Source organism: Emticicia sp. 17c, from assembly GCF_037153985.1.
Taxonomy (GTDB): domain Bacteria; phylum Bacteroidota; class Bacteroidia; order Cytophagales; family Spirosomataceae; genus Emticicia.
Genome location: NZ_JBBAYI010000011.1, coordinates 173,015 through 230,685 on the forward strand (window position 1 = coordinate 173,015; position 57,671 = coordinate 230,685).

The 57,671-nt window shown below is 38.1% G+C and carries 56 protein-coding genes and 1 tRNA gene (2 of these 57 running past the window's edge); 26 read left to right on the forward strand and 31 right to left on the reverse strand.

Annotated elements, in window-relative coordinates:
* A protein-coding gene (locus tag WAA15_RS19710) for a porin family protein (RefSeq protein WP_337044549.1) crosses the window boundary here: on the reverse strand, positions 1–516 show its 5' portion. The gene continues 321 nt to the left of window position 1, outside the view; only the first 516 of its 837 coding nucleotides appear in the window; it begins with the start codon at positions 514–516; the stop codon falls past the left edge of the window.
* Between the two features lie 164 nt (positions 517–680).
* Positions 681–1,106: a PaaI family thioesterase gene (locus WAA15_RS19715; RefSeq protein ID WP_337044550.1), complete on the reverse strand. Its 426-nt coding sequence runs from the start codon at positions 1,104–1,106 to the stop codon at positions 681–683.
* A 187-nt stretch (positions 1,107–1,293) separates the two neighbouring features.
* On the opposite strand from WAA15_RS19715, the gene WAA15_RS19720 reads away from it, so the two are divergent.
* The 4 genes from WAA15_RS19720 to WAA15_RS19735 all read left to right on the forward strand — a co-directional run bounded on the left by WAA15_RS19720 (position 1,294) and on the right by WAA15_RS19735 (position 6,416).
* The gene (locus WAA15_RS19720) at positions 1,294–1,929 is read left to right on the forward strand and encodes a histidine phosphatase family protein (RefSeq protein ID WP_337044551.1); all 636 of its coding nucleotides are present in this window, start codon (positions 1,294–1,296) and stop codon (positions 1,927–1,929) included.
* A 151-nt stretch (positions 1,930–2,080) separates the two neighbouring features.
* Positions 2,081–3,178, forward strand: a complete 1,098-nt coding sequence (locus WAA15_RS19725) for a sensor histidine kinase (protein WP_337044552.1) — start codon at positions 2,081–2,083, stop codon at positions 3,176–3,178.
* Between the two features lie 48 nt (positions 3,179–3,226).
* Positions 3,227–3,967: a LytR/AlgR family response regulator transcription factor gene (locus tag WAA15_RS19730; RefSeq protein WP_337044553.1), complete on the forward strand. Its 741-nt coding sequence runs from the start codon at positions 3,227–3,229 to the stop codon at positions 3,965–3,967.
* A 556-nt stretch (positions 3,968–4,523) separates the two neighbouring features.
* The gene (locus WAA15_RS19735; protein WP_337044554.1) at positions 4,524–6,416 is read left to right on the forward strand and encodes an amidophosphoribosyltransferase; all 1,893 of its coding nucleotides are present in this window, start codon (positions 4,524–4,526) and stop codon (positions 6,414–6,416) included.
* A 52-nt stretch (positions 6,417–6,468) separates the two neighbouring features.
* On the opposite strand, the gene WAA15_RS19740 is transcribed toward WAA15_RS19735, so the two are convergent.
* From WAA15_RS19740 to WAA15_RS19750, 3 genes are all read right to left on the reverse strand, one after another.
* Positions 6,469–6,603: a hypothetical protein gene (locus WAA15_RS19740; RefSeq protein WP_337044555.1), complete on the reverse strand. Its 135-nt coding sequence runs from the start codon at positions 6,601–6,603 to the stop codon at positions 6,469–6,471.
* 174 nt (positions 6,604–6,777) lie between these two features.
* Positions 6,778–6,933 (reverse strand): hypothetical protein, encoded by a 156-nt coding sequence (locus WAA15_RS19745; RefSeq protein ID WP_337044556.1) that lies wholly within the window; start codon positions 6,931–6,933, stop codon positions 6,778–6,780.
* A gap of 419 nt (positions 6,934–7,352) precedes the next feature.
* The gene (locus WAA15_RS19750; protein WP_337044557.1) at positions 7,353–7,757 is read right to left on the reverse strand and encodes a LytR/AlgR family response regulator transcription factor; all 405 of its coding nucleotides are present in this window, start codon (positions 7,755–7,757) and stop codon (positions 7,353–7,355) included.
* A 275-nt stretch (positions 7,758–8,032) separates the two neighbouring features.
* Between WAA15_RS19750 and pheS the strand changes: the two genes are divergently transcribed.
* A complete protein-coding gene (gene pheS, locus WAA15_RS19755) occupies positions 8,033–9,067 on the forward strand; it encodes a phenylalanine--tRNA ligase subunit alpha (RefSeq protein WP_337044558.1) in 1,035 nt (344 codons plus the stop codon).
* Between the two features lie 100 nt (positions 9,068–9,167).
* Here pheS and WAA15_RS19760 read toward each other — a convergent pair whose 3' ends face one another.
* Together WAA15_RS19760 and WAA15_RS19765 are read right to left on the reverse strand one after the other, a co-directional pair.
* Complete coding sequence (locus tag WAA15_RS19760) at positions 9,168–9,875, reverse strand: SPOR domain-containing protein (protein WP_337044559.1); 708 nt, start codon at positions 9,873–9,875, stop codon at positions 9,168–9,170.
* Between the two features lie 172 nt (positions 9,876–10,047).
* On the reverse strand, positions 10,048–10,476 hold the full coding sequence (locus WAA15_RS19765; RefSeq protein WP_337044560.1) for an SPOR domain-containing protein: 429 nt from the start codon (positions 10,474–10,476) through the stop codon (positions 10,048–10,050).
* A gap of 176 nt (positions 10,477–10,652) precedes the next feature.
* Between WAA15_RS19765 and WAA15_RS19770 the strand changes: the two genes are divergently transcribed.
* Genes WAA15_RS19770 through WAA15_RS19780 form a run of 3 tightly spaced genes read left to right on the forward strand, consistent with a single transcriptional unit; the run spans position 10,653 to position 14,788 of the window.
* Entirely contained in the window at positions 10,653–12,632 is a 1,980-nt protein-coding gene (locus WAA15_RS19770; RefSeq protein WP_337044561.1) for an alpha-1,4-glucan--maltose-1-phosphate maltosyltransferase, read from the forward strand.
* A gap of 30 nt (positions 12,633–12,662) precedes the next feature.
* Positions 12,663–13,634 carry a DUF2157 domain-containing protein gene (locus tag WAA15_RS19775; protein ID WP_337044562.1) on the forward strand — a complete coding sequence of 324 codons (972 nt, stop codon included), beginning with the start codon at positions 12,663–12,665 and terminating at the stop codon, positions 13,632–13,634.
* On the forward strand, positions 13,631–14,788 hold the full coding sequence (locus WAA15_RS19780; RefSeq protein ID WP_337044563.1) for a hypothetical protein: 1,158 nt from the start codon (positions 13,631–13,633) through the stop codon (positions 14,786–14,788). Before WAA15_RS19775 ends, WAA15_RS19780 begins: the two co-directional genes overlap by 4 nt.
* Here WAA15_RS19780 and WAA15_RS19785 read toward each other — a convergent pair.
* From WAA15_RS19785 to WAA15_RS19795, 3 genes are read right to left on the reverse strand one after another with little or no spacing between them, the layout of a single operon-like run.
* Entirely contained in the window at positions 14,785–16,548 is a 1,764-nt protein-coding gene (locus tag WAA15_RS19785; RefSeq protein WP_337044564.1) for a VRR-NUC domain-containing protein, read from the reverse strand. The two genes, WAA15_RS19780 and WAA15_RS19785, sit on opposite strands and share 4 nt — an antisense overlap.
* Before the next feature lie 24 nt (positions 16,549–16,572).
* Positions 16,573–17,358 carry an MBL fold metallo-hydrolase gene (locus WAA15_RS19790; protein WP_337044565.1) on the reverse strand — a complete coding sequence of 262 codons (786 nt, stop codon included), beginning with the start codon at positions 17,356–17,358 and terminating at the stop codon, positions 16,573–16,575.
* A gap of 60 nt (positions 17,359–17,418) precedes the next feature.
* Positions 17,419–17,796, reverse strand: a complete 378-nt coding sequence (locus WAA15_RS19795) for a response regulator (RefSeq protein ID WP_337044608.1) — start codon at positions 17,794–17,796, stop codon at positions 17,419–17,421.
* A gap of 151 nt (positions 17,797–17,947) precedes the next feature.
* Between WAA15_RS19795 and WAA15_RS19800 the strand changes: the two genes are divergently transcribed.
* Positions 17,948–18,742 (forward strand): UDP-2,3-diacylglucosamine diphosphatase, encoded by a 795-nt coding sequence (locus tag WAA15_RS19800; RefSeq protein ID WP_337044566.1) that lies wholly within the window; start codon positions 17,948–17,950, stop codon positions 18,740–18,742.
* On the opposite strand, the gene WAA15_RS19805 is transcribed toward WAA15_RS19800, so the two are convergent.
* On the reverse strand, positions 18,731–19,525 hold the full coding sequence (locus WAA15_RS19805; protein WP_337044567.1) for a tyrosine-protein phosphatase: 795 nt from the start codon (positions 19,523–19,525) through the stop codon (positions 18,731–18,733). The genes WAA15_RS19800 and WAA15_RS19805 overlap by 12 nt on opposite strands.
* A 221-nt stretch (positions 19,526–19,746) precedes the next feature.
* On the reverse strand, positions 19,747–20,277 hold the full coding sequence (gene rfbC / locus WAA15_RS19810) for a dTDP-4-dehydrorhamnose 3,5-epimerase (protein WP_337044568.1): 531 nt from the start codon (positions 20,275–20,277) through the stop codon (positions 19,747–19,749).
* A gap of 200 nt (positions 20,278–20,477) precedes the next feature.
* Here rfbC and pyrF point away from each other — a divergent pair, with 200 nt between their 5' ends.
* Complete coding sequence (gene pyrF / locus WAA15_RS19815; RefSeq protein WP_337044569.1) at positions 20,478–21,311, forward strand: orotidine-5'-phosphate decarboxylase; 834 nt, start codon at positions 20,478–20,480, stop codon at positions 21,309–21,311.
* A gap of 36 nt (positions 21,312–21,347) precedes the next feature.
* Positions 21,348–22,625, forward strand: coding sequence for a DUF2851 family protein (locus tag WAA15_RS19820; protein ID WP_337044570.1), 1,278 nt, complete (start codon positions 21,348–21,350; stop codon positions 22,623–22,625).
* A gap of 44 nt (positions 22,626–22,669) precedes the next feature.
* Here the strand turns inward: WAA15_RS19820 and WAA15_RS19825 are convergent, their stop codons facing one another.
* The 6 genes from WAA15_RS19825 to WAA15_RS19850 all read right to left on the reverse strand — a co-directional run bounded on the left by WAA15_RS19825 (position 22,670) and on the right by WAA15_RS19850 (position 28,788).
* Positions 22,670–22,879, reverse strand: a complete 210-nt coding sequence (locus tag WAA15_RS19825) for a hypothetical protein (RefSeq protein ID WP_337044571.1) — start codon at positions 22,877–22,879, stop codon at positions 22,670–22,672.
* 11 nt (positions 22,880–22,890) lie between these two features.
* Complete coding sequence (locus tag WAA15_RS19830) at positions 22,891–24,348, reverse strand: CCA tRNA nucleotidyltransferase (protein ID WP_337044572.1); 1,458 nt, start codon at positions 24,346–24,348, stop codon at positions 22,891–22,893.
* A gap of 176 nt (positions 24,349–24,524) precedes the next feature.
* Positions 24,525–24,926 carry an ExbD/TolR family protein gene (locus tag WAA15_RS19835; protein ID WP_337044573.1) on the reverse strand — a complete coding sequence of 134 codons (402 nt, stop codon included), beginning with the start codon at positions 24,924–24,926 and terminating at the stop codon, positions 24,525–24,527.
* Positions 24,927–24,953: 27 nt separating this feature from the next.
* Positions 24,954–25,631, reverse strand: coding sequence for a MotA/TolQ/ExbB proton channel family protein (locus tag WAA15_RS19840; protein ID WP_337044574.1), 678 nt, complete (start codon positions 25,629–25,631; stop codon positions 24,954–24,956).
* A 187-nt stretch (positions 25,632–25,818) separates the two neighbouring features.
* Positions 25,819–27,300: a helix-turn-helix domain-containing protein gene (locus tag WAA15_RS19845; RefSeq protein WP_337044575.1), complete on the reverse strand. Its 1,482-nt coding sequence runs from the start codon at positions 27,298–27,300 to the stop codon at positions 25,819–25,821.
* Positions 27,301–27,513: 213 nt separating this feature from the next.
* Positions 27,514–28,788 carry an aminotransferase class I/II-fold pyridoxal phosphate-dependent enzyme gene (locus WAA15_RS19850; RefSeq protein WP_337044576.1) on the reverse strand — a complete coding sequence of 425 codons (1,275 nt, stop codon included), beginning with the start codon at positions 28,786–28,788 and terminating at the stop codon, positions 27,514–27,516.
* A 402-nt stretch (positions 28,789–29,190) separates the two neighbouring features.
* On the opposite strand from WAA15_RS19850, the gene WAA15_RS19855 reads away from it, so the two are divergent.
* Both WAA15_RS19855 and ytxJ read left to right on the forward strand, forming a co-directional pair.
* Entirely contained in the window at positions 29,191–30,000 is an 810-nt protein-coding gene (locus tag WAA15_RS19855; RefSeq protein WP_337044577.1) for a hypothetical protein, read from the forward strand.
* Between the two features lie 81 nt (positions 30,001–30,081).
* Positions 30,082–30,420, forward strand: a complete 339-nt coding sequence (gene ytxJ / locus WAA15_RS19860) for a bacillithiol system redox-active protein YtxJ (protein ID WP_337044578.1) — start codon at positions 30,082–30,084, stop codon at positions 30,418–30,420.
* Positions 30,421–30,487: 67 nt separating this feature from the next.
* Here the strand turns inward: ytxJ and WAA15_RS19865 are convergent, their stop codons facing one another.
* Positions 30,488–30,916, reverse strand: coding sequence for an OsmC family protein (locus WAA15_RS19865; RefSeq protein WP_337044579.1), 429 nt, complete (start codon positions 30,914–30,916; stop codon positions 30,488–30,490).
* A gap of 193 nt (positions 30,917–31,109) precedes the next feature.
* On the opposite strand from WAA15_RS19865, the gene WAA15_RS19870 reads away from it, so the two are divergent.
* The 3 genes from WAA15_RS19870 (at position 31,110) to WAA15_RS19880 (ending at position 34,089) form a co-directional block, all read left to right on the forward strand.
* Positions 31,110–31,901 (forward strand): hypothetical protein, encoded by a 792-nt coding sequence (locus WAA15_RS19870; protein WP_337044580.1) that lies wholly within the window; start codon positions 31,110–31,112, stop codon positions 31,899–31,901.
* A gap of 92 nt (positions 31,902–31,993) precedes the next feature.
* Complete coding sequence (gene lipA / locus WAA15_RS19875; protein ID WP_337044581.1) at positions 31,994–32,869, forward strand: lipoyl synthase; 876 nt, start codon at positions 31,994–31,996, stop codon at positions 32,867–32,869.
* Positions 32,870–32,922: 53 nt separating this feature from the next.
* Positions 32,923–34,089: a lycopene cyclase family protein gene (locus tag WAA15_RS19880; protein WP_337044582.1), complete on the forward strand. Its 1,167-nt coding sequence runs from the start codon at positions 32,923–32,925 to the stop codon at positions 34,087–34,089.
* Here WAA15_RS19880 and WAA15_RS19885 read toward each other — a convergent pair.
* Together WAA15_RS19885 and WAA15_RS19890 are read right to left on the reverse strand one after the other, a co-directional pair.
* Positions 34,086–35,303, reverse strand: coding sequence for an NADH-quinone oxidoreductase subunit D (locus WAA15_RS19885; RefSeq protein ID WP_337044609.1), 1,218 nt, complete (start codon positions 35,301–35,303; stop codon positions 34,086–34,088). The two genes, WAA15_RS19880 and WAA15_RS19885, sit on opposite strands and share 4 nt — an antisense overlap.
* A 38-nt stretch (positions 35,304–35,341) precedes the next feature.
* Entirely contained in the window at positions 35,342–36,235 is an 894-nt protein-coding gene (locus tag WAA15_RS19890; protein ID WP_337044583.1) for a phosphodiester glycosidase family protein, read from the reverse strand.
* Between the two features lie 30 nt (positions 36,236–36,265).
* Here WAA15_RS19890 and WAA15_RS19895 point away from each other — a divergent pair, with 30 nt between their 5' ends.
* Positions 36,266–36,847, forward strand: coding sequence for a DNA-3-methyladenine glycosylase (locus WAA15_RS19895; RefSeq protein ID WP_337044584.1), 582 nt, complete (start codon positions 36,266–36,268; stop codon positions 36,845–36,847).
* Between the two features lie 74 nt (positions 36,848–36,921).
* Here the strand turns inward: WAA15_RS19895 and WAA15_RS19900 are convergent, their stop codons facing one another.
* Positions 36,922–38,808 carry a mucoidy inhibitor MuiA family protein gene (locus WAA15_RS19900; RefSeq protein ID WP_337044585.1) on the reverse strand — a complete coding sequence of 629 codons (1,887 nt, stop codon included), beginning with the start codon at positions 38,806–38,808 and terminating at the stop codon, positions 36,922–36,924.
* A 219-nt stretch (positions 38,809–39,027) separates the two neighbouring features.
* Positions 39,028–40,158 carry a tRNA guanosine(34) transglycosylase Tgt gene (gene tgt, locus WAA15_RS19905; protein ID WP_337044586.1) on the reverse strand — a complete coding sequence of 377 codons (1,131 nt, stop codon included), beginning with the start codon at positions 40,156–40,158 and terminating at the stop codon, positions 39,028–39,030.
* 130 nt (positions 40,159–40,288) lie between these two features.
* Between tgt and WAA15_RS19910 the strand changes: the two genes are divergently transcribed.
* The gene (locus tag WAA15_RS19910) at positions 40,289–41,767 is read left to right on the forward strand and encodes a DUF1501 domain-containing protein (protein ID WP_337044587.1); all 1,479 of its coding nucleotides are present in this window, start codon (positions 40,289–40,291) and stop codon (positions 41,765–41,767) included.
* 79 nt (positions 41,768–41,846) lie between these two features.
* Here WAA15_RS19910 and WAA15_RS19915 read toward each other — a convergent pair whose 3' ends face one another.
* The gene (locus WAA15_RS19915; protein WP_337044588.1) at positions 41,847–42,224 is read right to left on the reverse strand and encodes a VOC family protein; all 378 of its coding nucleotides are present in this window, start codon (positions 42,222–42,224) and stop codon (positions 41,847–41,849) included.
* A gap of 116 nt (positions 42,225–42,340) precedes the next feature.
* On the opposite strand from WAA15_RS19915, the gene WAA15_RS19920 reads away from it, so the two are divergent.
* Positions 42,341–44,104, forward strand: coding sequence for a DNA polymerase III subunit gamma/tau (locus WAA15_RS19920; RefSeq protein ID WP_337044589.1), 1,764 nt, complete (start codon positions 42,341–42,343; stop codon positions 44,102–44,104).
* A gap of 104 nt (positions 44,105–44,208) precedes the next feature.
* Here WAA15_RS19920 and WAA15_RS19925 read toward each other — a convergent pair whose 3' ends face one another.
* The 5 genes from WAA15_RS19925 to WAA15_RS19945 form a co-directional block, all read right to left on the reverse strand.
* Positions 44,209–45,780, reverse strand: coding sequence for a tetratricopeptide repeat protein (locus WAA15_RS19925; RefSeq protein WP_337044590.1), 1,572 nt, complete (start codon positions 45,778–45,780; stop codon positions 44,209–44,211).
* Positions 45,781–45,821: 41 nt separating this feature from the next.
* Entirely contained in the window at positions 45,822–46,562 is a 741-nt protein-coding gene (locus WAA15_RS19930) for a zinc ribbon domain-containing protein (protein WP_337044591.1), read from the reverse strand.
* 99 nt (positions 46,563–46,661) lie between these two features.
* Positions 46,662–47,759 (reverse strand): Nif3-like dinuclear metal center hexameric protein, encoded by a 1,098-nt coding sequence (locus tag WAA15_RS19935; RefSeq protein ID WP_337044592.1) that lies wholly within the window; start codon positions 47,757–47,759, stop codon positions 46,662–46,664.
* A complete protein-coding gene (locus tag WAA15_RS19940) occupies positions 47,756–49,042 on the reverse strand; it encodes a M20/M25/M40 family metallo-hydrolase (RefSeq protein ID WP_337044593.1) in 1,287 nt (428 codons plus the stop codon). The genes WAA15_RS19935 and WAA15_RS19940 overlap by 4 nt, the downstream gene beginning before the upstream one ends.
* 12 nt (positions 49,043–49,054) lie before the next feature.
* Positions 49,055–49,576 carry a DinB family protein gene (locus WAA15_RS19945; RefSeq protein WP_337044594.1) on the reverse strand — a complete coding sequence of 174 codons (522 nt, stop codon included), beginning with the start codon at positions 49,574–49,576 and terminating at the stop codon, positions 49,055–49,057.
* A gap of 100 nt (positions 49,577–49,676) precedes the next feature.
* On the opposite strand from WAA15_RS19945, the gene WAA15_RS19950 reads away from it, so the two are divergent.
* Positions 49,677–49,750 (forward strand) — tRNA-Asp (locus WAA15_RS19950).
* A gap of 286 nt (positions 49,751–50,036) precedes the next feature.
* Here the strand turns inward: WAA15_RS19950 and WAA15_RS19955 are convergent.
* Positions 50,037–50,456: a transposase gene (locus WAA15_RS19955; protein ID WP_337044610.1), complete on the reverse strand. Its 420-nt coding sequence runs from the start codon at positions 50,454–50,456 to the stop codon at positions 50,037–50,039.
* Between the two features lie 203 nt (positions 50,457–50,659).
* Positions 50,660–51,757, reverse strand: a complete 1,098-nt coding sequence (locus WAA15_RS19960) for an IS4 family transposase (RefSeq protein ID WP_337044595.1) — start codon at positions 51,755–51,757, stop codon at positions 50,660–50,662.
* 372 nt (positions 51,758–52,129) lie between these two features.
* Here WAA15_RS19960 and WAA15_RS19965 point away from each other — a divergent pair, with 372 nt between their 5' ends.
* The 6 genes from WAA15_RS19965 to WAA15_RS19990 form a co-directional block, all read left to right on the forward strand.
* A complete protein-coding gene (locus WAA15_RS19965) occupies positions 52,130–54,907 on the forward strand; it encodes an RHS repeat domain-containing protein (RefSeq protein ID WP_337044596.1) in 2,778 nt (925 codons plus the stop codon).
* Between the two features lie 112 nt (positions 54,908–55,019).
* Entirely contained in the window at positions 55,020–55,616 is a 597-nt protein-coding gene (locus WAA15_RS19970; RefSeq protein WP_337044597.1) for a hypothetical protein, read from the forward strand.
* Between the two features lie 106 nt (positions 55,617–55,722).
* The gene (locus tag WAA15_RS19975) at positions 55,723–56,025 is read left to right on the forward strand and encodes a hypothetical protein (RefSeq protein WP_337044598.1); all 303 of its coding nucleotides are present in this window, start codon (positions 55,723–55,725) and stop codon (positions 56,023–56,025) included.
* A gap of 305 nt (positions 56,026–56,330) precedes the next feature.
* Positions 56,331–56,540: a helix-turn-helix transcriptional regulator gene (locus WAA15_RS19980; protein ID WP_337044599.1), complete on the forward strand. Its 210-nt coding sequence runs from the start codon at positions 56,331–56,333 to the stop codon at positions 56,538–56,540.
* A complete protein-coding gene (locus WAA15_RS19985; protein WP_337044600.1) occupies positions 56,533–56,865 on the forward strand; it encodes a HipA N-terminal domain-containing protein in 333 nt (110 codons plus the stop codon). Before WAA15_RS19980 ends, WAA15_RS19985 begins: the two co-directional genes overlap by 8 nt.
* Positions 56,862–57,671, forward strand: partial view of a HipA domain-containing protein gene (locus tag WAA15_RS19990; protein ID WP_337044601.1) — the 5' portion only. 129 nt of this gene lie beyond the right edge of the window; only the first 810 of its 939 coding nucleotides appear in the window; it begins with the start codon at positions 56,862–56,864; the stop codon falls past the right edge of the window. Before WAA15_RS19985 ends, WAA15_RS19990 begins: the two co-directional genes overlap by 4 nt.

The window sequence follows — 57,671 nt, forward strand, 5'->3', positions numbered from 1 at the left end:
CACATTAATTACCGATAAAGTAGTATTAACACGCTTAAATAACTGGCCATTGCTTTGTATAATATCAAACTTGCCGCCCTTTTGCGTATAAGTAAGCTCAGGTTGCAAGAAAAAAGAACCTTTGGTAAGCCTGATAAAAAAACTTCCCAGATAACCAAGTACCATTTCTTTGTTTGATAAAACTTGGTCTCTTACAATTCGATTATTCTCTAATAGGGGTGTTCCACTAGATGTTACCCTAACCACGTTTACTTCTTTGGTTGTAAAACTTCCCAGATTAATACCTCCTCTAACACCCCACTGAAACCCAACGTTATCTCTTTTGTATTCGTCGGCATAGCTCATGGTGGTGTCGGGTTCGGCTACCTTTTTGCGTTTTTTCTGTGGTTTTTCATCATTGATAACAAAAGGCGTAATCTTTACCGAATCCTTCGGAGTACTCAGGGTGTCTTGTTTTACTTGTGCCAATAACGATGTAGATACCAGACTCAATAGCAATATTAATTTTTTTTTCATAGATGATTTGTATGAGTAGCAATATTTATGTGTAATAATAGTATATATTCAGTAATGGTTAAAAGTGTGTATTTAGGTTGGAACAAAGCAAAAATCACGCCATAAGAGCTAGCCCCCAAGCCTGAAAACCACGTCCAGAAAAACAAAATAATATTTAACAATTATTATTTATTTCCCAGAATTGCCACTGTAAATCTTACAACGCAAACCAGTTTTTGTTCTTCATTTGTAATTTTAATATCCCAGATGTGGGTAGTGCGCCCTAAATGTAACGGAGTAGCTTTGGCATAAACCCAGTTGCCACTACTAACAGAACGAATATGATTGGCATTAATTTCAAGGCCAACGGCTTGTTGTTTGGTGGGGTCATCGAGGGTCATGAAAGAAGCAATGCTTCCGAGTGTTTCGGCCAATGCTACTGACGCTCCGCCGTGCAGAATCCCGAAGGGTTGGCAGGTACGGTGGTCAACAGGCATACGGGCAGTAACATAGTCTTCGCCAATTTCCACAAACTCAATGCCGAGGTGTTCGCCCATTGAGTTTGTATTCACTAATTTTAGTTTTTCAAAATCAAGATGTTTCTTAAACATAGTTTTAATGTTAATTATAAATGAATATCTGCTTTAATGGGAGAGGTTTCCTTAAAAAATCCTGAAAAACGTGTGTCTGTGCTTAAAGTTTTTGTAATTTTGGAAACGAGTTCTGATTGAAAGCTAAAACTAAGTTTTGTTTTATAAACTTTCAATCTTTTGTTTGATTAATCTAAAAATTACCATTTTGTCAACTAAAACAATTTATCTGATTCGTCACGGAGAAACAGAATTTAACAGAAAAGGAATTGTTCAAGGAAGCGGAGTAGATTCAGACCTGAATCATTTAGGATTTGCACAAGCACGTGCATTTTTTGATGCTTACAAAGACATCCCCTTTCATAAAATTTATACTTCAAAATTACGTCGAACTGTTCAGAGTGTTCAGGAATTTATTAATCTCGGTATTGATTTTGAAAGCCTTGAAGGGTTGAACGAAATAAGCTGGGGCGAAAAAGAAGGAACAGCTCCTAACTACCAGCAAGATGAGTTTTATCTGGATGTATTGCAACGATGGAGAAAAGGAGAAACCAATATTCCGGCGGCTAAAGGTGGAGAAACACCAGAAGATGTAATGGCAAGACAAAAAGTGGCTTTCGAAACTATTCTGTCGCGCCCTGAAGAGGAAACAATACTGGTAGCTATGCACGGGCGTGCAATCAGAATTTTACTGACACACTTGCTCGACCTGCCTCTTTCGGCTATGGATGATTTTGAGCATACTAACCTGTGTCTTTATAAACTTACTTACTCATATCATCAGAAGGCTTTCACGCTTGATGTCCGAAATGATGTAGCCCATTTAATGGCTTTGGCTGAATAACAATATTTCCGTTTATTGAGGCATATTTCCATTGATGTATAAAAAACACCCGTACGAGCTTTTTGCTTTATTTTTATATTACATGAAAAACTATTACGGTTTTAAAATGTCTGACAATAGATTATTTCTCTAGAACAGAGCCGTATTTCTGATGAATAAAAATAAAATATACTGGTTTCTTCAAATAACGGGGTGGTCGCTATATAACTGTAACGAAATTTTTGCGTACAGCTTACAATATGGCTACGACAACACTATGATATTTAATGCGCTGGCTAATATTGTTTTAGCAATTTTGCTGACGCATATTTTCAGAATAGTTGTTAAGAAACTTAACTGGATTAAACTGAGTCTTGCGCAACTGGCCTTTAGAGTATGCTTTGGCGTGGCTATCATGACTGTTATTGTAGTAGGGGTAAATTTGCCGCTCGATGCAAAATATGTAGGCGAACTACTCAATCAAAAACCAATTCTGGTTATCGAATACTTCATTAATCTGGCTAAACCTCTACTGGTATGGGTACTTATTTATATCTTCTATAATTATTCAGAAGAAAAACGCCAGCGGGAAATTGAAGAACTTAAACTGAAATCATCAATTAAAGAGTCAGAGGCAAAAGTACTAAGGGCTCAGATGAACCCTCATTTTATGTTTAATGCCTTAAATAGCATTAGAGCATTAGTACTCGAAGACCCCTCAAGAGCACAGCAGGGAATTACCCAGTTATCAAATATTTTAAGGAGTTCGTTACTGGCCGACAGGCGCAAAACAGTATCATTAAAAGAAGAACTACGTACCATTGAAGATTACTTGGCACTAGAAAAAGTACGCTACGAAGAACGCCTGCAAATGAAATGGGATATTGCCCCCGAAACCCTGAATATAGAAGTACCACCTATGATGCTCCAGACGTTGGTCGAAAACGCCATTAAGCATGGGGTGCAAAAAGCTCTTAACTGGGGCTTTGTTGAAATCAATACCAGTACTGCTAAAAACAAGTTATATATTAAAATCAGAAATACCGGCCAGTTACAAGGCACTGAATCAAAGTCTGAATCAGGCGGATTTGGTTTGAAAAATACGGCTCAGCGTCTGGACTTACTTTATGGAAACGAGGCATCATTCAGAATTTATCAGGAAGATAACCTGACCGTTTGTGCCGAAATCATGATTCCACTCAGTAATACAGATAACCGTAGCACAAGTTCAGAAGTGAAAAGTGTGGCTTCGGCCGTAGTAACCAGTTAATTTTTTACTAATCACCCATCGTACCGGAAAATCGGTTAAATACTCACAATGAAAGCACTTATTATCGATGATGAACGCTTGGCACGCAATGAATTACGCCGTTTGTTAGAGAATTTTCCTAAAATTAATATAGTAGGCGAGGCCGCTAATGCCGAAGAAGCCCTTAACCTGATTGACGAACTACAACCAGAACTTTTATTTCTGGATATTCAGATGCCCGGTAAAAATGGTTTTGAATTGCTGGAAGCAATTGAAGGTAAAGTGCCGGAGGTGATTTTTACCACTGCTTATGACGAATACGCGTTGAGAGCCTTTGAGTTTAATGCCCTAGACTACCTGATGAAGCCGATTGATATGCAGCGTCTGGCTGAGGCAATTCAGCGAGTAGAAGAAGAACAATTACATGAAGTTGAGCGCAAAGAAGGGGTAAAGCTATTAGGTGAAAGCGATCAGGTATTTGTAAAAGATGGTGAAAAATGCTGGTTTGTAAAATTAGGAAAAGTGCGTCTGTTTGAGTCGATGGGTAATTATGTGCGTTTGCATTTTGATGACCAGAAACCAATGATTTTGAAGTCGTTGAACAGCCTTGAAGAACGCCTAGACCCTAAAATATATTTCAGAGCTAACCGAAAGCATATTATAAATTTGGCTTGGATTGATAAAATTGAGCCGTGGTTTTCGGGTGGGTTATTGGTTACACTCAAAAATGCTGAAAAGAACTCAAACCCCGAAAAAATAGAGATTTCGCGCCGTCAGGCAATTAAATTTAAAGATTTAATGAGCTTGTAAGAGCAGTTCTGCAAGCTGTTTCCAACAACTGTCAGTATTAGTCAAGCAAAGCTACTTCAGTAAATACCGAGGTAGCTTTGTTGTAAGTATTGTTCATGAATCATATTTGTAATTTTTTTATAACACAAATGTATTTTGCTCAAAAGAACCTCTTGGCATGAGTTGTAATAAGCATATAAAAAAATAATATAACAATTTATAAAGTTGGATTTTTTGAAGAAATTCCAAATAAAATTAAAGATATATGTATCTACACAGATTATTTAATATTTCCGTTGCTATTCCTGAAAAATTTTTGATGCTCAGCCTGATATTTTTATCTTAGAACAATTTTTGAAAGCTGAATTAATTACATTAAAATTGTGTTATAAAAACCTAAAGGCTAATATAATAAGCCTGTTTTTTACGTTAACAATTGATTAAGGCACCCGCAAATTTTTTAAGAATTTAATAACCCGCAAGGCAATAAAAGTATTTTTTAAAATTTGTAAGAAATTCTTTGTACTGAATATATATTCTTAAGAAATTTGTATAACACAATCTTCAAAACTTCATAATGAGCGACGACATAAAACACGAATGTGGCATAGCCCTGGTTCGTCTTCGTAAACCCCTCCAATATTATATTGATAAATACGGCACACCCCTTTATGGTATTAAGCGTCTGTATGTTTTGATGGAAAAGCAATCGAACCGCGGACAAGATGGCGCAGGGGTTGGTAACGTAAAACTGGAAGTACCACCGGGCAGCCGATACATTAGTAGGTATCGTTCGGTTGAGAATCGTCCTGTTACTGATATTTTCAATAAAATTAATGAGAAGTATCGTGACGTGTTAAGAAACAATCCTGATAAGTTTAAAGATGCTAAATGGTTGCAGGAGAATCTGGCTTATTCAGGAGAAGTATGGTTGGGGCATCTTCGTTATGGTACGCATGGTAAAAACGAAATTGAAAATTGCCATCCGATGTTGCGTCAGAGTAACTGGCGTAGCCGTAATATGTTAATGGCTGGCAACTTTAACATGACCAACGCAGAAGAGCTGTTTAAAAAACTGGTGAAGTTAGGGCAGCACCCTAAAGATAAAGGTGATACCGTTACAGTAATGGAAAAAATTGGTCACTTTCTGGATGAAGAGAACCAAAGGGTATTCGACCGTTTTAAAGGTATTTATGAAAATCCGGCCTTGTCTGACATCATTGAAGATAACATGGATTTACCACGCGTGTTGTATCGTGCTTGTCGCGATTTTGATGGAGGTTACGCTATGGCAGGTATTACAGGCTTTGGGGCATCGTTCGTAGTACGAGACCCTGCAGGTATTCGCCCTGCTTATTATTGGGCTAATGATGAAGTAGTAATTGTGGCTTCTGAAAAACCCGCAATTAAGGCAGCATTTAATGCCAATTATGAAGAAATAAAAGAAATTCAACCCGGCCACGCGCTTATTATTGACAAACATGGCGAGTATAACGAGTTTCAGATTATGAAACCGCTCGAGAAAAAGTCATGTAGTTTTGAGCGCATTTATTTCTCTCGTGGTTCAGACCCACAGATTTATGAAGAGCGCAAACAATTGGGTCGGTTACTTATTCCACAGATACTCGAACAAATCGATTACGATTTAGAAAATACAGTTTTCTCTTATATCCCGAATACGGCTGAAACCGCGTTCTTTGGAATGGTTGAAGGGTTGGAAGAATATCTGGCCGACTGGCGTTTGAAAAGAATCACAGAAGGTGATTTGTCTTCAGACGAAATCAAGCGGGTGCTATCGTTCAGGCCGCGAATTGAAAAGCTGGTATCGAAGGATGTTAAATTGCGTACTTTCATTACAAATGACGATGAGCGAGACGAAATGGTGTCACACGTATATGAAATGACCTATGAAGTAATACGCAAAGGTATTGATACCGTAGTAGTAATTGATGACTCAATTGTGCGCGGAACTACGCTTGAAAAAAGTATTCTGAAAATGCTCGACCGGCTAGGGCCTAAGAAAATAATCATTGTTTCGTCGGCACCACAAATTCGTTACCCCGATTGTTACGGAATTGATATGTCAAAAATGAAAGAGTTTGTGGCTTTCAGGGCAATGCTTGATTTACTAAAGAAAAACGGCATTGAATACATGAAGCAAGAAGTATATGCACAGAGCGTAGGTGCTTTACAGACCAACAACGCCTATGAGCAAAACTTCGTAAAACAATTGTACGATAAGTTTACCGACGAAGAGGTATCGGCCAAGATTGCTGAGATTGTAACGCCCGAAGGCATGAATGCGGAAGTGTCAATGATATACCAGACTGTCGAGAACCTGCATAAGGCTTGCCCAAATCATATAGGTGACTGGTACTTTACAGGCAATTACCCTACTCGTGGTGGTAATCGGGTAGTAAATCAGGCATTTGTGAATTTCATGGAAGGAAAAATGGTAAGAGCTTACTAAAGTAAGATTTCATATTGCTCATAAAAACAAATGATAACTTCTTAAGAAGTTATCATTTGTTTTTTGTGGGTAAACTAAAAACATTGGTGGCAACTTCTTTCATGCCAATTAATTTCAAAACGTTTCTGATAGTAACAGATGATTCGTTTTTTAATGCAGGTGCAAGTGGGGTAATATTTTTTTCCATAGCAGTAATTTTATGATTTCTACTCATACAAACTTTGGCAAAAAGGCTACCATTTTGCAGAAAAATGAAAACAGCTATGCCTTAAAATTATTAAAAGGATACAAACCGATAAATTTATCAGCCTGTACCCTTTTATATTAGCAATGAATTGTCGGGCTGTTATACCCACAAGAATCATGCAGAAATATCGTTTAATTTTTTCTTTTTGTTGGGTAAGCTAAAAACATTGCTAGTCACCTCTTTCATGCCAATTACACGTAAAACATCGCGTAAATCAATAGCTTCCTGAATCGGCAGGATTCCCTTCTGTTGCATAGTTGCGGTTTTCATCGGATTACTTTTATTTGTTTGCTGTTGAGAAATTGCGGTAGCAAAGTTACGCTGAAAAGCGAATATTCGCTAAGTTTTTCAAACTATTTTTACAATTATTTTTATTAAGCGGCTAGAGTTTTTTTATACCATTGCTTTAAGGAAAATTAGTAAAATTCCATGCCAATGGCTTATGGGGTTTTTATGGGAATTTTTTATACACAAAATTCTCTGAAGTATCTGTTTAATGGCACATATCTGGGAATTTTCTCCCTATCTTTTCGAGTACGCTGGTGTATATGTGAGTGCGCTAAAATAAAAAGCAACCACTCAAAGAGTAGCTGCTTTATTCATCACCTAACCACTAAAAAGTATTATGAAATAATACTGTTAGTTTTTTTTCCTTAGCTCTATTTAGACGTAATTTCATAAAAAAGTCTCTAAGAGTTGTGAAAAAAAACAAGCTTATCAATAACATTCTTTAATCTTCTTCGGGAAACTTCCAGATGCTCGCCTCCTTCAATTTTAATTTCCCGTGTTTTGTGTTGCACATGCACCTCACGTACAAACATCATATTCACGATATGTGATTTATGAACCCTGATAAAAGTATCCTCTCCTAAGAGCTTTTCAAAGTTTTTCAGAGTTCTGGCTGCAATATATTCACGTGTTTGTGTATAAACCAGTGTATAATTGCATTCGCCTTGCAAGCGCACAATATTTTTCAACGGGATTTTAATCCATCTGTTCGAAAAATGTACTTTAATTTGCTGGCTTGGAGTCAGTTTACCTGACTTGTCAAATTTACTTTTTACTTTTGAATGTGCAAAATCAATTTTATCCATGAGTTTTGGCTATTTTAGTAGCTCAAACTTAAGTTCAAAATGAGGATTATGCAACTAGTCAGAAAAAAGAAAATAATGTTAATGTGTTGATTATGAGCTTTTTATGTGAAATATAATAGGTTATTTTCAGTATTTACCCCTAAGAAATTGCGTAAAATTACGTATCATATTTTAAGCATATTTTCAACAGATTAAACGTTGACTTATTTGTAAAAATATAGTAGTTTGTAACAATATGTATATATTTGTGAAAATTTTTATTAAACGGTTGTAAAGTGTTAGATAAAATCCAGGAAGTAATAGACGAAATATCTGTTACAAAAGTAATCAGCAAAGAAGATTTAGAGAATTTTCGTTTAAAGTATATTAGCCGTAAAGGCGTTTTAAACGACTTGTTTGAGCAGTTCAAGGCTGTTGCCAACGAACAAAAAAGGGCAGTAGGGCAGGAGCTTAATAAGTTGAAAAATATTACAGAACAACGATTTAAGGAGTTTTCGGATGCCTTGGAGAACGCCTCTGAAGAAAACACAGGCCTTGGTTTGGACCTGACACTTCCGGTGGTGCCTAATTTTTCTGGTACTGTTCATCCGCTGACACTTACACGCCAGCGTGTGCTAGAGGTTTTTGCACGCATGGGCTTTAATCATGAAGATGGCCCCGAAGTAGAAACCGACTGGTATAACTTCACAGCGTTGAACTTCCCCGAAAACCACCCTGCACGTGAAATGCAGGATACTTTCTTTGTAGAGAAAAAGGCTGTTCAGAAAGACGATGTACTGCTTCGCACACATACATCAAACGTACAGGTACGTTTAATGGAACGCAAGAAGCCACCTATTCGCTCAATCATGATAGGCCGTGTATACCGTAATGAGGCTATCTCAGCCCGTGCGCATTGCCAGTTTCATCAGATTGAAGGTCTATACGTTGATAAAAATGTGAGTTTTAAAGACCTGAAAGATACCTTGTATCATTTTGCTAAAGAAATGTTTGGCAAGGACACAAAAATCAGGTTACGTCCTAGTTATTTTCCATTTACCGAGCCAAGTGCAGAAATTGACGTGTCGTGCTTTATTTGTGGAGGCAAAGGCTGTAATATCTGTAAGCACAGCGGCTGGGTTGAAATTGCCGGTTCGGGTATGGTTGACCCTAACGTGCTGGCAAATAGTGGCATTGACCCTGAAGAATACACAGGTTTTGCTTTTGGTATGGGTGTTGAAAGAATAACCATGCTTCGGTATGGAATTAACGACCTACGCTTGTTTTTTGAGAATGACGTGAGATTTCTGCGTCAGTTTGAAGGAGCCTGATAAAATATTTTATAAACAAAAATCTCCACCCAGCGGGTGGAGATTTTTTGTTAACGGTTGTTCGTAAAGAACATTGACACTTAAAAAATTCCTGACAAATTTATTTGAACCCTTTCACAAAAGCCTGATACCCTAAAGTTTCGATTTGCTTTTGTGTAGTTTTAGCATTTATTTCTGAATCATAAAGACCATATATTACGCGGTAAACCATTGGTTTGTCGGCCGCTTTGCTTACCTGAATAAATATTTTATCTTCTTCTATTTCGCCTTTCTGAGTTAACTGGCTGGCAAAATCTTTAGCGGCTTTAAGTTGCCCGAAAGCACCTAGCTGTAAGCCATAGCCATTGGCTTCCTGCATTTTACCTTTCAGGTTATATACATGATTTACTTCAAAATCTTCAATCTTTGTTGTTTCCAACCTGATTTCTTTCTCTTTTGCTACCTTTTTTGTAGGTGCATAACTTTTAGCAGGGGCGGTACTTACATCGGCAGTAGCCCAAAGTACCTCAACCTCGTCATCGTCGTTTACAGGTTGTATTTTTACCTTACCATTACTACTTTTCACATCAACCTTTTCAGGTAAAAAAGCTACCTTGTTGCTACTTTTGGTTTTAGTAGCATCAGTAATACTAACTACAACCGATTTATCGGTTTCCAGATTAGTTATTCTTACTTTTTTTTCTGTGTCCTTTTTGGGTGATTTATTAAGTGCATCGGCAAGGCCGGCAGATGTTTGAGCCCAAGCTATGCTTGAAGCAAAAGACAGGAGAATAGCTCCTGATAGGTTTAGTGGGGCACGTAATTTCATATTTATAGTAATTTACGGGTAGGTTGCTCTGAAGAGCGGGTTACTAAAATATTTACAAATAATGTGCCAATAATAATGCTCATTAGCCATAAAACCTACAAAAATAAAGCGGAAGAAAAAGATATTTATTTTTCTTCCGCTAAGTAATTGATAATGAGCGAAAAATAAACTGTTATTGCTCTTTAAATTCTTTCACGAAAGCATATTGCCCTTGTTCCAGAAAATATTTTTGTTTACCTCTGATAGAGTCATCGGTTTTAGTTATACCGAAATAGACCTTGTAGAAGGTTTTGTCATCAATATTTACGGTATAAATAAACACCTGATTTTTTTCTGCATTACCTTCTTTAATTATTTTTCGTGCAAACTCTTTTGCATTATTTAAATTGCTGAACGATGCCAACTGTAAGCCATAGCCGACCAAGTCACTTTTTTGTTTTACATAAATAAAGTTCTGGAGCATTTCTTTCGAATTGCCATTTTCATCGACACGCGCTTTTTTATTGTTCCTCTTGTTTTTGTCATTAGGTAAATCTTCGTTGGCAAAGGCAAAGTTGAGTATGCAAAGCATTACAATTGTGGATATGAGACTTCTTTTCATAATAGTAATAATTGATAGTAATATCTATTAAATTTCAAATTTCGTGCTAAACTTTTTTTTGAATTAAAAAAAGAAGAAATTTGAGACATATTCTTTAACCTATCGTATATTTTAAGACGACTAAGACACCTGACGAGCAGATAAACATCACAGATTAGCTCGCGTATCTCTAATGTATGAAAAATCATTTCCCTTTTCCGCTTGACGGCCAATGCCGTGCAGTGGTCGAAAGAGTAAGCCCTGAAATTGATGGTGGCCGCTATGCCATTAAAGCAGTTGTTGGTGAAACTATTACCATTGAAGCAGATATTATTATTGATGGCCATGATAAACTGGCAGCTCGCTTATTGTTTAAACATGAAACTGACCAGAACTGGACTGAAACAGTAATGCTTCTGGCTGAAAATGACCGTTGGGTAGGCCACTTTCAGGTAGAAAAACAAGGTTTCTACACTTATACAGTTGAAGCGTGGGCCGACCATATTGCTAGCTGGAGACATGAAGTTGATGCAAAAGCAAGAGATGGGCAACGCCTGAAAGTAGAGTTAATGCAGGGGGAAATCTTTTTGAACGCCATGGCGAAACGGGCTAAAGGTGATGATAAAAAAATGATTCAGGAGGCTGCTAAAGCCATGAAAAGTGCTTACGGGCAAGCAGAAGAGCGTTATGATGAAGCTATTCATATTGCGCTAAGTCAGGATATGGCCGAATGGCTTACAAAATACCCTGAACGCCAGTCGCCTTTCAGGTATCAAGAATTAAAGGTATATGTCGACAGACAAAAAGCAGGTTTCTCAACATGGTATTCGATGTTCCCTCGTTCGGCAGCCAGAGAGATAGGCAAACACGGAACCTTCAAAGATGTAGAGCAGTTACTACCCAGAATTGCCGAGATGGGCTTTGATGTACTATACCTACCGCCAATACACCCCATTGGCAAAACCCATAGAAAAGGAAAAAACAACTCTGTTGCTAGTCAGGAAGGAGAACCCGGTGTACCTTATGGTATTGGGTCAGAAGAAGGAGGGCACGATGCCATTCATCCTGAACTGGGTACCCTAGAAGATTTTAAACACCTAGTAGAAGCGTGTAAGCACTATGGAATGGAAATGGCTATGGACCTTGCCATTCAATGCTCACCCGACCACCCGTGGGTAAAACAACATCCCGACTGGTTTAAAATTCTGCCCGATGGCACCATTAAATATGCCGAAAACCCACCAAAAAAATATCAGGATATTTACCCCGTAAATTTTGAAACAGCCGATTGGCAAAATCTGTGGCAAGAACTAAAAAAACTGATTTTGACATGGGCTGAATGGGGTGTAAGAATCATAAGGGTAGATAACCCTCATACAAAATCATTTGGGTTCTGGGAGTGGGTAATTGCTGAAGTTAAGGCCGATTACCCCGATATGATTTTCCTGTCGGAGGCATTTACAAAGCCTAAGGTAATGCAACAATTAGCCAAACTTGGTTATACACAGTCGTATACCTATTATGTGTGGCGTACACATAAGGGAGAGATAATTCAGTATATGGAAGAGTTAACCAAAGGCGAAATGAAGTATTATTTCCGTCCGAACTTCTGGCCAAATACCCATGATATTAATCCGTATATGTTGCAGGGAAGGCATGAGCCCCTATTTTTGATAAGATACTTTATGGCTGCTACACTGGTAAGCAATTATGGTATTTTTGGGCCTACTTATGAGTATTTATACCATGAGCCTTACCCTAATAAAGAAGAATATGGTTTTTCTGAAAAATATGAAATTAAGTGGTGGAATTGGGAACACCGCAACAAAATGACCTATATTATTACCCAGATTAACCGAATCAGAAAAGAAAATACAGCATTTCATAGTACAAATAATATTGAGTTCTGCGAAATTAACAACGACCAACTATTAGCTTACTTGAAAACGGCTTCAGACGGGAATAGAATTTTATGTATAGTAAATCTGGACGGGTATAACCGGCAGAGTGGAATGGTAAAAGTACCACTTGGCAAGATTCATAAGGGCGATTGGGAGAGTTACAGGGTGCATGACCTTGTAACGGGTGCAACCTTTACGTGGAAGGGAGACACCAATTATGTGGAATTAGATCCATACATTTTGCCTTTCCATTTGTTTAGAATTGAAGACATCTAAAACAACAGCCAATTAAATATAAGCGTTTTTATGGAGTACCTGAAATTGTTAAAAACTCTAACTGAAAAGCAGATTATTCAGAACGAACAGGCCGAAAAAATAGCTGCCTATGAAGTCAACAAGCCCTTTTCTGTTCATTGGGAACTCCGTACGCTATTATATGTAGGCATTACATTGTTAGGCTCAGGCTTAGGTGTAGTTATTTACCAGAATATTGATTCGCTGGGGCATAATGTATTAATTGGGCTGATAAGCCTTGCTTTTATGGGGTGCCTTTATTATGCCTATCTGCATCGTAAACCTTTTACATGGGAAGAAGTAATTGAAACCGAAAAACTAGACGATTTTGCCTTGTTAGGAGCCTGCGTAGTGTTTCTTACCCTTGAAGGCTACCTCCAATACCAATATAATTTTTTTGGGACACGCTACGGGCTGGCGGCTTTTTTACCCGCTGTATTATTTTTCTTTCTGGCTTACCGATTCGACCACCGAGGAGTGCTTTCAATGGCTATTACGGCCTTTGGCTCATGGGTAGGAGTAAATATTGCACCTATCAAACTCTGGCAACAAAAAAACTTCTCGACGGCCGACATTACTCATATTTCCATTGCCTTAGGCGTTTTTCTGATTGCTATTGGAGCCATAACAGAATATAAAAACTGGAAAAAACACTTTACTTTTACCTATTATATTTTTGGCAGTAACATTGCGTTTGTGGCATCATTGGCAGGGCTTTTTCAGTTTGAAGAAAAATTGGTTTATCTGGCCATAGTGGCTATGATAAGCTATGCAACAATCTGGTATGCCCGTAAGGCACAGTCGTATGTGTTTTTACTGATAGGCGTTATATACGGATACATTGCTGTTAGTTACTGGATTTTTCAGGGAGAATGGGCTCGCAACATGGACTTTAACTTTTATATGTTTTATTTTATGATGTCGGGTATAGGAGTAGTAGTTTTTCTGATTAATATCAAACAAATCATTGGCACCAAGAAATGAAAAAGGCATACAACGAAATATGGGTTGATAATATTGAGAATCAGGAGATTATTCAAGAATGGTACGACGAAAAAGTAATTAGTGCCGAGCAGATGGAAGAAGCCTGCAAGGAATTTCCGATAGGGTTTTATCAGCCTAATATTTTTATTGAGTTTGGCTTATTTATTTTTACAAATCTGGCTATTTCAGCCACCTTTGGTTTTTTATCTGTCACACTTTTTTCTTCTATAATTGAAACCAACATTGGTTTGGCAATTATTTGCCTTATCTATGCAGTTAGTTTGTTTTTCCTGCTCGAATATTTTATCATAAACAAAAAACTTTACAGGTCTGGAACTGACAACGCCTTGCTCTATGTAACTATTGGCTTACTCTTGACTGCCATTTTTGCGTTTACAGATTTCAAGCTGGCTTTATATGGGTATTATCTGATTATGTTTCTGGTGTTTATCCCTTTTTTACTTCGCTATGGTGACCCTTTTCTGGCTATTGGAATTTATGTAGTCTGGGTTGGATTCTGGTTTATTTTATTACTCGAGTTCTCTATCGGAAAAACTATCATGCCCTTTGTAATAATGCTTGTTTCGGTAGTGGCGTATGTGTTTGTGAAATGGTGGAAAAAGAAAGATGATTCGGCATATTATATTGATGCGCAAATTTGTATTGAAACATCGGCGTTAATAACTTTTTATCTGGGCGGAAACTACCTGATTGTGCGTGAGGGCAATGCAATGTTGAATAATTTATCCAGTTCAGTACAAATAAGTTTTGCGCCTTTATTTTACTTTTTTACGGTGGTTACCCCCTTAGCATACCTGTTTTTGGGACTTAAAAATCGAGACCGTAAGATGCTGATTGTAGGGGCATTTTGTGTAGTTTTTTCGATATTTACCTATCGTTATTATTTTTCTGTTCTACCGCTTGAATGGGCACTTACCGTGGGCGGTACTGCTTTAGTGAGTTTGGCTATTATATTAATAAGATACCTGAAAACACCTAAATATGGAATGAGCTACCAACAGTCAAAAGAAAGTAAATATCGTGACTTTGAGGCATTTCTGGTTAGTCAGGTTTTGCCTCAGCATGGGCAGGGAGACAAAGCGAAGTTCGGAGGAGGTAATTTTGGAGGTGGAGGCGCGGGCAGTAATTATTAATCATCCTTTTCGTCTGCGTTGGTTTCGGGCAGTACGTCAGAGGTAGCTTCCATTATAGAAGATGGCTCCCAGAAAACCCGCAATACCTTTGAATTAACGCCTACTTCTTTAAAAAACTGAAGCCAGAATAATTGTTGATTAGATAAGTTGTCGGTCGGCGATTTTACTTCTACAAAACAATATTCCTGTTCGTCCCACATAAAAAGGTCAGGAAACCCACGAAGATTTTCGACAAGGTTTTTCGACATTTCATGCAGGATTTTTTTCAAGGATTCGAAATTAATTACCTCAACGGCTTTTCTGACAACCAACCACATTTCTTCGAGCCACGGTACAAAGGGGTTAGCAATGCCAAATTTTGACTCATAGCGTTCGCCCATATATACCAGCAAAGCCTGTACGTGTTCAAAGCTATCCAGATGGCTGATGATTAAATCTCTTCTTTTCTCATAAAAATCAGGTAAGTATAAGTCAGAGGGTCTTCTTTGGAATGGATGATGAAAAGCCACCAGACTAGGGTCAAACACAATATCCCAGAAAATTAACCCGAATATGGCTCTCCACACGTGATTTTCAGTAAAAACGGCTGTTTTTCCATAAGACTGATAATAATCTGCCACACCCATCTCGACCTGATGCCTAAAATCTTCTGAAACGGTAATCGATTCTGATTGATGGAGCCACGAAGTTGTACTTTTTTTATGTACACGCTTTTTACTGTTAACTTGGGTAGTAAAATCTATGGCAAAAAACTTCTCATCAGCATTTTTAGGGAACTCAATCATCAGTTGGCATAACGACAATGCCTCGTCTATATAACCTAATTTCTGAAGTGTACGCACCTGTCTTTCGCGTGAAGGCACCTGTTCGGTTAGCCTGAAAATATTCAGAGCTTCATCATATAGCTTATTTTTTTCCAGAAACGTACCTACCTTTAAAATAAGCCTTTCATAAGAAGGCTTGGCTATCTCGCTAAGCTCATCTACCGAGTCGGCAAAATTCATGAACCAGTCATAAACTTCCAGAGGCGGCGCGTTATCTTTTAATTGAGAAAAAAGGTCATTTTGGTCAGTAATCAGCCATTTATCTTCTGCATCTTTTCGGGTATTAAAACGAGCCACCAGTTTATCGTCGTCGTGGTGTTCAAACTGTACAAGACCCAAGTCGCGCACCACAAATTCGGTCATGTCAAGATAGCGGTTTCCGAAGAACAGAAACTTCATGAAAGTTACTTCAAATTCAAAACAAACCTTAATAACTGGTTCTAGGTCCTGAATTACTTCCACAATTTCTTCAAAACTGAAATCGGTTAGAATGGCCTCAACGAGTTCATCTTTTTTTAGCTTTTTATAAGCGGGCTTTACAGGTTTTGAGAGTTTGTCAGTAGTAGCATTAATAACAGCCGAAAACTTTGTGGCTAATTCGTCTTTTGAAAAAACACCCAGCAGCTCTTTGCCAAAGGTAGCATGTTTTTCTGCCTGAACAGGTTCTATAAACTCTCTTTCCAGCAGTTCGTTTAATAGATTGGGTATGTCTGTAAGTTCGGCGTATGCCAGTTTATTTAATTTAAAAAACAGACCTTTGCGGTTACTGAATCTAATAAACAAGCATTGGGCGTCTTCGCTCAGGCAGTAATATTTTCTTAGAAAACGCCATTCGTTTTCATTGAGAATATGCCGGTATTTCTCCTGAACAAAATCCAGCAGATAATTAAAATACTCGAGATAATATTTTGGAGGAAGATCGTTTTGCTCGGCCATATTGATAGAAACAATATTGTCTCGTCAAGGGTTCGGTAAAATTATCTTTAGCCCGTCATAAGCCAGATGAATATTAGCAGGCAATTCTTTTTCTACTTCGGCATGCAAGCCCATTTTATGGCTGATATGGGTAAAATAGGTAGTAGGGGCGTTAATTTTCTGCGCTATTTCAATGGCTTGTTGTAAGGTGAAATGAGAAATATGTGGTTCACGCTGTAAGGCTCCTAATACCAACACCTCGGTACCATATATTTTTTCCATTTCTTTTTCAGGAATGTAGTTTACATCAGTAATGTACGTGAAGCCACCTACCCGAAACCCCAATACAGGTAAACGATGATGAAAGACTTCGATAGGTGTAAAGTTTACCCCTTCAATCTGAAATTGCTGATTTGTTTCTTCAGAAGCAATTTCTTGAAGATTCAGTAATGGTACACCCGGATATTTGATGTCGTCGAAGGCGTAAGCAAATTCACGTTTTAATTGATTCAACACCCGCGAATGCCCATAAAGAGTCAGGTGACGGATACCATGCAGATAATTAAAAGGCCGAACGTCGTCAAGCCCTGCTGTGTGGTCTTTGTGCTCGTGGGTATAGATAATGGCATCAAGTTGCCTGATTTGCTCGCGCAACGCTTGTTGCCTGAAATCAGGGCCAGTATCTATAACAAAACTTTTATTATTTACTTCTATCCATACAGATACCCTCAGACGTTTATCTCTGAAATCTAAAGAATTACAGACTTCACATCCACACGTAAGTACGGGAATACCTCCCGAAGTACCTGTTCCGAGAAAAGTTACTTGCATGTTGAAGGGTTGAAAGGGCAATGGAAACCATTGCCACCAGAAATATAAAAACTGTCGAAACTATTCTGTTAACCCCTTTACTACGGTTACAAGCCTATCAAAGTTCAAAGGTTTCATCAGAGCATCGTTAAAGCCTGCTACCTTGAAATCATCTTCAGAATAGTTTTTGGCGTTTCCGGTTATAGCCACTGCCGGAATATTAGCTTTTTTCTTGTCTGATAATTCACGAATAGCTTTTATACATTCCATACCATCCATAATTGGCATATTGATGTCAAGGAGCAGAATATCAAAATCTTCTTTATCAAGTAATTGCATTACTTGTTCTCCGTTTTTTACAGCGGTAATTTCAAAATTCTGAAATTCCAGAATTTTCTTGGCTAAGTTCTGAATAACTGAGCTATCTTCGGCTATCAATACTCGTTTCATTGAATGTATATATATTTTTAAGTTTGGTCTTTAAGATTTTGATGTAAAGATAAGGAAAGAAGATTTTTAACAAAACCAAATTTTACGAAAGCCTGATAAAATCTGTATTTTTGCAAAAATAATAACATAGTAATTCATTTTGACCTCCGTAAATACGCGCTTGAACCGAAACTTATCAAACGGGAAAAAAATATATTTTGCTTCTGATTTTCATTTGGGAGCTCCTAACCACCTTGATAGCCTGAATCGTGAAAAAAGGCTTGTGGCATGGCTTGAGAGTATCAGGCATGACGCTGAAATCATTTTTTTAGTTGGCGATTTGTTCGATTTCTGGTTCGAGTATCGGCGGGTAGTGCCTAAAGGGTTTGTGCGGTTTCTGGGAAAACTTGCTGAGCTGTCAGATGCTGGTATCGAAATTATTGTATTTCTGGGAAACCGAGATATGTGGATGACCGATTATTTCGAAAAAGAACTGAATATTAAAACGGTTCGCCGCCCTAAAACCTATATTTTTAATAATAAAAAATTCTATGTTGGGCATGGCGACGGCTTAGGCAAAGGCGATTACGGTTATAAACTCTTGCAAATTGTTTTTGAAGGAAAATTGCCACGTTTTTTGTTCAATCGGGTATTGCACCCTAATCTTGGGATGTGGCTTGGGCAGATATGGACCAAACATAGCTGGCGAAAAAAAAGAACCATAGAAACATACTTGGGCGACGACAAAGAGCATCTGGTCGGGTACTCAAAAGAGATTGAAGCTCAAGAACACCACGACTACTACATTTTTGGGCATCGCCACACTAAAGTAGACATCAATATTACTCCAACAGCCCGTTATATTAATCTGGGTGACTGGATATGGTACGACAGCTATGCCGTTTTTGATGGAAACGAACTTGTTTTAAAGTCTTTGAAATTTGATACTCAAGAAAACCATCAATCAGGCTCTTGAATAGATTTTATTTATCTGATGAGTGCCATACATTTCCATTAACGAGTTATTCAGTGCGTTTTCTCTGGCAGCATTGCAGAAATGAGGCAATTCAAAGGCAGTTTTAATACTTTTTAATTGAGCCTCATTGTGGCAGTTAGTTCCGAAAAAGGCCACCATATTTTTTTTGATGAGCATTTCTGCCATGTCTTGTGCCTGTTTTGAATAATACCCCGTAACTGAGCCAATATTAACCTGAAAAAGAATACCATTAAACAATAAGCGGGTGAGTGTATCGATATTGTTTAAGGAAATGTATCGTTCGGGATGTGCCAATACGGGAATGTATCCTGCTTTTTGCATCCGACGGGCTGCTTCTACTATTTCAGAAGGCTTAGTAACAAATGAAGCCTCAAATAGCAGATACTTTTTTCTCCCGCCAAACGATAAAATCTCGTTGCGTTCAATTAAATCAAATAAAGAATCTTCCAGATAATATTCGGCTGAGGCATCAAGCTCAACCTGAATATTGTAACGTTTTAAAACGCCTCTCAATAAATACAACGATTGCAGAATGTCATCATAAGAATTATTATAGAAACCACTCATTACATGAGGCGTTGCAATAATTTTCTTATATCCTAAAGCCTGAAGCCCTTTAATGATAGCAATACTTTGCTCTACACTTGAAGCCCCGTCGTCGAGTTGGGGGAGTAAGTGAGCGTGCACGTCAACAGTAAGAGGATGGTTAGCTAAGACATTTTTCTTGCCTAAAATAGATTTCTTGAACAATGTTTCAAACATTGACTTAAGTGTGTTTTTTAGTATAAATCAGGATTCAATCTTTATAACTTATATTGCCTTTCGTATTTATACTATGCGCCAACACCGTGCCAGAAAAGTACTATTATAACAGAAAAATAGCAAGCGGTAGTAAAAGCCTTTCTATCAGAGTTTTGAAAAAAAATATTTCATAAATGATTAAATTGGTATCATTTATGACAAAAAATGTTTCTTCTTTAATTTTAAAATAACTCCTTTAGCTTAGGCAGTTCAAGGTCTTTTGGGGAGATATTCGGGTGTTCAATTCCCCAGTCAATAGCAAGGTCAGGGTCATTCCAGATAATACCTCCTTCAGAAGCCTTGTTATAGAACTGAGTACATTTATAAGTAAAGAGACACTTCTCTAATGCCAGAAAACCATGAGCGAAGCCGGCCGGAATATATACCATATTTTGCAGCTCAGCATCGAGCAAAAATTTCTGATATTGGCCAAATGTAGGAGACTCAGGGCGTAGGTCAACAGCTACGTCTAACGCTTTACCAATAATTACTCTTACCAGCTTACCTTGTGCATGAGGGTCTTTCTGGAAATGTAAGCCACGTAAAACGCCTGCCGAAGACAAAGATTGGTTGTCCTGAACAAAATCAAAAGGGATGCCGTTGTCGCTAAATGCCTTTTTGTGGTAAGATTCTAAAAAATATCCTCTGTCATCACCAAAAATACGCGGATAAATTTCAATTAGGCCTTCGATTGATGTTTGTCTAAACTCCATTATTGTCTTTAGTCAATTTTTAGATTAGTAGGAATATACTACAATTTGCTTTTTGCTTGTAAAATCGCAAAATTATGAATAATCCTGCAAATTTTATCATTTAGTAATTAGCACAAAAGTAATATTTCTAAAATAATTTTATGTTACTTTTCTTATTAAATCAGTAGAATTAAGGAAATTTGCCAAAATTTTTTTAATTTATGACCAAACAAGAGCTTTTTGAGCAAATCACAAAAAAGAAATCTTATCTGTGTGTAGGGCTTGATACCGACATCAAGAAAATTCCGTCACATTTATTGCAGACCAAAGACCCTATTTTTGAATTTAACCGCCAGATTATTGATGCTACTGAAAAATATGCCGTAGCCTATAAACCTAATATTGCATTTTATGAGGCAATGGGCGCAAAAGGGTGGGAGAGCCTGCAAAAAACAATGGAATATATTCCTAACCACTGCTTTACCATTGCTGATGCCAAACGCGGCGACATCGGCAATACCTCTGGCTTATATGCACGGACTTTCTTTGACAAAAGCTCATCAGGCTTCGATTTTAATTCTGTTACAGTAGCTCCATACATGGGTCGTGATTCTGTACAGCCTTTTCTGGAATTTAAAGGTAAATGGGTAATATTACTGGCCCTTACTTCAAATATTGGTAGCCATGATTTTCAGCACCTGACCGTTGAAGCACAAGGTAAGAAAAGAGCTTTGTATGAGCAGGTAATAGTGCAGTCGCAGGAATGGGCTGATAGCGAGTCGATGATGTATGTAGTAGGGGCTACGCAGGCTAATAAACTTTCTGAAATACGCCAGCTAGCACCAGATCATTTTTTACTAGTACCAGGAGTAGGGGCGCAAGGCGGAAGCCTTGAAGATGTTTCGCGCTATGGTATGAACAAGCATTGTGGATTACTCGTGAACTCTTCGAGAGCTATTATTTATGCTTCTGCTGACAAAGATTTTGCTGCAAAAGCAACCGAAGAAGCCAAAAAAGTGCAGGAAGAAATGGAAACCTACCTTGCTGCCAAATAGTGTCTATCATTAATGCTGTTTGACTAAAATTTAACCATGACAGAGTCGTTTATTCATTACCTGTGGCAGTTTCAACAATTTAATAAAACGTTGCTGCAAACCACTAATCAGGAACCTGTGAAGGTATTTAAAACCGGAATTCTGAATACCGATGCAGGGCCTGATTTCTTAAATGCGCGTTTGCAGATTGGCGAAATAGAATGGGTAGGAAATATCGAAATACATATTAGGTCGTCTGACTGGAACCAGCATCTTCATCAATTTGATAGTGGCTACAATAATGTTATTCTGCATGTAGTGTGGGAGTACGACCAACCTATTTTACGTAAAGACGGAAGCGTGATTCCGACACTGGCACTTAAAACTATTACCGAAACAGGACTTCTGGCTAAATATCAAATGCTTGTGGCCGATGGCAATACAAATGCTATTCCTTGTGCCGAGCAATTCGGCGCGGTTTCAGAGTTATCTAAAATAGCGATACTCGACAAGGCTTTAACAAAACGCCTGATTCAGAAATCGAAGCTGGTTGAAGAGCTACTGGAAACAAATCAGGGTGACTGGGAAGAAACTACGTATCAGTTGATAGCCAGAAACTTCGGTTTTAAACTCAATTCAGAAGCTTTTTTGCGTCTGGCTCAGAATCTGCCTCTGAAAGTGCTTCAGAAACACCGCGACAGCCTTGTACAGGTAGAAGCAATGTTATTTGGGCAGTCGGGTTTGTTGACAAAAGTAGATGGCTATTCTGAAAAATTACAGCAGGAGTATGATTTCTTTGCTACAAAATTTTCGCTGAAAGAGCAGGCATTGCAGGCACATGAATGGAAACTGATGCGAACCAGACCTGCTAATTTTCCGACTATCCGAATTGCACAACTGGCAAAATTAATAGTTCAGCAAAAGAGCTTTTTTTCGTTGTTTACACAGACTGAATCTGTTGATGAATTACGGAAGGCTTTGCAAGTGGAGCAGTCAGCCTACTGGCAGGAAAACTATCATTTCGCTAAGAAAGGGGCAAAGAAAAATACAGGTTTGGGCAAGAACTCGGTAGATATTTTACTTATAAATACGGTAATACCTTTATTGGCTTGTTATGCTCAGAAAACAGATAATCAGGTGTTTATGGATAGGGCTATTGCTTTTCTGGAGTCATTTCCGGCCGAAAGCAACCATATTGTAGATACATGGAAGAGCTTGGGACTAAGCATAAAAACTGCTTTTGATGCACAAGCGAGCATTGAGTTATTTAATAATTTTTGCACCCCAAAAAAATGCCTGCAATGTAATATCGGGATAGAAATACTAAAAAAATAGCCTGATAGTTTATGTTAAAAAACGCAACTATCAGGCTTTTGAACTTAAGTCCGGTTAATCATGCCTACACCTGACACCATCAGAATAAGTCCGAGAACCGCAGGCGCAATTTTTCTGGCTCCTGATACATCGAACCCCATTACTTTGTTACTGCTCGACATAAAAGCAGCACAAGCAAAAAGTAATAGTAATAAGCCAAGTCCTGTTAATATACCTCCTAAGGTTCTTTTAAATTTTGCGCTTTCGTCGTTCATATATATTTATATTAAGATTTAGGTACAACTGATGTTCGTAACTCTTCTTTTGTTTTTACAGGTTTTAAATTAAGTTTTTCTCCTTCGGCTATCATATAGTCATAGGCTACTTCAAAATCGTTCGGAATAATACCTTCCAGAATAGCTTCTCTGATAGCTATTTTTATATTTCCTACTTCACGCGAAGGGCTCAGGTCGAAAGCCTCCATAATAATTTCGCCTGTAATAACGGGCTGGAAATTACGAAGTTTATCTTTGGCGTCCAATTCTATCAACATTTCTTCTACTTTGTCGTAGTTAGACAAGTAGCGTTTTACTTTGTTATAATCTTTTGAAGTAATATCGGCCCTGCATAAAATCATCAGTGAATCAATGTCTTCTCCGGCTTCAAAAAGTAAACGTCTTAGTGCCGAGTCACTTACGCCATCTTTTGCCAAAGCAATAGGGCGGAGGTGTAACCTGACCAGATTCTTAACCATGCGCATTTTGCTATCTAAAGGAAGTTTTAGTTTCCTGAAAAGAGCAGGCACCATTTTAGCTCCCAGTTCTTCGTGTCCGTGGAAAGTCCACCCCGCTTTCGGATGAAAACGTTTTGTGGCAGGCTTGGCAATATCATGCAGAATTGCTGCCCAGCGAAGCCATAAATCATCTGATTTTATAGCTACGTTATCGAGTACCTGCAAGGTATGGTAAAAGTTATCTTTATGACCTTTGCCATCCATGGTTTCTACGCCTTGTAATTCGCAGAATTCAGGAAAAATAATTTGTAGCAAACCGGTATAAAATAATAGCTTGAAGCCATAAGAAGGCGTACGCGAAAGTATGATTTTATTTAATTCTTCAATGATACGCTCCTGCGATACAATACCGATGCGGTCTTTCATGGCTGCAATGGCATCAAACGTAGTGCCTTCAATATCAAAACCCAGTTGAGAGGCAAACCTGATGGCGCGCATCATACGAAGAGGGTCATCAGAAAACGTAATTTCAGGGTTAAGTGGCGTGCGTATAGTTTTTTTCTGTAAATCATTTACGCCATCGAAAGGGTCAATTAACTGGCCAAAATCTTTAAGGTTTAACGAAATACCCATGGCATTGATGGTAAAATCACGCCTGTTCTGGTCGTCTTCCAGCGTGCCGTCTTCAACCAGCGGTTTTCTGGAGTCATGTCTGTATGATTCTTTTCTGGCACCAACAAATTCTATTTCTAGGTCATTGAATTTAATCTGGGCAGTACCAAAATTCTTGAAAAAACTTACATGTACGTTATTGCCCAATTTACTGGCTACTTTTTCGGCAAGCCCTATGCCACTTCCTAAACAAACTATGTCAATGTCTTTATTAGCGCGTTTAAGTAATAAGTCTCTTACATAGCCACCAATTACATAGGCTTCAATGCCCAATTCGGTGGCCGACTGGGCAATTACTTCAAAAATTGGCTCACTATTTATAATCTCTTTGAAATTCATACTTGTTGTGTTACTTCAGAAAACAACCATCAAATGTGGTATTTGGTTTTATTTGTCATTGTCGGGAAAACTAATATACAGAAAACACGCAATTTAAAGACTTTAAGGAAGGATATAAAAAAAAATTAGACGATAATTTATCGCCTAATTCAGATATAGCAATAAAATAATAGCATTTACTTGGCAAGTTCGGTTGCCAGTACCATTCTGATTTTAAGTTTTGCCCCTAACGACATGGCATCTACTAAATCCTGTACGGTCAATGAACTTTCTGCTCTGAGTACAACGGTTGGTTCGTCCATTTTGCTGGTAGCTTCAACGAGCCTTGCTTCTAATTCAGGAAAAGGCACCGGAGTATTGTTAATGTAATATACTTTGTCTTTAGTAATACTTAACGAAACCGGTTGCTTACTTACATCGTGCGTTGATTTCGACGATTTGGGCAATAACAACTTGATTACGTTAGGATTCCCAAGCGTTGATATAATAAGGAAGAACAACAGCAGAAAAAACATGATGTCGTTTAACGATGCTGTTGATACTTCGGCTTCAAATCTTCTTTGTCTTTTGAGTCTCATGATGATAATGAGTGAATGATTAATACCTTATCTGACAGGCTCGTTGAGGGTATCAAGGAAATCCATTACGGTAGCTTGCAGATGTATACTGAATTTGTCAATCATCATGTTAATGCCATGATAACCCGAATAAGCAATTACTCCAACTACAAGACCTGTAAACGAAGAAATCATTTTTTCGTAAAGACCATTGGCAATAATTTCAATGGTAAAGTTTCCTGTGGCAGCAATATCATAGAAAATTCTGATGATACCTGAAATAGTACCAATAAACCCAAGGATTGGAGCAACCCCCGCAATCAGACCCAGATACCCAATGTTTTTTTCCATCTTAGATATTTCAAGGTTTGATTGTATCTCCATAGCACTTTGAATGTCTTCAACGGGGCGGCCAATACGTGTAATACCTTTTTCAAGGATTCGTGAAATAGGCAGATTGGTGCTTTTACAAAGGGTGATGGCTGTACGTAAATCGCCGCGTAAAATATTGTCTTTTAGAGTTCTTAAAAAGCCAAAATCAATGTTTGAAGCCGCTTTGATAAACAAATAGCGTTCGACAATAAAAAATATGGCTAAAAACAACAAGAATAATAAAGGGTAGATAACAACGCCACCTTTCAATAAAAGGCTTAAATAATTAATTGATTCGACATTTGCTGCAGTTGAAGTTGAGTCGGGAACTTGAAGCAAAATTGGTTGTAGCATGAGGCAAAGATTATAGGTTTTCGATATAAACTTTTTGAAAGCTGTATTTAGTATGCAAGTTAGTTCTTTTTTTATTCTAAACTTGAAGATTAGTACCGAAAGTTACTGGCAGACCATTTTTGAGGCACAAAAAAACCTTCTGCCAGCTATTGTACCGTGCTAGCAGAAGGCAGCTATAAAGGAGCTATTATTCCATAGCTTTTAAAGCTTGCTTCATGTTGTATATCTGACGTTTTTTCTGTAAAATTACCGGAGCCGCTACACGCTCTTTACAATCAAAAAGACTGCAACGTTCGCAGGTTTGGTTTACATCACGCACGGGTATTTTGGGGTCGTTCAGGAATTTGAATTTTGCCCGTAGTTTATCGTCCATTTCAAAGCCCATTGTAACACTTATATTCAAGTGAGAAATAATGTTCAGCGGGCGAGCCATCGACATTACAAAATACTGGCTTTTTGAATCAACATAATTTGAAATCTGTACGCCTACCAGTGGGTCTTTTATTTCACTTTTTTGTTGCAAATCCGACACATCATCTAATATATTCAGCGAAATCCAGCGGCGGCAGTAATGTTCCTGTTGGGTTTCATGAGGGGTATGGCGTTTTGAAAGGTGCATTTCTTTGGTAAGGTGATAATCTTTTTTGCCGGCAGGTGCTTCAAACCGTAGGAAAAAAATACCATCAATACCAAAGTACTTGGGCAATACGTTGCTGATTCGGTGGTAAAGGGTTTCTGGTGTAGCCTGAAAATGCTCTGCGAGGTCAATCAGGGTTTTATCATTCCATGTTTCCTGGCTAAAAAGATGTTCTAGTTTTTCAAGTAGTTTTTCTCTACGAATCAGAATTGCACCTGCAAAATAAGATGCCTTGAAGTTATTCAGTATCTCTTCAAAAGACTTTACCTCAACCCATGAAGAAGTGTAGGGGCGGTCTTTCATTTTCATGTACAGGAACCCCAACTCACGGCCAAGTGTAAAGGCTCGTTGGTCTGAAGTAATACGTTTATTAATAAGTAAAGTGTTGGTTTTAGGCAAAAAAACCGAACGTATATTAATAATATGGGGGTAGTCTTCTTCGTCGAAGTATTTTATCGTGAAACCATATTTATCTGTGAGCAGATTAGATAAATAAAATTCATCAATTTGTTGGTCGGGGCTTATTTTGTTTTCTGCAAGAAACTGGTCGACTGCGTCTTCGAGTTCAGGAAAGTAATTATCGTGCATTTCCTGATATGACCTCAAAACTGCAAAATAGAACTGCTCGACGGTCATGTTATAATTACGCCCTATTTCAATAATGGTACTGATAAAAGCACTAAGTTTTGTAGGGGCACCGGAGAGAAGTTCGAGGAGGTCGGCAGGAGAGATTCCAAAAATTTCAAAGGGAAGTTCAGTCAGAAAATTTGAATGCAGCAGTTCTGAAATAGGTTCGAGTTTTTTATTGAGTTTGAGAGAAACCAGACTGTCGTAGTCGACACCCATCGCTTCGGCTAGTGCAACAATTTTATCAGACTTCGGATATTTTTTGCCTTTTTCAATTTCATTTATATACGACATCGAAAGCCCTGACTTCTGGGCTAGGTCGGTGAGTGACATCCCCTTGTCGAGACGCAGTTGTTTTAGTTTCAGTCCAAATACTAGGCGGATGTTATCGGTATTAAGGCTCATTTATAGTTGATTGGTACTTTTAGTATAAGTAAAAATACTTAGTGTTGATGAATGCGGTTAAGTTTGTTATAAAGATAGGCAAAAAACTCAGGATACACCTAAAGAATTGGATAAAAGAAAGACAAATTTATTAATAAACTAAGATTAAACCATAAAAAAACCTCCATTCTTATCAGATGGAGGTTAAATTATAAATATTATGTTGTCAGGCTCTTATACTAGCTGGCGTTGTTTATCGCTCATTTTAAAGCCTTTCAAAACTTGTTCTTTATTAAATACGCCTTCTTTTTCGAGTACTTCGATATATTCGGCCAGCAAATCAACCAGATTGACAACGTCTTCAACTGTTTGGTAAAGGCTTAACGAAATACGGAAACCTGAATGTTTTACAGGAACCGCCGGAACTGTTGACGGGCTTAGTAGGAAATCTTTGCTCATCAGAAACTGAGAAAAACGAATCAGTAATTCTACACTACCAAGACCCAAAAAGAACTGTGGTGTGTGCGCATAATTAATTACCGGAAGGTTAAACTCTTTAGACTTTTGTGCAAAAACATTAATTAATTCGTTCAGGCGCATTTGTCTTTCGTAAATTTCGTCAGATAAATGAATATCAGCAATGCAAGATGCCGCAGTTATACCAGCGTGTAGTGTCGGAGCCGAGAATCGGAGCGCGCCACCACAGTTATAAACGGTTTGCTTGGTTAACTGATTCGGAAAAATCAGCGCAGAACTAAATGCACCAAAACCTTTATTTAATGATGTAATAACATATAATTTCTCATGGCGGGGTATGTTGTGTAAGGCAAATCCTTTACCGTTTTCGCCAATCCAACTCATGCCGTGGGCATCATCAATATAAGCTCTGAATTTTTCGTATGTATTTAGCAATGCCTCAACATCCTTTAAAGGAGCGGTGTCGCCGTGCATTGAGTAAACGCTATCGGCCAGATACCAGACATTGTCGTATTTTTCGCTTAGAATTTTTATTCTTCTTTCCAGCATCTCCATTTGGCTGTGCTTAATCATTTCAACATGATAGCCATCAGCTTTTAAATTATTAGCTGCAAGCTGAACACTTTCATGAACAAACTGGTCAAGAATAATTGCATCGTTTCTACCGATGATAACAGGGAGGTAGGCAAAATGCCCTAGTGTGGTACTTGAAGCAAGAAATGTGGGCAAACCAAAAATCTTCTCTAATTTATCTTCCAGTTCAAGATAGTGGTCAAACGACATATACATTCTCGAAATGGAAGTTTGCATTCCATACTTTCTGATGCCTTCAATGGCGGCCTCTTTCACTCTCTCATCGTTTTCGAAAGCAAGATAATTATTCGACATAAAACTGACATAAGATTTTCCATCTATTGAAATCTTACGGCTCGATTCTCCGTCTTGCTGTGCCTTCACCTGAATGAGTCCGAGGTCGCGAGCTGTACTGAAAACGTCATTCACATACAACATCTGTTTTGGCAGGTCTTTCATAAAATTGATTTTTAGGTTATCGTAATGGCTATTTTTTTCTGAAAATGGGGACTTATTTTCGGATATAAAGATTGTCAAAAAATGTACCAATATTTAAAAAAAATGTGTGAAACCGATAAATGGCGTTAAAATGTGGATAAGTGGCTGTAAAAAGTTTGTTTTGGAAGGTGTATTGAAAAAAAAATCGAATTTTTTTTTAAAATTTAAAACATATAGTATATATTTAGCACATGTTTTGATATACTATTAGCCATGAAGTGTTATATCAAAACCCTTCTATCCGTTTGATGTTCAAGTTTTTAAATCTCAATTTTTATCATCGAGATTTATTGGACTTATTTTTGTTACAATAAATGTATTGCCAAACCTTGTTAATTATAAATTGATAGATTATTCTGACTAATGCAAAGAGTAGTTACTATATTATTAGCCATATTAGTAATGTACAATATCTATGCTTTCTTGTATCAAGATAGCCTGGCTCTGCTCATTGGTAGCACACTATTAATGCCAATGATTGGGGTATACTACGGGTTTGCACGTAAATGGGAGCATTCAGGTGTTGATAAACTAGTATATTTTGCGTATGTATTGGGTGGTTTTGCTGATGCCACCATTATTATTAATTATAAAAATAATGGTGAACTTACTCAGATTACTCTGGCTTGTATTGTGCATTTGGTTTACATTATTATATTTCAGAAAGAAGGAACACACGTATATAGCCTTGAGCGTAAAAACCTCTTAAAATTGGCTATTCCGGCAGGATTTGTATTTTTCTTTTTTGGTTTTGTTTTATTGAAGGTAATTCCTGATACTGTTTTTCTGATTACAGTGCTATATGCTTTTGAATTGTTTGTGTTGGTGGTGCTTGGGTACTTCAGACCTGTGAACAAAAAAAGCTACTGGATAGGGGCCATCGGGGTATCTCTCATCCTGATTAAAGACGTATTTTATAGCGATTACCATTTTATTACACAGAATATATTTGTGCACTCGCTCATGGATATTACCAATGCGCTGGCTTATTATTGTATTGCCTGGAGTGTTGCTGTAAATCAGAACGATAAATCTTCGGTGCCGAATTATGTAGGAATTGTATCTAAATTCCTGAAATTTTTAAAAAAAACAAATTTGGTCAAGTTTTTCGCCCTCAAAATCCTGAATGCTAGGTATCAGCTCATGATTATTTACCGTAATTACTTATCGTAAACAAGACACTTTCAGATACTTGCGTCAAGAAACTTTTGTAACAGGCTTTTGGTTATAAAACCAGTACAAAAGTTAAATATAATGAACTGGCAGCATATCAACGACGAATTACAGTTAGACGAAATCAAACAAAAATCTTTTGACCATCCGGTTTTGCTTTTCAAGCATAGTACTACTTGTTCAATAAGTGCCACCTCTCTAGGGCGCATAGAAAGAGCTTGGGACGACACAAAAGCTAAGAATATTGAACCCTTTTATCTGGATTTACTGCGTTACAGAAGTATTTCTAACAAAATTGCCAAAGACTTTGCTATTGAGCATCAATCGCCGCAAGTTTTGTTAATTCAGGATGGTAAATGCGTATATGATGCCTCTCATTTTGACATCAGATTTGACGAAATTGTAAGCCAAGTAGCTTAATTATAAAAACAAAAAGGAGAAGTTTCATCGCTTCTCCTTTCTGTTTTTTGGGTGAGATAACAACCCGTCAGGCTGGTTCGGCAACATGCCATTTAAAATTGAAAACCTGCTCAATATCTGGGTGTAAACTTAAAGCCACAGGGCAGGTGTGGGCAACACGTATATACTTTTGCTTTATTTCTTCTGTTAACTCTTCAGGGGTTTGCATCATAAAATTAACTTCTATTTTCGCAATTCTACGTGGCAATTCGGCCGACATTACTTTGGTTACTTCAATGGTAGAACCCGAAAAGTCAATTTCATCGCGGCGTGCAGTAATTCCCATGATGGTCATGGCACAACTGCCTAATGAGGTAGCCGTTAGGTCAGTAGGCGAAAAAGCCTCACCTTTGCCGTGGTTATCGGTAGGAGCGTCAGTAATGATTTCAACACCCGATTGCAAATGAGTAGCCTGTGTGCGTAGTTCGCCCAGATAAATAATTTTAGAAGTTGGCATTTTTATGATGTTTTTAATAAATTCTATGCTATTCTTTGAATAATACCTCTCAAAATTACGTTTAAATTAAGTATTTTTCAAGAAACTGAGCAACCACCTAACAAATTTGTCATTTTTAATGTTTGTATTTATAAAAAAGAATTTATCTTTATCTATTGATATCGGTAATAGACGGAAAATAAATATTTCACCCGTGAGAATAAGTTTACTAAGTATAATGCTGCTGCTTGTCGTGACAAGTAGTTTTGCACAACGCAAATCTTCGACAGCGAAAAAAACTGAAACCAAATCGGAGACCAAGAAAGAAGATTATAAGATGTTTGCTTATGGGCTAACTACTAATACCAATTCGGGTTTATTAGGGGGCTTGGTGGTGCGTCATTCCAAAGCAATTGGCCGATACAAAGACTACCCTATGCACCAGTATATTGCTTTTGAGGCTGTAAATATTAAACACCCAAAAGAAAGAGTGGAACCAAGCACTATTGCTAATCGTTATATTCGAGGAAAAAGAAACTACTTTTTCTCTCTACGCCCCGAATACGGCAGAGAAATAGTATATTTTAAGCAAAACGGAGATGATGGTATCGGTATTAGTGTAATTGTAGCCGGTGGGCCGTCTATTGGTTTACAAAAACCTTATTATATCAAGTATGATGTAAATGGGCGTGGTTCCATAGATATAGTGCAGTATGACCCTAATATTCATGATAAAGACCCCAACAGAATACAAGGAGCAGCCGGAATCTGGCAAGACCTTTTCGTGGGTATGAAGCTAAACCCGGGTTTTCATGCGAAACTGGCCGCAAATATTGACATGAACACTTTCAATAATAGCATGACAGGTGTTGAAATTGGCGTTACTGCCGAACTTTTCAGCAAAACCCCTGAAATCATGTCAAACCAGCTTACAACCAATTCACGCTTTTATACTGCAGGTTACCTGACTATTTACTTTGGTAACAAAAAGCAAAAACAGAAATAAGCAAATACGATATTTTACTTTCAGTTAGCCTTAAAAAATAATACTTTTGTGTCTTTGTAGGGGTATTACCCAGAACTTAAGTTATTAGAGCAATGACAGAATCACCCGTTGTAAGTACCGAACAACGAACTCGCCGCCCGGATTGGTTGAGGGTTAAGTTGCCTATCGGCGAAAATTTCAAAAAAGTACGTAGTTTAGTTGACGAGCATAAGTTGCACACCATTTGCCAGTCAGGTAATTGCCCTAATATGGGTGAATGCTGGGGCGAGGGTACGGCAACCTTTATGATTTTAGGAAATGTGTGTACACGTAGCTGTACTTTTTGCGCCGTAGCTACGGGTCGCCCGAACGAATATGATACCGACGAGCCACGCCGTGTTGCAGAAGCCATTAAACTGATGCAGGTAAAACACGCAGTGATTACATCGGTAAATCGGGATGAATTGAAAGATAAAGGGGCCGAAATATGGTATCAGACTGTAAGGGCAGTGAAGGAAATGTCGCCACAGACAACTATTGAGACACTAATCCCTGATACAAAAGGTAACTGGGAAGCACTTTACAGAATGATTTCAGCAGGACAAGAGGTTGTTTCGCACAATATGGAAACCGTAGAGCGTTTGTACCGGAATGTACGCCCACAAGCCAAATACAGCCGTAGTCTGGAACAAACCCGTAGAACAAAAGAGTTTGGCAAACGCACTAAAACCGGCATTATGTTGGGCTTAGGCGAAACACAAGAGGAGGTTTTTAAGGCAATGGACGATTTGGCTGATAACGGGCTGGATATTCTGACGCTGGGGCAATATTTGCAACCTACCAAAATGCACCATGAAGTAATAGAGTTTATTCATCCTGATACTTTTGCGATGTATCGTGAAGAAGGGTTGAAACGTGGTATTAAATACGTAGAGTCAGGGCCGTTGGTACGTTCGAGTTATCATGCTGAAAGACACGTTCATGTGTAAAAAATTATCGACAAAACACTAAACCTCACAACTACTTGTGAGGTTTTTATTTAATGAAATCATACGATTATATTATTTGTGGCGGCGGTATGGCCGGATTGTCTCTAGCGTATTACCTGACGCATAGCAGGTTGTCGCAAGCATCCATACTGATTATTGAGCCTGAAGAAAAAAAAGCCAACGACCGTACTTGGGCTTTTTGGGAAACAACAGAAAATACGTTTGAAAAAATTCTCTTCAAAAACTGGAAAACAGTTCAGTTTGTAGATGCTTCTGCTAAAAAACAAAACCTCGACATAGGTTCATATCATTACAAATTACTGCGAGGGATTGATTTTTATGAGTTCGTTAAAGCTGAGTTACAGCAGAATCTGAATGTAACATGGTTATATGACAAGGTAAGTTCAATCAATGATACTGAAAACGGTGCGGTTGTTGAAACGGAAAAAGGGTCGATTTTTGAGGCAGCAATAGTTTTCGATAGCACTTATAAACTTAACCTTACCTTACCCGATAACCATAATTTGTTACAGCATTTCAAGGGGTATGTAATCAAGTCAGAAAAAGCAATTTTCGATACAGAAAAGCCTCTCATGATGGATTTCAGTATTGAACAATATAACGAGTGCCGATTTGTTTATATTCTTCCGTTCGACGCACATACGGCTTTAATAGAGTACACGCTATTTACTGAGAACCTGCTCGAAAAAGAAGAATACGACAGACAATTAAAAAAGTATATTACCGAAAAACTAGGGCTAGTATCTTATACAATTCTGGAAGAAGAATTTGGAATAATACCTATGAGTGATGTAGCCACACAGGAGTACCCAAGTAAGCATATTGTCAGAATCGGAACCGCGGGCGGTTACACAAACCCTGCTACGGGCTATACTTTTCAGAATACCCAACGTAAATTAAAAGAAATTGTAGCCGCACTTGAAAAAAATGGAAGCCCGATAGTGCGCCGAAGCTATTTTAACAAGCGGTTTAAGTTATATGCCAGCGTATTTTTGAACGTACTTGAACAAAAGCGACATCCTGCGGCAGATGTATTTGCTATTCTATACAATAAAAATGCCCCTGCGCAGGTATTCAAATTTCTAGACGGTGACACCAATCTCTGGGAAGAGCTAAAAATACTAAATTCGGTGCCTAAAGTTCCTTTCCTCAAAGCCGTGGCAGGGGTATTCGCCAGAAAAATAAAATCGTTGTTTTAGCGGTCTACTTCTCCCATTACAATATCAATTGAGCCAATAGAGGCTATCAGGTCGGCTATCATACCACCGCGTGAGATTTCTGGTAACACCGACAGATTATTAAATGAACAAGCGCGGGCTTTAACCCTCACAGGTACATCTGACCGCCCGTCAGTACGGAAGAAGAATCCTAATTCCCCTTTAGGATTTTCGGCACGGGCATAAAAATCCATTTTAGGGGGTCTTATTTTTTTTGGTACAAGTGCCTGCGGGTCAAATTCTTTGGTTCGTGTATGTTCTTTTGTCAGTTTTTCCAGACATTGTTCTATCATCCTGAGTGACTCCCAGCATTCTAACACACGTACATTATTTCTATCCCAGCAATCGCCTACTTGTCCGGCTTCGCCTTTGCCTATCGGAATATCAAATTCAAGTTCAGGGTAAACCGAGTAGCCATCAACCTTACGCAAATCCCATTTAAGCCCTGACCCTCTCAAAACAGGCCCCGTGCAGCCATAATTAATAGCTACCGGAAGCGGTAAAACTCCAACATTAGCCGTACGATTGATAAAAATCTGATTCTCGATTACAAGTTGTTGTAACTCAACTAGTTTGGGTTTCAGGTAATTAACAAAAGCCTTGCAGCGGTCTTCAAAACCTACGGGCAAGTCATAAAACAGCCCACCTACCCAAATATAATTATAGAGCATTCTGGCACCACAAGTCCATTCAAGGAGGCGTAAAATATGCTCACGGTCGCGGAAAAGCCACAAAAAAGGTGTATAAGCTCCAATATCAAGCGCATAAGTACCAATGGCAATAAAATGTGAGGCAATGCGGTTTAGTTCGGCCACTAATACCCTAATGTATTCCACTCTTTTCGGAATGTCCTTATCAATACCCAGCATTTTTTCAATACCCATAACATAGGCATGTTCCGAATTCATTGCTCCCAGATAATCCATTCTGTCCACATAAGGAATAATCTGATTAAATGGCAGGCTTTGTGCGTGTTTCTCGAAGCATCGATGCAGATACCCCAAATGAGGCACAACATCTACCACAATTTCGCCGTCGGTTATAACTTCTAGCCGCAAAACACCATGCGTAGAAGGGTGCTGTGGCCCCAGATTCAGAATCATTTCTTCCGAATGCAAGTTTTCGGGCTTGTACTTGTTCGGTTCTGAAATGGTTAAATTTTCGGGGCGATATTTATATTGAATTGAGTTCAAAATGCAGGTGAGTAATTTTAAAAAATGAAAACGTCAAAAAATTACTTTTTCAAAAGTACAAAAATATTGCTTACAGCACGTTCGCCGGCGTGGTCAAATAATTTATTGTCTGACGGATAATTAACCACGCCGTTGTCGGGCTGGTGGTTAATATACATAGTTGTAGAGCCGCCTCCATCAAAATTGATGGCATCTTTACAATTCAGGGCTTTGGCCAGATTCGTTAATTCATGGAGGGTCATGCCATAAGACTGGCTGCTTCGGCCATCAACTGTAATAAGTAAAAGTTTTTTATCGTTAGTGATACAGGCACAGGTTCTGGGGTGGCGGTTATCGTTAAAAGCGGTTTTTTCAAGTGGCGGTTTAATACCGTCAAGCAATAACAACGGGCCAGTAAGTAAAACATTTTTTTCTTTTAATTTCTTTTCCCAGCCTGTTTGAGGGTCGCCTTTAATAATTTTTACTTTGTTTTTATGGATAGTTACTGCCGAAATACTATGGGTAGGCAAGCGTGGAACATTTATTACCCGAGTGGTATCCATAATTTCGCCATCGATTTTTAGGAAATCAACGGCTCCGCCATTTTTTGTGTCAAAGAAGCCAGCATTTACGGCGGCTATGGCATTTACACCTGAGGCTATTTTACTCGTAGGCAGCAATAAACGTTTAGCTTCGGTATCAGTTTGTTTTTTATCGGCCGCGACAAGGCCGAATTTAACTCTCCGGTTTTTTAGAGGAGTTTCAAGAATATTAATCGACTGGTTAGCATCAAACAACTCTTTCTGATTAAAATGATAGTTCTTCCAGATTATACCTGCTCCAATGTCTTGTAATTTCCAGTTTGCAGTTGTAACAGCCAGTGAGTCTTTAGCTGAAAATGATTGAGCGAAGCAAATAGGGCTAATAAATAGAAACCAAAGGATTTTTTTATACATTTGAATCAGAATATTTTACCAAAAGTACAGATGCCGCACATTCTTCCCAAAGAATTTTACGAAAAATATGATACAGTAAGCCTATCAAAAAAATTACTGGGCTGCACGCTTGTTCATGATAGCCAAGAAGGGCGAACGGCCGGAATTATAGTAGAAACCGAGGCGTATCTGCACAACGACCCTGCCTGCCACGCTTACAGGAAAAAAACACCAAGAAACGCCGCTATGTTTGAAGGTGCGGGGGTGTCGTATGTTTACCTGATTTACGGCCTATACCATTGCTTTAATATTGTAAGTGGTGAAAAAAATATAGGCGAGGCTGTTTTAATAAGGGCATTAGAACCAGTAGAAGGTATTGAACTGATGCAAACAAGAAGAGGTACGAAAGATATAAAAAATTTGTGTAGCGGCCCCGCAAAACTAGTAACTGCAATGGGTATTACCCCTGATTTTAATTTTCTACCCCTCTATGCCGATGAATTTTATTGTATTCCCCCCGATAACGAGGATTTTGAAATCGTTACTACTACCAGAATAGGCATTACGCAAGGGGCTGATTTGCTTTATAGGTTTTATATTAAAGGCAATAAGTTTGTGAGTAAGTTAAAGTAAACAGGCTCTTTAAAATAGCGAGGACAAAGCATAGCCTTGCCCTCGTTCAAGCAGCAGTTTGTGAAAGCGTGAGTTTATTCAGAGATAACCATTCCCGACTTGGGCGATTTTATACTATATTTCAATGAAACTTTGTATTCTTTAGCAGGAGCAAGATTAAGTCGCCATTTTACTTTACCCGTTTCAGAGTTTATTTCTGCTTCTGGAGCTTCCTTCTCATCAATGCTTATGTCTCTGTTATCTGAGGTAGGAAACTGGTCTTCTATGAGCAGGTTAATAGCTTCGCTTTTAGTATTACGGGCTATAATTTCATAAGAAAACTGTTCGATTTTATTACTACCAATCAATTGTTTTTTCTGATAGCTTTTAATCTTGGTACGGTTAACAAGAATACTATTGTCACGGCCAAATGATAAACTAAGGGTATCTTTATTAAACAAATTCAGCTTTGATTTACCTATAAACGTATTTTCTACAAACAAGCTCGCTTCACCTGGCAGAAGCCTGTATTTTTCCCAGCCTATAATATGAGCATGTAAGAACACATCGGTGTCAATCTTCGGTACACAAAAATGTTCAAAAGCTGCCGGAATACTTTCTTCTTTAATTTCAGCGGTATATACCTTGCCATCAGACAAAACTGTGTATGGAATCAGGATTTCAAACGATTGGCTTGTTGGGGTATCATTTTCTGAAATATCAAGCGGAACTGTTCTTTTATCCTGCGTAACGTTTACACCAGCTACTCTGCCAGACAGGTCTCCTGACATACCATAGCCCACAACTACTACTTCTTGTAAATGCTGTGAGTCTTCCTCTAAAACAACATCCATCTTATTAGAAGAAATAACCTTTTCAATACCCTTATACCCGATAAATTCAAAAACTAATACAGCTTTTTTTCCATACAATGTTGGTGGGATTGTAAGCCGATAATTTCCGTTGATATCAGTACTGGTACCTAGTGTAGTACCTTTTAAAAGAACTTGTGTGCCAGGGAGTGGAGCTTTGTCGCGTTTTGCCGTAACTTTCCCGTATACTTCGGCCTGATTGGCATTTATATTCATGGCATCTGCCTGATTTATGTTCTGGTAATACTCGCTGTAATCGTTTCGCTGGCCTACTACCCATTTTTGTAAAATAGGTGCGGTGCCGCTTTTGTATGGGTTTGCGGTTGACAACGTAACTTTAACCTCTTTCCAGTCTTCGCCAGAATACTGGAAAATACTGGCTTTATAAGTAAGACTAATGGGTTGATTTAGTTTTTCAATTCTGAAGTCATAAGTGGGAGTCCATCCGGCATTTTTTACAAAGTAAGAGGCACTAATACTAGTATTATCAATTTTTTCTTTGGCTAATACGGTAACAACAATTTCTGACATCTGAACATCTTTTTTTGAATTGAATTCGGTCATTTGTTGGTTGATTTTTTTTATTTCCTCTTCAAATCGTTGAATATTTTTTTCAAATTCTAGCTTTTTAAGTAGTACCTCCTGCATCTGTTGTCGTTGATACTGGATGCTTTCTTTTAAGTCGGCTACTTTTGTGCCTGCCTGTTGCCCGCCTACTACCTGATTTTTAAGTAACATTTCTTCTTCACGTTTAAAAAGTAGCAGATAGTTTCGCTCTAAAGTTATTTTTTCTTCAATCTGGCGTTTTTGTAGTTCAAGTCTGGTTATTTCTTCCTGTTGTGTTTTATCCAGAAGGCTGCCTAACTGGTGCGTAACCGATAAGATACTGAATCTGCCCTCACTTTTTACCTGAATACTCTGTTTATCAATCTGTGGTGAAATGCCTTTAAACACGAGTTCGGTTTTACCAGCAGGTAAAGACACTTTTGCCGAGCGTGTAACCTGTGCGCCATTGAGAAAGACAGTTACTTTTTCGATATTCGATGTAATAGTTTTAGATTGCGCCCAAAGTGCTTGTGTAATCAAACACAGTAAGATGATTTTTTTCATAGTATATGTTCTTTTTCTATTTGATGCAGTAACAAAAGAAATTGCATAAATTTTTTTAAAGAATCTCTTTTGAGAGTATCCATATAAAAAATCCACCCGTATTAGTTTGATAAAAAATGAAAAGCAAGGTACAATATCTTGCTGGCAACACTTGCTGCATAAGTTATTGTACCTTGCTTTAGGTAGTTATTATTTACAAAACAGAACTAAACTATTTTGTTACAACCGCTCCATCACCTTTTTTACCATTCCCTTTTTCCACTCGGTAAAATCACCTGCCAGAATATGTTCGCGGGCTTGCCCTACAAGCCACAGGTAAAATGTAAGGTTATGAATACTGGCTATCTGAGCCGCCAGAATTTCGTCGCATTTAACCAAGTGGCGTAAATAGGCTTTACTGTAAAAAGTACTGGCATAGCCTCCGAGATTTTCATCAATCGGGCTATAATCATCTTTCCATTTTTCATTTCTGATATTGATAATACCTTGTGTGGTAAATAGCATGCCATTACGGGCGTTGCGGGTGGGCATCACGCAGTCAAACATATCAATGCCTAGAGCAATACTTTCCAGAATATTCTCAGGGGTACCTACACCCATCAGGTAGCGAGGTTTTTCTTTAGGCAGAATATCGTTTACATAATCAATGGTTTCGTACATTTTATCGGCAGGTTCTCCTACGGCTAGGCCACCAATGGCATTGCCTTCACGATTTTGCGCTGCAATAAACTCGGCCGACTGGATACGTAAATCTTTGTAAACGCTTCCTTGCACAATAGGGAAAAGCGTTTGAGAATACCCATAAAGCCCCTCGGTTGCGTCGAATCGGTCGCAGCAGCGTTTTAACCAGCGGTGAGTCATTTCCATTGATTTTTTTGCATAGCTATAATCACAAGGGTAGGGGGCGCATTCATCAAATGCCATAATAATATCGGCACCTATTACCCTTTGAATATCCATGACACTTTCGGGCGTAAACAAATGTCTTGAGCCATCAATATGTGACTGAAACTTTACTCCTTCTTCCGAAATCTTCCGAATATCTTTTAATGAAAACACCTGATACCCACCCGAATCGGTTAGTATAGGATGATTCCACCCATTAAATTTATGTAAGCCCCCTGCTCGTTCAAGTATATCCAGCCCCGGGCGTAAGTATAAATGATACGTATTACCCAGAATTATCTGGGCTTTTATGTCGTTTTCTAATTCTCTCTGATGCACAGCTTTTACGGTTCCGGCCGTGCCAACAGGCATAAAAATAGGCGTGAGTATCTCGCCGTGGTCGGTCGTGATTTTTCCGGCTCTGGCCTTAGAGCCGCTGTCAGTTTTTTGTAATTCATATTTCATACTGCAAAAATACGAAAGATTCAGATTAATTTTTAACGCTAATGGCTCGGTGTCTGGTAGATTTTAATCTATTTGTAAAACAGATTTACAGATTGCTTAGTATATTTGTCTTGATTCTATTCAAACCCTCATGGAAAAATTAATTAAGGAGTTTCTCCAGACCGAAGGTCTTTATCAGACACGCCGGCATTTTTTGCAGACCTGTACTACCGGTTTGGGTGTTGCTGCATTAGGCTCATTAATGGGTGGGTGTTTTTCGGGTAGCTCCTCTGAAAATGCGCTTGTAACAGACCCTACTTTACCCAAAACGCCACATTTCGCTCCGAAAGTCAAGAGGGTTATTTATATCCACATGGCTGGTGCGCCTTCACAGCTAGAGCTTTTTGACTATAAGCCTGAGTTACTTAAATATGACGGGAAAGACTGTCCACAGGAGTTTTTGGAAGGGAAAAAATTTGCTTTCATCAGAGGCGTTCCTAAAATGCTGGGGCCATTGGCACAGTTCAGGCAACATGGGCAGTCGGGTAATTATATTTCAGATTTTATGCCGTATTTGCCCGATGTAGCCGACGACCTCACATTCCTGAAAGCAATGTACACCGACCAGTTTAACCATGCCCCTGCTCAATTGTTAATGCACACGGGTAGCCCACGTTTAGGGAGGCCAAGTTTGGGGTCATGGGCAATGTATGGCTTAGGCACTGAAAACCAGAATTTACCTGGTTTTATTGTGTTGGCATCAGGCGGGAGAAGCCCCGATGCCGGAAAAAGTGTGTGGGGGAATGGTTTCTTGCCATCGATATATCAGGGGGTGCAATGTAGAACAGGCGCAGACCCTGTACTTTATGTATCAGACCCACACGGAATGAGCCGTGATATAAGAAAACAGACCATTGAGGCCATTAATGAAATTAACCGGCAACAATACGAAGAGGTACAAGACCCCGAAATATTAACGCGTATTTCGCAATATGAAATGGCGTTCAGAATGCAGATGTCGGTACCTGAAGTAATGGATATAAGTAAAGAGCCAGAATGGCTCCGTAATATGTATGGGGCGCAGGTAGGAGAGGCTTCGTTTGCTAATAACTGCCTTTTAGCCAGACGATTGGTTGAAAATGGGGTGAGATTTGTACAGCTTTTTCATTGGGGGTGGGATTCGCACGGGACCGACCAGCGTTTGTCTCTGGATGGGGGCTTCAAAGAGCTTTGCCAGATTACCGACCGCGCTGTAACAGGCTTGCTAAAAGACCTGAAAATGCGTGGTTTACTTGATGAAACGCTTGTGGTATGGGGAGGCGAATTTGGTAGAACACCTATGCAGGAAAACCGCGACGGGCAAACTTTACCCTTTAAAGGTCGTGACCATCACCTCGATGCTTTTACGGTATTTATGGCAGGTGGTGGCCTTAAAAAAGGTATGAGCTTTGGTGAAACTGACCCCTTAGGTTATTATGGCGTAAAAGACCGCACCCATGTGCATGACCTACAAGCCACAATTTTGCATCTGTTGGGTTTTGACCACGAGAAACTCACTTATTTCTTTCAGGGTAGGCCATTCCGTTTAACAGATGTAGCAGGGAAGGTGATAAAGCCGATATTAACCTAAAAAAAGCCATGAAGCAGGTAGAACATTACTGGCTTCATGGCTTTTTTTATATTGTTTTCCAGTGTTAGAAAGAAATGGTCTACATTTCGCACAATTCAATGTAATGCCCGTCAGGGTCGGTTAAAAATAATTGTTTGATGCCGTCAGGACGTAGCTTGACGGGCATATACTTTATTCCATATTCTTGCAGATGTTTTTCGGCTTGCAGCATATCTGCCACTTCTAATGCAAAATGGTTCCCTCTGATACCCGTTGAAATGCTGCCTTGTTCTTGTCTGCCAATTAAATGTAATTCACGGTTTTGGCCTAGACTAAACCATCTGACGGGGTAGTCGAAGGCAGGAATCGGGATTTCCTGCAAGCCAAGTACTTGTGTATAAAAATCGGCACTTCGGTTAACATCGATTACCTGTAAAGCTACATGATTAAATGCCTTGATAGATAGCTTATTAAGCATACAACAAAATATATTTAACTAATCAGAAATAAAAAATAATGTTACAAAGCTAAAGAAAACGTGCGAATCGCGGAGGTAATTTTAGCCGTTCTTTTATTTTTTTAGTAACTTGCAGCATGGAAAAGTTTGTAGTTTCAGCGCGTAAATATCGTCCTATTACGTTTGATACCGTAGTAGGGCAGTCTCATATCACAACTACCCTCCAGAATGCCATCAGAACAAATCATCTGGCTCAGGCTTTCTTATTCTGTGGGCCGCGTGGGGTAGGTAAAACCACCTGTGCCAGAATTTTAGCCAAAACTATTAACTGCCAGAATCTTGGTGAAGACATTTCGCCCTGTAACGAATGTGAATCATGCAAGAGTTTTAATAACAATGCCTCGTTTAATATTCATGAGCTGGATGCCGCTTCGAATAACTCGGTGGAAGACATCCGAAACCTGACCGACCAAGTCAGGTTTCCGCCTCAATATGGCAAATATAAAGTATATATCATAGATGAGGTTCACATGCTGTCACAAGCAGCTTTTAATGCGTTTCTTAAAACGCTGGAAGAACCCCCAAGTTATGCCATTTTTATTCTGGCTACTACCGAAAAACATAAAATTCTGCCTACAATTCTGAGTCGTTGCCAGATTTTTGATTTTAACCGTATTCAGATAAAAGACATAGCCGACCATCTGGCAAATGTGGCCAGAAAAGAGAATATTCAGGCTGATTATCAGGCTTTAGAGCTTATTGCACAGAAAGCTGACGGTGGCTTGCGTGATGCCTTGTCGATGTTTGACCTGAACGTGACCTTTGCGGCAGGTAATGAGCTTACTTATAAATCAGTCTTAGACAATCTGCATATTCTGGATTACGACTATTATTTCAGAATGACAGATTTTCTATATAAAGGCGATATTACCGGAGCTTTGTTGCTTTATAACGATGTGCTTGAAAAAGGTTTTGATGGCCACCAGTTTGTGGTTGGGTTGAACGAACATTTCAGGAATCTGATGGTAAGTAAAGACCCTCAGACCGTTAAGCTGTTGCAAGTAGCAGAATCAATTCAGAAACGCTATCTGGAGCAAGCATCTAATTTACCATTGGGTTATATTTTGTCTTCTCTGAGTGTAGGAAGCCATCTGGACATAAACTATAAAGCTGCAAAAAATCAACGTTTGCACGTCGAAATCGGCTTGATGAAGTTATCGCAGATTCAGAATGTGCTGAATTTGAGCGAACTTCCTGCGGTTGTAGGGGAAGAAAAAAAAAAGAGTAATGTAACAGAAATACCTGCCAAACCCACACAGGTTATGCAGAGTATAACCAACCAGCCTCCGGCGGTTAATCCTGTTGCCACTTACGCGCCACAGGCTACGCCTTCTGTTACTACACAGGTAAGAGAAACACCGGTTTTTACGCCAAGACCAACCGTAACGCCATCGAAATTTAAGTCTACTAATATTGACTTGCCTGTGCCGGGTGCCAACGAAAAACCTAAACAGACCGAGAGCCAACCCGTATTTGTTGCAAAAGAAAAAAGTTTTACGCAAGAGCAATTACAAAGGGCATTATACCGATTTGCCGAAGAACGGAATAATGCTACTCTTGAAGTGATGTTAAAACGAGAGTTTGGTCTGGAAGGAACACTTTTAAAATTACGGCTGGATAATCAGGTACAAATGGATTTACTAACTCAGATAAAGCAAGATTTGGCAACCTTTTTGCGTCAGCAGCTAGAAAACTCAGGCATTCAGATAGCCGCCGAAATAGTAGAGACACAGATAGAGCGAAGACCATATACGGCTCAGGAAAAATTTGAGTATTTGGCCAATAAAAACCCCGCTTTGTGGGATTTAAAAGATAAACTGGGAATGGAACTAGTTTTTTAATTGTTAGCTCGAATGCCTTATATATTGCGAGAGTTGCAGCTAACTGAAGATTGCTGCAACTCTTTTTTGTATAAAGGCAGAATGGTGGTGAAGAATAACAATTGTTAAAACTTCATGGCTGTTAAAGCAGCTCTGGCTTTATTGTCTATCGAAGTTTTGTATTCATGTTTTTTGTACGAAATGGCTTTTTCAAAATAAGTTCGGGCTTTTAAACGCTGGTTTTGTTCCTGAAAAATATAACCTAGTTGCAATGCTGCGCTTGCGCCAAAATGCCATTGTGCATCTTTGTGGGCGTCGGTAAGTACAATGGCTTTCTGATAGGCTTGGATAGCTTTTGCAGTATCACTCATTTTGTGGTAAATCCGGGCAACTCTGTAATTAAACTCAGCTTTATCTTTGGTGGTAGAAAAACTATTTTCTGATAGCGATTCGGCTTTTTCGCGCGCTTCATTATAATAACCTGCATCAAAAGCCAATCGCATTTTTATCAAAGCCTGATTAGGTAGCGTATTTGTTCTGGCATAGTTTTCATAAAATTTCTGCGCTGCTTTATCTGCCTCGGCTATGGTGCTACCTGCGGTAGGAATTTTGTTAATATATGAGATACCTCTTTTTTCATCACCCTCAAACCAGCTACATAAAAAAAGTTTGTAGTAGGTATCTTTTACAAATGTTTTTCCCTTAAAGTTTTTCAGATAGTTGAGGTAAGCACTGGTGGCCTGTTTATAATTGCTTTTGTAAAGATTTACCTCGGCTTTATATAATTCAAATACCGGAAAATAGAGGTATGAGTTATTATAAGGGCTTTTTTTTAGTAATTGAATGGCTTGGTCGGTGCGTCCGGTTTTTAAAGATATGGCAGTAGCCAGAAAATTAAGATTTAGGTTATCGGGGTGGTCCTCAACAGCATGTAATAGTTGAGTGTTGGCTTTGTCGGTATACTGCAATATATATGCCTGTATGAACAGTAAGCAGAAATTAGCTTCTAACCCCCATACTTTGTCGGTCGAAGCTATTTCGAGTTCTTTTAACCCTTCCTGAATGTTTCCTTTTAAACCAAGAAAATTGCTTACCCATTGCTGATTTTCAGGAATAGAGCCAATCAGAATATGCAGGCACCCCATAGATTTGAAATTAGGCAGAAAATGTGGGAAGAGCTTCTGGTTTTCTTCTAACAAGCGATAAGCCTGAATAACATTCCACGCCGCTTTTATTTCATGTCCGAAGCGTATTTTAAGCAATGCCCAGTGAAGTTTGATTTCAGCCCGTAAAAAGCGGTTATAAGGCGATTTTCTATCTGTCTGTTCAATAGCTTCGAGCCTTTGGTCTTCCTTAGATACAAGTTTTTCGTAAGCGGTCTCATCTTCCGAGTTAAGTACCTCTATCATGTCGGCATAGTTTTCGACATAAACCCTGAAAGGATTTTGTGGGTTTTCTTTTGCGAGCAGATCTTTCCCAGCCTGAATTCTCAATTTAAATATCTCGCTGTATGCTTTCTGTAAATCGGGAGTGAAATCATAAGCCCATGCAGAAACTGGCAGTATCAGCAAAGTACCGATAAAAATTCTCAGCAGAAATATTTTGGTTGTGTCAGAAAACAATAGCACCAGAATTGAAGAATTTGATTTCAGGCTACAAAAGTAACGGAAATGAAAATAAAAAAGCCAAATCTTCATTTTTGCTGAAAATTTGGCTGATATATGAGATCACATTGGTATTATTTTCTGCTGATTTCGATGGCATCTACATCGGCAAGAATACGGCCACAGTGTTCGCACACAATGATTTTTTTCTTGTCTTTGATATCTGCCTGACGTTGAGGCGGAACAATGTTGAAGCAACCCCCACAAGCACCACGTTTGACCATTACTACTGCCAAACCGTTACCAGCGTTGCTACGGATACGATTATAGGCATTGATTAAACGCTCTTCTACGTTCGATGCAGCTTTGTCTCTATCAACGTTCAGTTTTTTCTCATCTTCTTGGCTTTCAGCAATTAGCACGTCAAGTTCTTTGCGTTTTGCTTCAAGGTCTTTCTTGCGGCTGTTCATGGCCGACTCTACCTCACTGATTTCGGCATTTTTATTTCTGATTTTAAAATCAGCTTCTTTAATGCGTTTGTCTGCTAATTGAATTTCTAGCTCTTGTAATTCTAATTCTTTCGAAATGGCATCGTATTCGCGGTTATTGCGAACATTCATTTGTTGGTCTTTATATTTCTGAATCAGTTTTTCAGCGTCTTTTTTGTTCAGACGGTAGCTGTTGATTTCAGCATCTAAAGTTTCTACTTCTTTTTTAAATTTGCCAATACGTGTTTCAAACCCAACAACCTCATCTTCTAAGTCACGCACTTCGTCGGGCAAATCGCCACGTAGCTTTTTTATTTCGTCTAATTCAGAATCAATTGATTGAAGCTTAAGAAGGGCTTCTAATTTTTGTGCAACTGTTAATTCCATAATATATGAACCGCTACGGCGGGGCGTCTTGATTTTAAACCTTTGTTTGGTAATTAAGGCTAATAGTGACTGACACTTTTTAGCTGTATGAACGAATATTTAATAATAATATTTTACTGGATTTGTGGGAGTTTCCGACAAATGGACTGCAAAGTTAGTGATTTTTTTGCAAATATAATCTTTCAGCAACTCTTTTGTAAACTGCTCGCTTTCATAATGTCCTATATCTGCAATGATAATGTAATTTTCGGCATCAAAAAACTCGTGATACTTATAATCGGCGGTAATAAATATGTCGGCTCCTGACCTGATAGCATCGTTTAAAAGGAAACTTCCCGCTCCACCACATACGGCTACTTTCTGGATAGGTTTGTTAAACAGGCTCGTATGCCTAATAACAGAAACATTCATTTTTTGTTTCAGATAAGCTAAAAAATCTGTTTCTGCCATAGGGTTTGCCAAAACCCCAAATGCGCCCGAACCTACTTCCTGATGTTGGTTATTAAGTAAAGTAACATAATGGGCCACCTCTTCGTATACATGGCCTCGGCGCATGGCGGCCAGTATCTGACTTTTAAGGTAAGCAGGGAAAATTACTTCCACACGATTTTCTTCTACCTCTTCCAGATAATTGGCCTGCCCGATAACAGGATTCGCCTTTGAATTGGGTTTGAATGTGCCTTTTCCTTCAACTCTGAAACTACATTGGCTGTAATTACCTATTTCGCCAGCACCTGCGGCATACAGTGCATCGAGCAGTTGTCCGGTGTATTCTGTTGGCACAAAAACCACCAGTTTCATCAGAATGTCTCCTTTAGGAGCCAGAATTCTTACTTGTTGTAATTCCAGTATTTCGGCAATTTTGAAATTTACACCTTCTACAACGTTGTCGAGGTTAGTATGTGTAGCATAAATAGCTATATCGTTTTTAATAGCCTTGATAATTGTACGCTCTACATAGTTTTTACCTGTAATTTTCTTTAGACCTTTAAAAACAATCGGGTGATGAGCCACAATTAGGTTGCAGCCTTTCTGGATGGCTTCTTCCACCACATCTTCAGTCGAATCAAGGCTAACCAAAACACCTTTGACTTCGTGGTTCGGGTTGCCTACAATTAGTCCTGCATTGTCATAAGACTCCTGATAGGGTAGGGGGGCTATTTTTTCAAGATAAGCTGTCAGTTCTTTTATTTTCATCTTGTTAGTCGGTAAATGAGTAAAGCTGTGCGTTGGGTTAAAGCCGGAAATTCTTTCAGGTTGATGGCTTCGCCAGGGGCATGAGCACCTTTACCCGAAGCCCCCAGCCCATCAAGGCACGGCACATATTGTGCAATATAAGAAATATCGCCCGCCCCACGAGAACCAGGGTCACCTGCTTTAACCTCGCCCATATTCAGGTCGAGACTTATTTTGCTAAGCACTTTTAACAAGTCGGTATTGGCTTGCGTAGGTTCCATTGCTGGAATACCGTCAGTAAATTTTATTTCAGCTTTAGTTCCGTTCAGATTATTGTTTACAATGGCCTGCATTTTGGCTCTGGCGGCTTCTTTCTGAGCTTCACTAATAAAACGTAGGTCGCCGGTTACAATTACTTTCTGCGAGATAATATTAGTTTTGCCAACGGCTTCACCTTTGGCTGAGGCGGGGTCATAACTCACCTCGGTTCCGCCAGTAATTACACCCGGGTTAAAAGTCAGGTATTTTTCATGGCTTAGTGTTTCTCTGAAAGCATCTAATATTCGTGCAGCTTCGTAAATGGCACCATAGCCCATATTCTGGCTAAAAATGCCCGAAGAGTGTCCTGTTTTGCCATGAGTAATTAATTCCCATCCGCTGGCTCCTCTGCGCGCTGTGGCTGCAATATTAAAGCTCTGAGCCGTTTCATAAGCCAAAGCGATGTCAGACTCTCTGGCTCGGTCAATAAAGTCTTTACGGCTAATACTGGTAGGTTTTCCAGAACTTTCTTCGTCACCCGTAAAATAGACAGTAATTGAGGTATCATTAAGTAGTTTCTGTGCATGAAGTGCTTTAAGAGCTGCAATAATCATGACATCACCTCCTTTCATGTCATTTACCCCCTGACCCGTAGCCGTAGAGTCATTCAGGCGGGTAAAAGGTGTAAAAGGCATAGATTTTTCAAAGACTGTATCAAGATGCCCGATTAAAAATAATTTTTTGCCTTTTTTGCCTTTTCGGTACGCTACCAGATGCCCAGCTCTATTGAGCGAATCAGGCAATGAAATCCACTCTGTGGTAAAGCCCATTGCTTCAAACTCTTGTCTGAATATTTGCCCTACTGCTTTTACACCCTCGTGGTTCAGGGTGCCACTATTGATATTTACCACTTGCTCGAGTAACTTTTCAGTTTGGGTAATATTAGCTCTTATATGCTCAATTACTTTTTTTTCGGTTACGCTTATGTTTTGGGCATAGCTACCCAGACTTAGAGTCAATAAAAAGAGTAAAAAGTTTTTTTTCATAATGATGAAGTTTTACAGATAACGCTCTTTCAGGATATTCAGGTGGTGTAATTCATGGCCAGCAATAATCCAAGCTATTGCCCGTGGTGTAATAGACCAGTTATTGGCTAGCCCTATTCTGGATAATTCTCTTTGGCTAAACGATTTGAAAAGCAAAATAGTAGATTTTCTTTGAGCTTTGTATTGTAAAAGTAAACTTCTTAAACTTTTTTTATTAAAATTAGTGGCATTTACGTAATCAGCTTCCTCAAATCCGGGCAACGACTGTTTTTCGCCGCGAGCAATACACATAGCACGATAAGCGAGTATTCTTTCACAGTCAATAAGGTGGCCTAAAACCTCTAAAGGAGTCCATTTGCCTTCTGCATAGCGGTAAAAATATTTTTCTACGGGTAAAGATTTGAAAAAGTTATCCACAATTGAAATATTTTCAGCCATTGTTTGCAGGGCATTTTCAGATGTAACTGCCTGAACATAAATATTTTGTTGTGATTGAGCATTATACTCGTTCTGGGTAGGTTTAAAAATTTTCATATTTTTTTTTGTTTAACTCTTGACACGCAAATATAATGTTCCTACCTTTGCAGTCCCAAACGATGAGGGAAATAAAGTTTCAGCAACGTTTAGGAAATACGGTTCGGTAGTTCAGTTGGTTAGAATACCTGCCTGTCACGCAGGGGGTCGCGGGTTCGAGCCCCGTCCGGACCGCTGAGCGGGGGAATTGAAAAATTCCCCCGTTTTTTTTGATAATCCAGCAAGCCTTTCTCTCTCATTATCAAGCAGTTATGCGATAGTAAATCAATCATTGTCGGGGTTCGATACATACCCTCCTGATAGTAGAGTTTTTGATCAAACACCATATTTATCAGCTCCTGTTTTTCCAACGCATTGGTCTTGTTAAAAACAAATTCCAGGTCAGTTAGCTTCTCTAAATTGTTTTCTAAAATTCTGTACGTCTTGCTTTGGTCACTGCTTAAGTGTTCAATGGATGCCTTCAAGGAGAGCCTATTGTTATTAATTGAAGAGAACCACCTTTCGTAAGTGTCATGGCTAATTTTATTGGTAATCCATTTTTCTTCAATGGCAAACAATTTCGAATCTTCGGCTTCAAGTTCCCAACGAATTGAGTTTTCATATTTTCTCTAATTTTAGTGACTAAATGCATACCTTGCTGATAAAAAAGAGTGAAGAGTTTAGAGAGATACCCTTTATCCCCATAACATTTACCTTTCAATCCTTTGAACATTTTTTTGAGAAGATGCACATTGTTATCCATCACATTAGCGGGTGTTAATGCAAAGTTCATAATCTGTCCTAAGTCATTGATAATCAGATGGATTTTCAAGCCATAAAACCAACCAGTTGATGATTTGCCTCTTGTGGCAAAGCCAGTAAATACTTTATTGGAATGGATTCTTCAGTTATCACAAACAGGCAATTTTTTACCGCTTCGGCGGTCCGATATCTATAAAATAGTGACCAGTCTTTTTACTTAAAGAGGTTAATACTTTAACGAACATATATAATTTGAGCGTTTGGCGTCCTATCAATTCAATGAAACGATGATAACTCGGTAATTTTGGGAAATAGCTTATAAACTCTTTTTGTAATAAATGCCTAAGTACATGACAAAAAAGCTAGGGTTAATTTAGGGATACAACTGGTAAAAGAATTGATAAATACCTGAGCTAACCATTTTAAGCCATAGGCAAAAAAAGACATTTCTAATCTACCATGTTTTTTAATTTTTAGAGGTCTTATTGCATCATTTTTATAAATACCGACTTTATAAGCCCACATAAAAGTCAAAGCAATAATCATAAGTAATTTGTCAAGTCTTTCATAATCAGTTAAATGGGTATCTTCTAAGTTAAAACCTGAGGATTTCAAAGCTTTAAACATGGACTCGATTTGCCAACGTTGGGCATAGTATTCTAAAGTTTGGTAATTTTTTTCAAAACAAGCCACAATCAAATATTCGATTCTACCTTTTTTATTGACATATTTTAGTCCTGATAAATACACCCAATTATTATTGACTCGTACAATTTTAGGGTAATGATAAGCCGTATTGAGTGGTAAACTATAAAATAGCCAAAACGCTTTAACAATTCCTTTACCTGGAATATGCAGATGCATATTTTCACGCAATCGAATACAAAACCTTATTTGATTAATAATTAAGAACTGCCACCATTGTTCTCCAATAAATTGACGGTCTGCCGTTATAAATTCTATGGTATGTGCGCCAAAAAGATTAATATATCTTTGTAGTAAAACTATACGTTCTTGTTGATCCGAATTACCTCGTTTATTACCCAAAAACACCCATAAAAGAGGGAGGGACATACCTTTGTGTATGGCAACTATGAATAAAATATTAATGTTTTTATGTCCAAACTTCCAATTTGTACGGTCTAATGTCAAACCATAAGCACTTTTTGAAGGTAAAAGTTTGAATAATAATCGAGCAATTAAGTCCGCATCTAAGCTAAAGCAAGCAAAAAAACGCTGAATCCGTCTTAAATTGGAACTTAATGCAACTGGATTATCAAAACCTTGAGCTAATCGCTCATAATTAACACTTTGAACTTTTATTAAAAAGCTTATCAACAGCACAATGAATTTTACCCGCGCTGCATTTATAGGCAATTCTTTTCCTAGTATTTCTTGAAATTCGCTATATTTAGCCAGCTTTTTCGCTTTCGTTGACATATTTTAAGGATGTGAGAACCCACAAAATACAACTTCGAAACGAAAAAGCCTTTTTGTCATGTACTTAGATCATTTGCTCAAACTATTTTTGAGGCATCTCCTCTTAATAGACCTACTAAATCAAGTATAGTTGGAGATGATATTGATGGTTCAAATTATTCTGAAGTTAAATATGGCACAAATGATGGAACAATTAAGAAATTTAGCGTTGCAGGCTCAGTTATAACTGTAAGTAGTTATGCACCTAACACCTTATATAAAGTTACTTCTACACAAAAAGCAGCATCTGTAGCCGATCTCATTACAACCGAGTATACCGATAAAGAAGGCAAGGTAGTTTGTAAAGAGGTAGAGGGTTTAAAAACCTATAATGTGTACAATGACTTTGGTCAACTTGTTTGTGTTGTGCCACCAAAAGCTATTGAAAAAATACCAAACACTAATACTTTTACTTTGTTTGCAACTTCTGCTGAGCCTATCAATGAACTTGTTTTTGCTTATGAGTATAACGAAAGAGGTTTAATGACAAAAAAGAAAGTTCCTTCATCAGAAGAGGTTACAATGACCTACTATGAGGAGGGTATTTCTAAAGACATGCTTCAGAAAACCACCGAAAGACGTAATGACAAATTAATGGAAACAAGATTTGTGTATGATGAGCTAAACCGACCGATAAATACTTTAGTTAAAGTAAATGAGCAAGCAGAGCTTGTGGTTATGAGTAATAATTATGATTCATACCCAGACGGCCAGGTAGGATTTACATCCAGAAGTTTTTATAGTGTCGACGGAACATTACCTGCTATACAGACCGACAAAATCAAATTAAAAGGTCTAAAGATAAGTTCATGGGTTTTAGCAACCAAAACTGATGGGACCTATAATGAAGGTAAACAACTGGGTACCACAGTTTATTTTGATACTAAAAATCGCACTGTACAAACTATTACAAAAAACTATCATGGTGGCAATGAGATTAGTGCAACAGATCTTGATTTTATCGGTCGCCCACGAGCTGAATTTACAGAGGCAAGTATACAAGGAAAATCTGTAACAACTAAAACCCGTAATGGCTATAGTTATGGTGGCAGAAAAACTGCTATTTGCCAGAAAATTGATGCCGACAACTATAGCGAAAAATGGCAGCCGATAGCTACTTACAATTATAATGAGATTGGAGAAATGACCGAAAAAAATCTTGGTTGCCGCACACAAGTAGTAGATTATGAATACAATATTAAAGGATGGCTCACCAAAATTAATAATCCGGCATCGCTCAAAGTAGCGGCTATTAAAGAATTTGATTTCTTTGGCATGGAGCTTACCTATAGCGGCGATGGAAATATTAAAACACAAAAATATGCCAATGCACAAAGAAAATATACTACTAATAGTTATAATGATGTTTATGATATAGAATCAAAATCATATGATTATTCTTTTGGATATGATACACAAAAACGTTTGACATCTGCTAATATGGCTGGCTCTGGTAAATCGTTTGATTTGGCTATGGAACCATACGATTCTAACGGCAATATAACTACGCTTCAACGTACTGTAAATGGAACACTTGTTGATAACCTGGAATATAAGTATAATGGCACTAATTTATTAAATGAGGTTAAAGAGCATGCAATAAACAGGTACTTTAAAGGAAATTCCATGTATACCTATTACTCTGACGGGAGCCTTAAAAACGATAGCCAAAAGGATATAACAATTACATATATTGCCAATACTCTACCGGCTAAGATACTTGGTGGAACTAATGGTTACGAATATATTTATGATGCTACTGGCAGAAAACTACAAACTAAGGTTGGTACTGATACGTATGATTACGCAGGTAATGTAGTTTACTTAACAAAATCGGGTACAACCTCAATTGAATTTGTAGGTACCCCGGAAGGGCGCTGGATACCTAAAGAGGGACTGAAAACATATAATGCCAATAAAACAGAAAACTCTACGCCGGCAAAATATGGTCGTTTTGAGTATATATTGAAAGATCATTTAGGAAACAGCCGCGTAGCTTGCCGTTGCGTAGAAAAACCAACTGCAACCACAACTACCGACCAGGCATACTTGCCGGTGGAAACCCAAACCAACCACTATGATCCATGGGGCGTTAGCCTGAATGACGATATTCTACCTGTAGCTTTACTTGTCCCTTTACCTAGCATAAATAAACCACAAAATCGGTTTACTTATAATGGAAAAGAGTTACAGCAGGATATCGGTTTACATGAATATGGGTTCAGATGGTATGACCCAATGATTGCAAGATTTACTAGTGTTGACCCATTAGCAACTAAGTTCCCTTGGTGGACTACATATCAATATGCAAGTTCTAATCCTGTAAATTCAATTGATTTAGATGGGCTTGAATCTGTTAATGTAGCAACTGGTAAAGTTGACTTTACATTATCTGGATCTAATTTGTCACAAATTCAAAACTCAACAAATACTAACCCATGGAACGATTTAAGGTTTGATATTCCCAAAAATTATTTTATAACTGCGAATTTAAGAGGTAATAGTGTTTCTCCTCAATTAAGCAAGAACGCAAAAGGCAGTGAAACCAATTTTGATTATTATTCGACGGTTTTAACATTACCCGCAAATATGAGTATGGAACAAGTTTTTGACCGTATTCGTAGTAATTTTGCTAGTTTTAAAAAAGGAGCTGAAGCTACAGAGAAATTTGAAGCTAGTAAATCATCTGAACAACTATTATTTAACTCTGAAAACTCTAACACAAGCATTATGAGATTTGTTGTAAATCCTGGATTTCCAATAAATCTAATTACTAAAGAAGGTATGGCAGTCATCACTTCGAATTATCAAAAAGATGAAAATTCAATGTCTTGGGTATTTTCTCCAGTATATAGTGACCAAAATGGTGATTATGGCCACCCTCTTTGGGGAAACAGGCAATTTGGCATAACAAACAATAAAAACGGGACGTATACCTTTTTTACAAGAGGAATAGATAAACCATATGGTTATATAGATGCAAAATTACAAGATAAAATTTTTGAAGGAGCAAATCAATTATGGCCAAACGTAATAGGAAATGTTTCTGATTATGTTAGAAGAATAGGCGGAACAGCAGTAATACAGCCTTTTATACAATTTACTAAGTAAAACAGATATATTATTAAAAAATCACGATTGGAGTTCAATTCAAATATTAACTAGGCAAAAAATAAGATTTTCTAGTTTTGAGGTTTATTACTATTTACAAAATTTTCTGTTTATGAAACGTTTTTTTTATATAACAAATTCTATTCTTGTTGTACTAATGATAGTAGATAACCTTTTTTTTATACCTAAATCATCCTTTAGCGAAGTAATAAATTATCCAGCACACATAGTGTATATAATGGTTCCACTCTCTTTAATTGTAGGCGTTTATTTATTTTCTACAAGTAGATATGAAAAGGGATATAAAGTTTTATTAATAGCATATATTCTAAATATTGCTTTATCCATTTTAGTATATCTCTATTCGTCATTAAAGAAAGAAAATTTAAAGATTTTAATAGAGAATAGATCTAATAGTGGAATTTACGATATTAATTTAGGAAGAACAAAAAGAAAGATAGCAGCTAATTATATAAAAGAACTTAAAAATAATTCCAGCATAGCAGTAACTTGTAAATGTAGAAATATACGTTTCAAAAAAGAGATAGATGCTTTAGAATATACGTTTATTCAAGATGGTAAATTAAAGCGAATGATTATTTTGGCAAGAGGGATTGGAACATATGCTGATTCACTTGTAATAATTCATTATAATGATAAAACTATTTTAAAAGATGATAACAATATAGTAGTAGAGGAGATAAATTAATATTTTCTATTATAAAGTTATGATTAGCATCAGGTATAACTCCAAATAATATAATATAATTTATAGAATACGTAATAAATCATATATTTTAACAATTTTACTCTCAATGTCATCTATCCTATCTTTTAGTCAGACTAATAGTCCGCAAAGCACGATAGATGCTATTACAGTTAAAAACAAACTTCACTCTAAAGCTGATACCCTTCCTGCATTGCAGTTACAAAATAGGCCAGACACGCTTGCTAAACCCTTGTTTAATTATGCTGTTACGGCAACTTCTAGCTTGGAGAAAGACGGCAATATGAACTTGTTTAAAAACCTTACTGCAGGTATGGGTAATGCATCATCTATTGAGGCAACAGGTAGCTCGTCAGTTAACCCATATACATTCGGGGTTCTTTTTTTATAACACACTAATAGTCAATTATTTACACTTAATCCGATGTAAATAGCTTTCTCATCCACAAAAGTTTACCTCAACTACCTCAACAACCGATAAATGGCTATATTTCAAACATAATTTATTCCAAAAAAGCATGGGTTTATGCTTAAGTTTACTGAATAATTCGAGGTTTTGCATTGGTGATTGATGTATATTCCGGAAGCAAAAAGTATTAAACCATCATCGCTTTTTATTTATAGTGAAATAAATATACCCTAACAGGTATATTTATTTAAAAACTATTATATTTATACCCTATAAGGTATGAAATCATGAATCCAATCAGTGAATTTGTAAAGCAAAAACGCAAAAGCGTTAAATTAACGCAGGAGGAACTGGCTCAGAAAGCAGGCGTAGGTCTGCGTTTCTTACGCGAATTGGAACAAGGGAAAACCACCCTCAGACTTGATAAAGTAAATCAGGTACTGGACATGTTCGGCAGTGAGACGGGAGTTGTCAGAAAGGAGGTGAGTGATGAATAGAGCAGGGGATGTGTTTTTTTATGAACAACTGGCAGGCGTCATTTTTGAAGATGAAGAGGGTTATCATTTTCAATATGATAAAGATTATCTGAAACAGGATAATGTACAGGCCATCAGCCTGACCTTGCCTTTACAGGAAAAAGCATTTCATCAACAGGTATTGTTTCCTTTTTTTGATGGGTTGATTCCTGAAGGATGGTTAATGGAAATTGCTGTGGAGAACTGGAAAGTGAGTCCCCGCGACCGTATGGGATTATTGCTGACTACCTGTCGCGATTGCATCGGGGCAGTAGGCATCATTCCCAAAACAATAGAACCGATATGAAAAAGTGTTTATATTGTTATCAGCCTCTTAATGATGAAATCGCTGATTTTCATAGCAAATGTTCTAGAAGCATTTTTGGTTCAGATAAGCCTCCTGTTTTGTCTTTAGGTAAGGCAGATTTAAAAGTTATAGCCAGACAAATTGTTGCCAGAAGTGTAGCAGTGACCGGTGTGCAGCCCAAACTATCATTAGAAATTGAGAAAGTAGATACAAAGAATAGCAGGCTAACCATTGTCGGATTGTGGGGCAGTTATATTTTAAAGCCCCCATCAGATGTTTTCGACTCCTTGCCCGAGAATGAAGATCTGACTATGAAACTGGCAGATATTTGTGGTATCAAAACAGCAGCACATTCATTAATCAGGCTTCAGTCAGGTGAATTAGCTTATATTACCAAACGGTTTGATAGAAATAAAGGCCAGAAAATACATGTAGAGGACTTTTGCCAGTTGACTGAAACGCTTACTGAACACAAATACCGTAGTTCAATGGAAAAAGTGGGCAAAGCCATTCGCAAATTTTCTACTAATTCGGGTTTAGATGTTCTTGTATTTTTTGAGTTAAGTCTGTTTTGCTTTATTACGGGCAATGCCGATATGCATCTCAAAAATTTCTCTTTGGTTCGCACATGTGAGGGAAATGTATATCTGAGCCCTGCTTATGATTTGGTGTCAACTAGGCTGGCAATGCCGGAAGACACTGAGCAAACAGCACTTACGATTAATGGGAAAAAGCACAAATTGAAAAAAAGTGATTTCATAACTCTGGCAAAAACATTGCAATTGCATGAGAAGTCCATCGAAAAG

Bases quoted from the DNA above. Each gene is read 5' to 3' on its own strand.
- WAA15_RS19715 (WP_337044550.1), bottom strand. From the start codon at position 1,106: ATGTTTAAGAAACATCTTGATTTTGAAAAACTAAAATTAGTGAATACA.
- WAA15_RS19725 (WP_337044552.1), top strand. From the start codon at position 2,081: ATGAATAAAAATAAAATATACTGGTTTCTTCAAATAACGGGGTGGTCG.
- WAA15_RS19730 (WP_337044553.1), top strand. From the start codon at position 3,227: ATGAAAGCACTTATTATCGATGATGAACGCTTGGCACGCAATGAATTA.
- WAA15_RS19735 (WP_337044554.1), top strand. From the start codon at position 4,524: ATGAGCGACGACATAAAACACGAATGTGGCATAGCCCTGGTTCGTCTT.
- WAA15_RS19740 (WP_337044555.1), bottom strand. From the start codon at position 6,603: ATGGAAAAAAATATTACCCCACTTGCACCTGCATTAAAAAACGAATCA.
- WAA15_RS19745 (WP_337044556.1), bottom strand. From the start codon at position 6,933: ATGAAAACCGCAACTATGCAACAGAAGGGAATCCTGCCGATTCAGGAA.
- WAA15_RS19750 (WP_337044557.1), bottom strand. From the start codon at position 7,757: ATGGATAAAATTGATTTTGCACATTCAAAAGTAAAAAGTAAATTTGAC.
- WAA15_RS19760 (WP_337044559.1), bottom strand. From the start codon at position 9,875: ATGAAATTACGTGCCCCACTAAACCTATCAGGAGCTATTCTCCTGTCT.
- WAA15_RS19765 (WP_337044560.1), bottom strand. From the start codon at position 10,476: ATGAAAAGAAGTCTCATATCCACAATTGTAATGCTTTGCATACTCAAC.
- WAA15_RS19770 (WP_337044561.1), top strand. From the start codon at position 10,653: ATGAAAAATCATTTCCCTTTTCCGCTTGACGGCCAATGCCGTGCAGTG.
- WAA15_RS19775 (WP_337044562.1), top strand. From the start codon at position 12,663: ATGGAGTACCTGAAATTGTTAAAAACTCTAACTGAAAAGCAGATTATT.
- WAA15_RS19780 (WP_337044563.1), top strand. From the start codon at position 13,631: ATGAAAAAGGCATACAACGAAATATGGGTTGATAATATTGAGAATCAG.
- WAA15_RS19785 (WP_337044564.1), bottom strand. From the start codon at position 16,548: ATGGCCGAGCAAAACGATCTTCCTCCAAAATATTATCTCGAGTATTTT.
- WAA15_RS19790 (WP_337044565.1), bottom strand. From the start codon at position 17,358: ATGCAAGTAACTTTTCTCGGAACAGGTACTTCGGGAGGTATTCCCGTA.
- WAA15_RS19805 (WP_337044567.1), bottom strand. From the start codon at position 19,525: ATGTTTGAAACATTGTTCAAGAAATCTATTTTAGGCAAGAAAAATGTC.
- rfbC (WP_337044568.1), bottom strand. From the start codon at position 20,277: ATGGAGTTTAGACAAACATCAATCGAAGGCCTAATTGAAATTTATCCG.
- pyrF (WP_337044569.1), top strand. From the start codon at position 20,478: ATGACCAAACAAGAGCTTTTTGAGCAAATCACAAAAAAGAAATCTTAT.
- WAA15_RS19820 (WP_337044570.1), top strand. From the start codon at position 21,348: ATGACAGAGTCGTTTATTCATTACCTGTGGCAGTTTCAACAATTTAAT.
- WAA15_RS19825 (WP_337044571.1), bottom strand. From the start codon at position 22,879: ATGAACGACGAAAGCGCAAAATTTAAAAGAACCTTAGGAGGTATATTA.
- WAA15_RS19830 (WP_337044572.1), bottom strand. From the start codon at position 24,348: ATGAATTTCAAAGAGATTATAAATAGTGAGCCAATTTTTGAAGTAATT.
- WAA15_RS19835 (WP_337044573.1), bottom strand. From the start codon at position 24,926: ATGAGACTCAAAAGACAAAGAAGATTTGAAGCCGAAGTATCAACAGCA.
- WAA15_RS19840 (WP_337044574.1), bottom strand. From the start codon at position 25,631: ATGCTACAACCAATTTTGCTTCAAGTTCCCGACTCAACTTCAACTGCA.
- WAA15_RS19845 (WP_337044575.1), bottom strand. From the start codon at position 27,300: ATGAGCCTTAATACCGATAACATCCGCCTAGTATTTGGACTGAAACTA.
- WAA15_RS19850 (WP_337044576.1), bottom strand. From the start codon at position 28,788: ATGAAAGACCTGCCAAAACAGATGTTGTATGTGAATGACGTTTTCAGT.
- WAA15_RS19855 (WP_337044577.1), top strand. From the start codon at position 29,191: ATGCAAAGAGTAGTTACTATATTATTAGCCATATTAGTAATGTACAAT.
- ytxJ (WP_337044578.1), top strand. From the start codon at position 30,082: ATGAACTGGCAGCATATCAACGACGAATTACAGTTAGACGAAATCAAA.
- WAA15_RS19865 (WP_337044579.1), bottom strand. From the start codon at position 30,916: ATGCCAACTTCTAAAATTATTTATCTGGGCGAACTACGCACACAGGCT.
- lipA (WP_337044581.1), top strand. From the start codon at position 31,994: ATGACAGAATCACCCGTTGTAAGTACCGAACAACGAACTCGCCGCCCG.
- WAA15_RS19880 (WP_337044582.1), top strand. From the start codon at position 32,923: ATGAAATCATACGATTATATTATTTGTGGCGGCGGTATGGCCGGATTG.
- WAA15_RS19890 (WP_337044583.1), bottom strand. From the start codon at position 36,235: ATGTATAAAAAAATCCTTTGGTTTCTATTTATTAGCCCTATTTGCTTC.
- WAA15_RS19895 (WP_337044584.1), top strand. From the start codon at position 36,266: ATGCCGCACATTCTTCCCAAAGAATTTTACGAAAAATATGATACAGTA.
- WAA15_RS19900 (WP_337044585.1), bottom strand. From the start codon at position 38,808: ATGAAAAAAATCATCTTACTGTGTTTGATTACACAAGCACTTTGGGCG.
- tgt (WP_337044586.1), bottom strand. From the start codon at position 40,158: ATGAAATATGAATTACAAAAAACTGACAGCGGCTCTAAGGCCAGAGCC.
- WAA15_RS19910 (WP_337044587.1), top strand. From the start codon at position 40,289: ATGGAAAAATTAATTAAGGAGTTTCTCCAGACCGAAGGTCTTTATCAG.
- WAA15_RS19915 (WP_337044588.1), bottom strand. From the start codon at position 42,224: ATGCTTAATAAGCTATCTATCAAGGCATTTAATCATGTAGCTTTACAG.
- WAA15_RS19920 (WP_337044589.1), top strand. From the start codon at position 42,341: ATGGAAAAGTTTGTAGTTTCAGCGCGTAAATATCGTCCTATTACGTTT.
- WAA15_RS19925 (WP_337044590.1), bottom strand. From the start codon at position 45,780: ATGAAGATTTGGCTTTTTTATTTTCATTTCCGTTACTTTTGTAGCCTG.
- WAA15_RS19930 (WP_337044591.1), bottom strand. From the start codon at position 46,562: ATGGAATTAACAGTTGCACAAAAATTAGAAGCCCTTCTTAAGCTTCAA.
- WAA15_RS19935 (WP_337044592.1), bottom strand. From the start codon at position 47,759: ATGAAAATAAAAGAACTGACAGCTTATCTTGAAAAAATAGCCCCCCTA.
- WAA15_RS19940 (WP_337044593.1), bottom strand. From the start codon at position 49,042: ATGAAAAAAAACTTTTTACTCTTTTTATTGACTCTAAGTCTGGGTAGC.
- WAA15_RS19945 (WP_337044594.1), bottom strand. From the start codon at position 49,576: ATGAAAATTTTTAAACCTACCCAGAACGAGTATAATGCTCAATCACAA.
- WAA15_RS19960 (WP_337044595.1), bottom strand. From the start codon at position 51,757: ATGTCAACGAAAGCGAAAAAGCTGGCTAAATATAGCGAATTTCAAGAA.
- WAA15_RS19970 (WP_337044597.1), top strand. From the start codon at position 55,020: ATGAAACGTTTTTTTTATATAACAAATTCTATTCTTGTTGTACTAATG.
- WAA15_RS19975 (WP_337044598.1), top strand. From the start codon at position 55,723: ATGTCATCTATCCTATCTTTTAGTCAGACTAATAGTCCGCAAAGCACG.
- WAA15_RS19980 (WP_337044599.1), top strand. From the start codon at position 56,331: ATGAATCCAATCAGTGAATTTGTAAAGCAAAAACGCAAAAGCGTTAAA.
- WAA15_RS19985 (WP_337044600.1), top strand. From the start codon at position 56,533: ATGAATAGAGCAGGGGATGTGTTTTTTTATGAACAACTGGCAGGCGTC.